We start from the raw sequence: 57671 nt of genomic DNA on the forward strand, positions 1-57671 counted from the left end.
AGAGCGCCGACGGACAACGTGACCAATGCGGCGATTGCGGTGGTGGTCATCGCGCCTCCTCGTCGTGCTGCCTGCGACCCCGACGGGCCCTGTCCCAACGATTACCCGAAGTGATCGCGTCGATGCCGCGACCCCACCGGAATCGAATCCTAACCGCCACTTACCCCCTGGGGGTATAAGGTTCCCGGCATGACACTTCTCGCACCCTCGTGTGGCGGCGCCGCACGCGTCGAACTGATCCGACGCCTGGGCACCGCGACCGTTCGAGTGACGCTCACCGCCCGACGCTGCCGCCGCGCCTGCCCGCGCCACCGTGCGTAACACCTCCGTTACGCTCGCGTCGAAAGCCGGAAACGGCCGCGCGGTTCACTCCGGGCGACATCGGTTCCGCCAGCGGGACCGGCGACCATCGACCCAGGTGACGGCGCGAGATGACGACACGAGACCGTACGACCGCGTTTCGGCGCACCGGCCGACCGGCAGCCTCGGGGGTGACCCGGTGAGGCCGGGCACTCCGGCGGCCGATGTGGTGATCGTCGGGGCCGGTCCCGAGGGCATGGCGATCGCGTACGCGTTCACCCGGCGCGGTGTGCGCGACGTGATCGTGTGCGCGGCGGGTGCCGGCGGTTCGGGCCCGCCCGGGTCGACCGGCGACCCGGGACCCGGCGGCGGCGCCGTGCACTGCTCCGCCACCGTGCCCGCGCTGGCGGCGATGGCCTGGGTGGGCACCCGCCTGTTCGAGGACGCGATCGACGTGCTCGGCGAGGATGTCGGGTACCGCCGGTGCGGTCGGCTCGTCGGCGTGACCGGCGCCGATCTCGGCGCCCTGGACGCGGGCATCGCGATGCGCCGCGCGCTCGGGATCGACGTCGGGCGGGTGGCCGCGGACGCGGTCGCGGCACGGTGGCCGGAGCTCGCCGTCCGGGACTTCGCCGCCTTCGCGCACGAGCCGCGCGGCGGGTACGCCGACACCAGGCGCACCGCGCGCGCCTTCGCCCGGGCCGCCCGCCACGGCGGCGCCGCGATCCTGTCGTGCGCGCCGGTGGTGAGCGTGTCGGCGAACCGGGACCGGATCACCGGGGTTCGGCTGAGCGACGGCCGCGAGGTGGCCACCGGCACGGTCGTGGTGGCCGCGGGCGCCGACTCGCCCGCGTTCGTGGAACCGCTGGGGGTGGCTCTGCCGGTGCGCGCCGCCCGCGAGTTCGCGGTCCGGGTGCGGGTGGACCGGGCCGTCGACGAGCGGCCGGTCCTGGTCGATCTGCCGCACCGGCGCTACCTGCGCCCGGACGGGCCGGGGCAACTGCTGCTCGGCGCGCTCGACCCGGCCGCGGACGCGTTCGACGACGAACTCACCGCGCGCGCCGCGGCACATCTCGCCGCCCGCCTCCCCGGCTTTCGCGAGATCGCGCCGGTGGCCGCGTTCGGCACCCGGCACGACGCCGGACCCGATCACCTGCCGCTGATCGGATCGGTGGGCCCCGACGGGCTGTTCGTCGCGGCCGGGTGCGGCGAGCACGGGCTGGGCATCATGCCGGCGGTGGGCACGCTGGTGGCCGACCTGCTGTGCGACGGGGCCAGCGGCCGACCGGACATCCCGAGCGCCGACTTCCACCCCGACCGGTTCGCCGCGCACACCCGGTCACCGGGACCGCGCAGGCCGCCCGCGGCGCGCCCGCTCGACCCCGCGGACGACTCCGGCCGGGGCCACACGTTCGTCCAAGGGCGCGATCCGGGTCGACGTGCCGACGCCGAGCGCGAGTTCGCCCCCGGCCGGCACGCCGACTCCCGCCGAGGGCTCGGGCCGGCCGGGGGCCTCGGCTCCGATCGGAGGCTCTCCCTCGACCAGGGGCTCGGCTCCGACCGAGGGCTCGCCTTCGACGAAGGGTTCGGCTCGGGCCAAGGGCTCGGCTCCGATCGGGGGTTCAGCTCCGATCAGGCGTGAAGAACGGCAGCACCCGCTCCTCCCCCGTGGTCCGCAGGTCCACCCGCACCCGCATCCCCGAGTGGATCTCGGCCGGTTCCACCTCGACCAGGTTGGTGAGCATGCGATAGCCCTCGTCCAGGTCCACGATCGCCACCGCGTAGGAATCGCCGAGTTCGCGCGCGGCGGGCCGGCTCACCACGGTCCAGCTGTACACGCTGCCTCGCCCGGCGCTGGTGGCCCAGTGCAGCGCGCGCGACGAGCAGCCCCGACACATCTCGGTGGGGGTGAAGTTCGCCGCCTCGCACGCGCCACAGCGCTGATAGCGCAACTCCCCCGACTCCGGGGGCATTCGCATCGACGCGGCAGGAGTCACGGGTACACCGATCTGCGGTCCCAACACGGGTGTCACGGCCTTTCCGTTCCGAACGTACTTCGTCGAGCCCGTCGGCGTTCGAGGACGAGCGTTGGCTGCATGCTCGCGCACCAAGCGCGTGGTTGCCGAATCCGTCGCACACGCGTTCGCCGACGGAAAGGTGCCAGGTGGGGAGAGGACGTCGACAGGACTTCTCGGCCAAGTCGGGGACAGGGCTTGCGTGATTGGCGCAGGATGGGTAGCGCAAGTGATCCGCCACGGCGCGTAATCGTTCCGCGCGGGCTCGGGGTGGGGACGCACGGCAGAAAGGTTGCGCGATGACGGCACCACGCACGGCACCGAACCCGGGTGACCTGGGCCGCGAGAACACACCCGACATCATGTCCGGGACGGAGCCCATGCCCCTCGTCGAACGCGACTTCCTGCAACGCGAGATCCGCGACCAGTTGGCGGCGGTGCGCGAGACCGGCGAGGGTCGGGTCACGGTGGTCGCCGGCCAGGCCGGCATGGGCAAGTCGGCCATGCTCGCGTGGGCCAGGCGCACCGCCGAGGCCGAGGGCTTCACCACGCTGCACGTGACGGGGTACGACCTGGAGAAGGTTCGGGTCTACGGTCTGGTGAAGCGACTGTTCCAGGATCTGCACAACCTGGACAGGGCAAGCCAAAAGCAACGACTCGGCGAGTGGTACGGAATCCTCGGACCGATCTTCGGCATGAGTCCGCGTCAGCCCGGGGAGTCGCCGGACCCGGAGAACGTGCTGTCCGCCCTCGACGCCGTACTCCGCGGCTACGTGCAGGAGTACGCGCCGCTGATCATGGTCATCGACGACGTGCACTGGGCCGACCCGTCGTCGATGGGGTGGCTCGCGCAATTCGCGATGAAGGTGCGCGACTTCCCGGTCCTGATCGTGGTGTCCTATCGCCCGGACGAGTACGACGCGGCGCTGGAGGGCTCGCTGCGCACGCTCGACGCCGTCGCGGGCCGCACCGCCACCAAGCTGACCGCGCTGAGCGTGGCGAGCACCGCGGCCGTGATCCGGCACCGCTTTCCCGACAAGCGGGTCGACGACGCGTTCGCCGAGCACTGCCACCGCTACTGCGGCGGCGAACCGCAGATCCTGCGGGAACTGTTGCGGTTCGTCGAGTCGTCCGGGATCGAACCGCTCGAGGCGGCGCTGCCCCGGCACGGCGCCGACATGGAACAGCACGCCGCCCAGGCCTACGCCGAGCAGCACTTCAAGGAGCGATTCGCCAAGCTCGATCCGGCCTCCCGACAGCTGGCGCTGGCCGCCGCGATCCTGACGCCGCACGTGACGATCGACCGCGCGGTCGAGCTCACCGGATTGACCCACTCGGCCATCGTCACCGCCGCGGATGATCTGTACAAGCAGGAGATTCTCACCTGGGTCCCCGACACCCCCTCGAACCTGGGTTTCACCCACCCGCTGGTGCGACTCGCGGTCTACCGCTTCTGCTTCGAGCCGAACGAGCGCTGCGCGATGCACGCGAAGACGGCCCGGATGTTGCGCGCGGACCGCTTCTCCGCGCAGACCGCCGCGACGCACGCGCTGAAGATGGTCGGCCTCAAGGACGAGTGGGCCGCGAACATCATGGTGGAGGCGGCCCGCGAGTGCCTGGCCTCGGGTGTCCCGGAGGCGGGCGTGACCTACCTCGAACACGCGCTGGCCGAGCTCGCGCCCCGGCACATGCACGCCAGGCTGCACTACAACATCGGCCGCGCGCTGTTCGTCAACGATCCCCCGGCCAGCCTCGAACCCCTGACCAGGGCGCTCGCGGAGTCCGGCGAACCGGGCACGGATCTGCACACCAACATCGTCGTCGAACTCGGCCGCTCGTTCGCGTTCAGTGGTCACCTGCCCAAGAGCATCAAGCTCCTGGAGCGGGAGATCGAGATCACCCCGATCGGCAAACGACCCAGGCTGTACGCCGACCTGTTCATGTGGGCCGCCTTCTGGGAGGACGACACCGGCTTCGCCTCGCGCGCCCACAACCTGCAGCGGCTGACCGTGCGACTGAACACCGAGGGCGCCACGACCCGGACGAACTACTCGCTGTTCGCCCTGGTCGCGTGGTACGGCGTGCTCACCGGGCGCCGACTCCAGACCACCACCAAGTTCGCCCGCGCGGCACTGGGACCGGAGGATCCGAACAAGGAGCGCCCCGGATTCAGTTGGGTCGAGGACGGTTGGGGCTTCGAGATCCCGATGGTGCTCACCCTGACCTTCATCTACTGCGACCTGTTCAAGGAGGCCCACGAACTCCTCGAGAGCGGCATGGCCGAGCTGCGCGACAACGGACGCCAACGCGCGCACCTGTCCTACGGCCACGCCTTCCGGGCGATGTTGTACTACCGGATGGGCAGGCTCAAGGAGGCTCGTGAGCAGGCCGAGACCGGCCTGGACATGGCTCTCAAACTCGGCGAGGAGACACCCTCGAAGTGGTACGCGGCGGGAGTGCTGATCCAGACCCTGATCGCGCTGGGCGACCTCGACGAGGCCGAGCGGCAGGCGCGGAAGATCGGCTTCGACGATCCCGAGCGTGTCAATCAGGCCGCCCGGGTGTTGCCGGTCCCCACCATCGTGCTCGCCGAGTTGCGGATCGCCCAGGGCAGGCACGAGGAAGTGATCCAGCCGCTGACCGAGCTCGGCGAACGGCTGCGCGCACGCGGCATGGACAACCCCGCGTGGTGCCCGTGGGGCCTGCTGCTCGCCGAGGCGTTGAACGCCGAGGGCCCGCGGCAGAACAAGAAGCTGGCCCAGGAGGTGGCCAGGCAGGCCGTCGCCCGTGCCGACACCTTCTACGCGCCCGTGGCCGCGGGTCAGGCCAAGCGGGTAGCCGGGATCATCGAGGACAACGTCAACGCGCAACAGGCGCTGTGGGACGCGGCGGTCGCGCTGGAGGGCGTCGGCGCCAACTACGAGTACGCCAAGGCGCTGCTCGCGTACGGCGACCGGCTGCGCAAGGACGGCCACAAGCCGGACGCGATCGGCGAGTTGGAGCGGGCCCGGGACACCGCGATGGCCTGTGGCGCGATCCCGTTGCAGACCCGCGCCGCGGAGATGGTCGAGGCGCTGGTCGGCGGCACCGCGCTGCCGCCGGTCGACCATGGGCGCGCCGAGGCGGACGAATGGGTCGACGAGTACACCGGCGGCTACAGCCCGTTCGGCATCCCGCATCGCGGCGAGGCCCGACCGGAGACGGACGGCGATCGTTCCGAGACCTGGCCGTTCCGCGAGGGGCCGACCCGACGGCCCGAGCCGGAGTAGCCGCGCGCGGGGGCGTCGGACGAAGGAGAAGCGGATCGGGACGCGGGCCGACCGGCGATGGGCGTCGGCCCCGGCCCCCGGTACGGTAGCGGGGTGATCGACACTGCTGATTCCTCCACCGTTGGTGCCGTCGCCGCAGGTCTCGCGACGATCGCCGCCGACGGCACCGTCCTGGACACCTGGTACCCCGCGCCCGAGCTGACCTCGGGCGACGCCGACGGCAAGGCCGAGACCGTACGCCTGTCCGCCGACGAGGCGATCGAGGCGCTCGGCGCCGACGCCGCCGCCGGCCTGGGCGCCGACGCGGTGCGCGGGGTCGAGGTCGTCGCCGTGCGCACGGTGATCGCGTCGCTGGCCGCCGCGCCGGTGGACACCCACGACGCGTACCTGCGCCTGCACCTGCTCAGCCACCGCCTGGTCCGCCCGCACGGGCAGAGCCTGGAGGGCCTGTTCGGCCTGCTGCCGAACGTCGTGTGGACCAACCTGGGCGCGGTCCCGGTCGACGGCGTGGACGCCGCCCGGCTGCGTGCCCGGGCCGCGCGAGTCCCGTTCGAGGTGGCCGGCGTGGACAAGTTCCCCCGGATGACCGAGTTCGTGGTGCCGAGCGGCGTGCGGATCGCCGACACCACCCGGGTCCGCCTGGGCGCGCACCTGGCGCCCGGCACGACCGTGATGCACGAGGGCTTCTGCAACTTCAACGCCGGCACGCTGGGCGCCTCGATGGTCGAGGGCCGGATCAGCGCGGGTGTCGTGGTGGGCGACCACAGCGACATCGGCGGCGGCTCCTCGATCATGGGCACGCTGTCCGGCGGCGGCAAGGAGACCATCTCGGTCGGCGAGCGCTGCCTGCTCGGCGCCAACGCGGGCATCGGCATCTCGCTCGGCGACGACTGCGTGGTCGAGGCGGGCTGCTACATCACCGCCGGCACCCGGGTCACCACGCCGGACGGCAAGGTGGTCAAGGCCGCCGAGCTCTCCGGCCGGGACGGCCTGCTGTTCCGCCGCAACTCGGTCACCGGCACGATCGAGGCGATCGCCCGGACCAAGTCGTGGGGCGCGCTCAACGAGGAACTGCACAAGAACGACTGACCGGGCACGGCACGCGAGCGGGCCGGCGGATCACCGCCGGCCCGCTCGCGGATGCTCACTCCTCGACCAGGTCGGCCGGCTTGGCCCCGATGGCCACCGCGCGGATCACCTTGCCGGTCGGCGTCCGGGGCAGCGGTTCGTCGCGCAGTTCCCAGTACGCGGGCACCTTGAAGTGCGCCAGGCGCTCCGCGACATAGGCACCGAGTCGTTCGGCGGTGAGCGTCGCGCCCCGGGCCGGCACCACGATCGCCTTGACCTCCTCGCCCCATTCCGGGTGCGGTACGCCGACCACCACCGACTCGGCCACCTCGGGGTGCGCGTCCAGGCAGTGCTCGATCTCGGCCGGGTAGACGTTCTCCCCACCGCGCAGGATCAGGTCGCTGCGTCGGGTGGCCAGGTGGAGCCGGCCCTCCCGGGTGTAGCCGAGGTCGCCGGTGCGCAGCCGACGATCCGGCGTGAGCGCCTTCGCGGTGGCCTCGTCGTTGCGCCAGTAGCCGCGCATCACCAACGGGCTGCGGATCCACAACTCGCCCTCGACGCCGTCCGGTTGCCGGGTGCCGTCCTGATCGTGCACGGTCACCTCCACGGTCGGCACCGCCACCCCGATCGCACCCGGCTCGCCCTCCAGTTGCAGGACACCCGCGGTGGTGGCCACGCCGCCGGACTCGGTCAGCCCGTACCCGACGCCGAACGCGCCCTTCGCGTTCGGGAACACCTCCTGGAGCCGGCGCACCAGTTCGGGCGAGAAGGCCGCGCTGCCGCCGCCCAACCGGGTGATCGAGGACAGGTCGTACTTCGGCGTGTCCGGGTGGTTGGCGACCCGCCAACCCAGCGTGGGCACCAGCGACCACGTGGTGCAGCGCTCGCGTTCGATCAGTTCGAGCAGGGCCGGCACCTCGAACCGGCCGCTGTAGAGCACCATGGTCTGCCCTCCGGCCAGCGCCGCCACCGCGCCCGCGAGCAGGCCCGAGACGTGGAAGAACGGGCTGTTCACCAGCCACCGCCCGGGCGGCGCCTGGGCGAGCACCTCGGCGGGCACGTGTGCGGTCGCCCGGGCGGCCAGCAGCGCCTGGAGGTTCTGCATCCCGACCACGTTGCGGTGGGTCAGCACGGCGCCCTTGGGCCGCCCGGTGGTGCCGGAGGTGTACAGGATCAGCGCCGGGTCGTCCTCGTCGGCCGCGCCCGGCGGCAGTTCGGCGGCGGGCGCGTACGCCGCCAGGGCGGCGCAGTCGGCCTCGATCTCCACCACGGGTACACCCAGGCTCCGCGCGGCCTCCGACGCGCCGCCCAGCCGCTCCAGGCGGCGTCGGTCGGCCACCAGCAGCTTGGGCGCGCAGTCCCGGACGCCGTAGCGGATCTCGTCGGCGGCCCACCATCCGTTCATTCCGACGGTGATCGCGCCCAGCGCCGCGGTGGCCTGAAACACCGTCAGCCATTCCGGGCGGTTGGCCGCCAGGATCGCGACCCGGTCCCCCGGGCCGATCCCGTAGCGCTCGCGCAGCGCGAGCGCGGTGGAGGCGATGTCGCGCACGTGTTCGGCGAAGCCGATCCGCCGGTCCTCGTACACGAGAAACTCGCGATCGCCGAACCGGGCGGCCCGCTCGACGAACGCGGTGAGCGACCGGGGCCGATCGGCCAGCACGCGCATCGGGACCCCCAAAACGTCCTCCTCGACCAAGGCGAACGGACCCCCCGAGGCGGTCAAGGCGGCAAGAGCGTCATCGGGCACGGCGGAACTGATGGTGGCCATGGGCCGGACCCTAGAACTCCTTGATCGAGTCATTCAAGTGATCGACGATGTGATCTGACACGTGTTCAGGCAACACAACGAGAAGGGCACCACCGACCACCCACCCCCGGCGCGTCAGCGCCCCCGACCCGCCCCCACCCCGGTGATCGACGCGCGAAGCGCGGAGAGCGGCGGAGCCGCAGGTATGGACGGTGTGGCCCGGAGCGAAGCGGAGGGACACGCCGTCCCGAGCGAGGCGCCGCTTTTTCTTGGAGGAGCTTGCGGGGGAAAGAAAAAGCGGCGCCTCGCGAGCCGGCGACGAAGTCGCCCAACAAGCAGCAACGCCGCACCCACGACTCCGGCACGGCATGCCCCCACTCACGACTCCGGCCCGCCACCCCACGCCCCGCGACAACGCCCCAAACAATTCAACCCGCAGCCAACATCGGCATAAGCGCGTTGTCGACCAGGGATTCGATCTCGGCGCGCGACATCGGAACCCCGGTGATGGTGAAGCGCTGGCACAGGACCGAGGGGCCGGCCAGGACGCATTCCGGGGCCAGTGCCCCGGGGCGGGCCTCGCCGCGGGCGATCGCGTCGGCGAGCATCTCGGCGAGCAGGGACTGCCACGGGGCGATCACCCGGTGCTCCCACATCTCGGCGAACTCCTGGTGCCGGCTCACCTCGCCGCACAACAACCGCATGCCCAGGCCGAGCGGGCCGAGCATGCATTGCGCGACGGTTTCCAGGTAGACGATCAGATCGGCACGCAACTCGCCGGGCAGGGACAACGATTCCGGCTTCGGCAGGGCGGCGGTGAGCGCGTCGGCGACCATGCTCATCTTGTCCGGCCAGCGACGGTACAGCGCCGACTTGCCGGTCCCGGCCCGGGTCGCGACACCTTCGAAGGTCAGCGCGCCGTAGCCGCGTTCACCCAGTTCGGCGACCACCGCCTCGGTGATCGCTCGCTCCAGCGTGACGCCGCGCTTGCGGGGGCGCTGCCTGTAGTCGGTGACCAGCAGGGCTGTCTCGACTTGACCCGCGCGTACTCCTGTGCTCACTCTCGCCTCCGGTCGCCATGGTACAGAAAACGTTTGCGTTCTCTAATGCATAACCTCTAGATTCCCCTAGAGAACGCTCACGTCCACTAGTAATGCGAGGCAATCCATGACGACGGCACCTTCCGAGGTCGCCGGCTCGACCGGATCCCCGTCCGCGGACGCGCCCCACGCGCGTCGCGGATTGGCCTTGGCCCTGCTCGCAGGGGCCCAGTTGATGATCGTGCTCGACGCGACCATCGTGAACATCGCCCTGCCCGACATGGGCAAGGCGCTCGACATAAGCGAAACATCACTCTCGTGGGTGATGAACGCCTACATGCTGACCTTCGGCGGCCTGCTGCTGCTGGGGGGTCGGCTCGGTGACCTCTTCGGCCGACGCCGCCTGCTGGCGCTCGGCCTGATCGTGTTCACCGTCGCGAGCCTGCTCGGCGGGTTCGCGACCAACGAGGCGCTGTTGCTCGCCGCGCGAGCCCTGCAGGGCGTCGGCGGCGCGATGGTGGCCCCCGCGGTCCTTTCGTTGGTGACCACCACCTTCGAGGAAGGACCGGAACGCAACAAGGCGTTCGGTGTGTACGCGGCGGTGTCGGGCATGGGATCCGCGGTCGGCCTGCTCCTCGGTGGTGTGCTCGTCGAGTACATCTCCTGGCGCTGGGTCATGTTCGTCAACGTGCCGATCGGCATCGCGCTCGTGGCGGCACTGCCGCTGGCCATCCCGGACGACGCGAAGACCGGCGAGAAGGCGATCTGGCGCGGCCGGTTGGACATCCCCGGCGCGCTGACCTCCACGCTCGGTGTGACCGCGCTGGTCTACGGCGTCATCCGCGCCGCGGAGAAGAGCTGGACCGACGGGCTGACCGTGGGTTCGCTGGTCCTCTCGGCCGTGCTGCTCGTGGCCTTCGTCGTGATCGAACTCCGGGTCGAGCGGCCGCTGATGCCGATGCGGCTGTTCCGCAACCGCAACCGTTCGGCGAGCTACGTGGTGATGGCGCTCGCCGCCGGCGGCATGATGGGCGCGTTCTTCTTCATCACGCTCTACATGCAGATCGTCGCGGGCTACACGCCGATCAAGGCCGGCCTGGCCTATCTCCCGCTGTGCGCGGGCGTGATGGTCTCGGCCCAGTTCACCAGCGTGATGTTGCCCAAGATCGGGCCGCGAGTGCTGCTGACCGCGGGCCCGATCCTGGCCGCCCTGGGGTTGTTCTACCTGTCCCTGCTCGAGGTCGACTCGAACTACGTCGTGGGCCTGCTGCCCGCGATGGTCGTGTTCGGTCTGGGCATGGGTCTGATCTTCGTCGCGATCATGGCCACCGCGGTGGCCGGGATCGCCCCGGAGGACGCGGGTATCGGTTCCGCGATGCTCAACGTCACCCAGCAGGTGGGCGGAGCGGTGGCGATCGCGGTGCTGACCACGATCTACTCCAGCACCAAGGACAGCAAGATGGACGACCAGATCGCCAAGCTGGGCGAGAAGGCCCTGATCGATCCGGGCTCGATCAAGCTCGCGCTCACCGAGGGCTACACGGCCGGCTTCCTGACCGCAGCGATCCTGCTCGGCATCGCCGCCGTGATCGCGGTCGCGGTCCTGCGGGTCGACAAGTCGGAGCTGTCCAAGGACGCCCCCGCCGGACTGCACTAGGCGGGACCGCACGGACGGGACCGCGCGGGTGGCAGCACACCGTGCGGGACCGCGCCGGGCGGACTTACGGACATACCGATAAATCGTCGGTCACCTCGACACCCGGGCCCGGTTCACGTCGAACCGAGTCCGGGTGTTCGTGGTCCACGGGCGTGTCGCGTCCGTTTCGGACCGATCGGCGATCAAATTTCCGCTTCCGCGGCCACTCTTCGTGATCGATGGCCGGGGGAATCCCCTGTGTTTCGGTCGAAGCGGGACGCGGCGTGGGCGGCAGACCGGGCAGGCGGGTACCCTGCGACAGGCAGCGGGTGCTCCACCCCGGGGCACCTAAATCGCGACGACGGGACGACCGGCGCCGTGGCACTCCTCCCGCCTGTTCCTGTCGAAACGGCCGCTCGGCGGGGATGATGGGCGGTGGGGCGACTTCGGGGGGATTGTGACGGAACACGGATGGCCGGGTGAGCCACCGGCCAAGGGGGATCCGGAACGGATCGGCCCCTATGCGGTGCTCGGCCGACTCGGTGCCGGCGGCATGGGCCGTATCTATCTGGGTCGTTCGCCCTTCGGGCGGCTCGTCGCGATCAAGACGATCCGTTCGGAGCTGGGCGGCGATCCCGGCTTCCGCGCGCGCTTCGCGCAGGAGGTGGCCGCGGCCCGCCGGGTCAGCGGCGTGTTCACCGCCGCCGTGGTCAACGCCGATCCCGACGCCGCGGTGCCGTGGCTGGCCACCGCGTACGTGCCCGCGCCCTCGCTCGAGTCCCTGGTCCGCGCGTGCGGCCCGCTGCCGCCGCGCGCGGTGCGCTGGATGGCCGCGGGCATCGCCGAGGCGCTGGAGTCCGTGCACGCCGCCGGACTCGTGCACCGCGACCTGAAGCCGTCCAACGTGCTGGTGGCCAGCGACGGCCCCAAGGTGATCGACTTCGGCATCTCGCGCGCCGCCGACTTCGGCTCGCTGACCATGACCGGCGTCGCGGTCGGTACCCCCGCGTACATGTCGCCGGAACAGGCGCAGGGCGTTCGGGATATCACCCCGGCGAGCGACATGTTCTCGCTCGGCGCGACGCTCGTGTACGCGGCCACCGGGCACTCCCCCTACCCCGACCGCAAGCCGGCCGAGGCGCTGTTGCGCCTGGTCACCGGCTCTCCCGATCTGGAAGGGCTGCCGCCGGAGCTGACCGGCCTGGTCAACCTGTGCATGCAGCGCGCGGCCGAGCATCGGCCGAGCCCCACCCAGTTGCTCAACCAGCTCGCCCCGATGCTGGACGACAGCGACGCGGACAGCCAACTGCCGGACAACGCGTCGGCGATGGTGCAGCGGTTCGAGAGCCAGTACCGGCCGACGATGGGCCCGCGCACGCCGCCCGTGCGCGAGCCGGCCGAGCCGGAGCAGCCCGAACTGCCGGAGAATGTGCGCCCGGACCCGAACAACATGGGCAAACTGCCCAACCAGGTACGCGAGGAGCCGCGCCCGGCGCCGCGCCCCGAAACGCACCGGCCCCCTCCGCCGCAACGCCCGCCGACCAACCCGACCCGCAAGCCGCCGCCGCGGCCGCCGACCCCGCCGACGAACACCGGGCAGCCGGGCGGCTCGCGGCCGGTCGCGGGTCGTCAGGTGTCCACGTCGTCCCCGTCGCCGGCGCTGCCGACCGAGCGGGTGGCCAGGCCGCCCGCGCCCATACCCAACTCTCCGGTCACGTGGCCGGAGAGCGGGCCCGACGTGCCACGCCAGCACCCCACTCCGCCGCGCACCCCCACCGGCGGTCTGGAGACCTCGCCGGTGTGGCGGTTCACCGCGACCGGCGAGATCCTCACCCCGCCGGTCCGCGCGGGCTCGGGTCGGACCGCGCGCGTGCACGTGCACAGCAACGACAACGGGCTGCACACCCTGCACCTGGCCACCCGCGAATGGCGGTTCGACTCGTCGGGCTGGTCGCACCCGCCCGCCGTGGACGGCGAGCTGATGTACCTCAGCAGCCAGGACAACCATGTCTACGCACTGGAGCTGACGTCGCGTCAGTGGCGCTGGAGCTTCCCCACCGGCGGCGAGGTCGTGGCCGCTCCGGTGGTCGCCGACGGCACGGTGTACTTCGGCTCCAGCGACAACGCGCTGTACGCCGTCGACGCGGCCACCGGTCGATGTCGCTGGCGCTTCCCCACCGGCGGCTGGGCCACCTCGCCCACCGTCGTGGACGGCACGGTGTACTTCGGCTCCAGCGACCGCTGCGTGTACGCGCTGGACGCGGCGACCGGCTGGTGCCGCTGGCGCTTCGCCACCGGCGGCTGGGTGTCCTCGCCGACCGTGGCGAACGGCGTCGTACACGTCGGCAGCACCGACCAGTACCTGTACCTGCTCAACGCCACCGACGGCGCGATGCGCGGGTGGTTCGGCGCGGGCGGCCCGGTCGCGCAGCCGGCCACGGCGGGCAACCTGTCGTTCTTCGGCAGCGGCGACGGCGGCCTGTACGCGGTCGACGTCAACACCACACGCTGCGTGTGGCGGTTCGGGGCCGAGGGCTGGGTCACCTCGCCGGTGGTCGCGGACGACATCGTGTACGCGGGCAGCAGCAACGGCTCGGTGATAGCGGTGGGCATGGGCGGCGAGCCGCGCTGGCGCTTCACCACCGGAGGCCGGGTGACCTCGCCGGTCGTGGCCGACGGGCTGCTCTTCGTGGGCAGCGCCGACCGGCACCTGTACGTGCTCGACGCGGCCACCGGAAAGGGCCCCGCGGACGCGACGCCCACCGGCTGATCCCGGCCCGCCCTGGTTCGGCCCTCGCCACCTCGTTCGACTCCCGACCCCGGGGACGGGTCCGAGTCATTGATCACGTTCGGGTCACAAAACTACCGATCAATCAGGAGTTGTCAGTACAGTTCTCCCGCACCGGGGTCGATCGAGTGCGCTGCACCGCCCGCGAGAGACCTCGGCGCGAAACGCGATGGCGGAAAAACAAAACGATCTTGGAGCCGAATACCTCGAACCGTGGTTCGAGACCTTCGACTCCAAGATCGTTTTCGCGTGTTCCCTACGGTCAGCGGGCACCGATGGGGGTGTAGTCGCGCAGCGCGACGCCGGTGTACACCTGGCGCGGGCGGCCGATCTTCGCCTTCGGGTCGGCGATCATCTCCTGCCAGTGCGCGATCCAGCCCGGCAGCCGGCCGATCGCGAACAGCACCGTGAACATCTCGGTGGGGAAGCCCATCGCCCGGTAGATCAGTCCGGTGTAGAAGTCCACGTTCGGGTACAGCTTGCGCTCGACGAAGTAGTCGTCCGCGAGCGCGCGCTCCTCCAACTGCATCGCGAGGTCCAACAGTTCGTCCTTCTTGCCCATCCGGGACAGGACGTCGTCGGCCGCCTTCTTGATGATCGTCGCGCGCGGGTCGCGGCTCTTGTACACCCGGTGGCCGAAGCCCATCAGGCGCACGCCGTCTTCCTTGTTCTTCACCTTGTTCACGAACGAGTCGATGTCGCCACCGTCGTTCTTGATCTGCTCGAGCATCTCGAGCACCTGCTGGTTGGCGCCGCCGTGCAGCGGACCCCACAGCGCGTTGATGCCGGCCGAGATGGACGCGAACATGTTCGCCTGGCTGGAGCCGACCAGCCGCACCGTCGAGGTCGAGCAGTTCTGCTCGTGGTCGCCGTGCAGGATGAGCAGCTTGTCCAGCGCGTCCACCACCACCGGGTCGGCCTTGTACGACTCGGCCGGGACCGCGAAGGTCATCCGCAGGAAGTTCTCGACGTAGCCGAGCGAGTTGTCCGGGTAGAGCATCGGCTGCCCGACGGACTTCTTGAACGCGTAGGCCGCGATCGTCGGCAGCTTCGCCAACAGCCTTATCGCCGAGAGCCGGACCTGCTCCTCGTCGAACGGGTTGTGGCTGTCCTGGTAGAACGTGGACAGCGCGGACACCACGGACGACAACATCGCCATCGGGTGCGCGTCGCGCGGGAAGCCGTCGTAGAAGCGCTTGACGTCCTCGTGCAGCAGGGTGTGCTGGGTGATCTCGTCGCGGAAGTTGTCCAGCGCGCTCGCGGACGGCAACTCGCCGTAGATCAGCAGGTAGGCCGTCTCCAGGAAGGTCCCCTGCTCGGCGATCTGCTCGATCGGGTAGCCGCGGTAGCGGAGGATGCCCTCCTCGCCGTCGATGAAGGTGATCGCCGATTTACACGCGGCGGTGTTGACGAACCCTCCGTCGTAGGTCACCAGCCCCGTCTTGGCGCGAAGCGTCGAGATGTCCACGGCGGTATCGCCGATGGTGCCCTCGACCAGCGGAAGGGTGTGCTCGTTTCCTTGGTGGCGCAGTACTACCGAGTCCTCGCTCATGGGGGTCCCCTACTTCTCGGCTCAGGCTCCGGCAGCCACCCGGATCGTGTCCGTGCGGTTCCGGTCTTTGTGACATGTGTGCATCAGTACGAATAGCAGGCGCGCGAGGCGACCTCGCAGCCACCTCCCACCTGGGCGACAAACCGTGAGCCGCGTCACCTGACCCAGGGTGGCGGGTCGAGATGCCCAGAGTCATCGCCGCAACAGTGCACGTGTTTCGGCTTCCCGTTACGAGTGTCACCCATGCGGCGTCATGATGAGGGCACACGATCGGGTGGCCCGGGGGGACGTTGCGTGACCGATGTCGACAGGCGGGGTCCGGCCCCCCTGGACGCGTACGATCCGCGCCGGATCGGGCCCTACCGGGTGCTCTCCCGACTCGGCCGGGGCGGCATGGCCCGGGTCTTCCTGGGACTGTCCCCGGCGGGCCGGCTGGTGGCGATCAAGACCATCCTGGCCGAGCTGGACCACGACGCGGACTTCCGCCGCCGGTTCGCCCGCGAGGTGCACGCCGCGCGACTGGTCAGCGGGGTGTTCACGGCCGCCGTGGTGGACGCCGACCCGGAGGCCGAGCGGCCCTGGCTGGCCACCGCGTACGTGCCCGCGCCGTCGCTGCGCGAGGTGGTCGACGAGTGCGGTCCGCTGCCGCCGGACGCGGTGCGCTGGCTGGCCGCCGGGGTGGCCGAGGCGCTCGGCGCGATCCACGGCGCCGGCCTGGTGCACCGCGACCTGGCCCCGGGCAACATCCTGGTCACCCTGGACGGTCCCAAGGTGATCGACTTCGGGCTCGCGCTGGCCGAGGACCAGGACACCGTCAACCTGGTCGGCACGATCGCCTACATGGCGCCCGAGCAGGTCGAGGGCGAGTCCGGCACGGTCCGCTCCGACGTGTACTCGATGGGCGCCACGCTGCTGTTCGCGGGCACGGGTCACGCGCCGTACGAGGGCAGCGCGATGCGGGTGATGAGCGCCGTGCGCAATCGCGACCCGGACCTGACCGGGCTGCCCGAGGAACTGCTGCCACTGGTGGAGTCGTGTCTGCGCCGCCGCGCCGACCGACGCCCCTCGCCGGACGACGTGGTCGCCGACTTCGCCGCCCTGCTCGGCCGGCGCCGGCGTCCGCACGAGGCGGCCTCGTGGTTGCCCCGTCCGGTCCTGGAACTGCTCTACGAGCACGAGCGCCGGATCCGCCCCGCCGTCGAGCCGGCCGGCCCGCCCGCGGCGCGACCGGCACCCGAGCCGGAGGCGGTGCGGGCTCCCTCGGCCGAGCGCCCGCGCCCGGCCCGGCCCGCGCGCCGGCGGGCCGCCGAACCCACCGCGGCCCGGCCCGCGCCCGCCCCGACCAAGCGCTACACCGAGGATCCGTACCCGACGCGGGCGCCGATGCTCGACCGGATCGGCTACCAGGTGAGCGACTCGGGGGCGATCACCGTGACGACCTCGTCGCTGTCCGAACCGGGCCTGGGGCGCTGGCACTCGGTACTGGCGCCGGTGGTGGGGCCCGCGTTGGGCGCCGGGTACTACGGGCCGCGTCGGTCCGCGGTCCGCTTCGGCATGCTCGGCGGCCGACCGACGCTGATCCGGCGCACCGCCGCACACGCCCTGGTGCTGATCGCCCCGGCCCGACCCGAGCCCGGCGCGGTTTCGCTCGCCGGGCCCCGGCACGCGCTCGCGCTGGGCGCGGCGCCGGTGGACCTGCCGGATCTGGATCCTCCGGGCCACCGGCACGTGCCCCGGCTCGACCCGGCGGTGCTGAACGCGGAGCTGACCCGTCGCGAGGCCGGGCTGCGGCTGCGCGCCACGCGGCATCCCGACGTGCTGACGGACGTGATCTCGGCGGTGCTCACCCGGCCGGAGGCCACCTTCGCGCTGTCCGAGGCGGACGCCGTGCCGGACCCCGAGGCGGTGTTGTGGGGCCTGTGCGAACTGCTCGGCCCGCTGCTCCCGTACACGCTGTCCCTCTCCACGCTGAGCGCGTCCGAGCCGGAGGACGAGCCGCGGCTGGTGGTCCACCGACAGTGGCCGGCCCACGACGCGCGCGCCCGGCGGCATCGGATCGTCCCGGGCGAGGAGCTGTACTCGATGGGCGACGTGCACCGCGCCGCCGCCGAGGCCCTGGTGCGCGGCTACACCGGTCCCGACCGGGCCGCCGGAGCGGCCGCCCTGGGCCCGACGGGCCCGTTCCGCTCCGCCTCGCCCACGGCCCGCTCGCAGGCCGTCCTGCGTGCCCTGGAGGGCCGGTAGCACGGGTCGGCGAGCCGGGCCCGGCGGACCCGGCCCCGGGCCCTGTCCGGCGGATCCTGCTGGATCGGGCCGCGTCGTGAGCGCAGCGAGGAGCCCGAAGGGCGGATGCCGTGCCTCGCCGCACCGGACAGCCGCACGGTGGTTCCATTCGACTGTTTCTCCGGTGTGGCGAGGCGCGATGCCAGGCGGCGCGGACCCACCGGGATCCGCCGGACAGGGCCTAACGGGGCGGCCGGAGCAGGCCGGCAGTGAGGCCCTCCAGCAGGCCCCGGCCCAGGTCCTCGCCCAGGGCCGCCGCGCCGCGCAGGTCGGTCACGAACGCGCGCAGCGCCCGGAAGGTCTCGCCGTAGGCGCGCTGCCGGTCCGGCGGCAGCAGCGGGATCTCGATCCGGCGCACGTCGACCCGCACGATGCTGGACCCGTAGCCGGCCCGCCGGGCCTGGGCCGGGTCGGTCAGGAACCCGGCCAGGAACCACGGATCGAGGGTCGCCGGGTCGGGGCGCAGCAGGTGCAGGTTGGGTCCGAGCACCGCGTCCCGCTCGGCGGGTCCGGCCACTCGGACCGCGCCCGCCCAGCCGATCTCGCCGCTGCCCAGCAGGGTCGGCACGATCACGTCGCCCGCCCTGACGCGCGGATGTTGTGCCTCGTCCGCCTCGGCGACCGACAGGCGCGCGCTCGGCGGTACGGCGGCGGCGAGGTCGGTGGTGGTGAGCATCGGCACGGTCGGCCCGGTCGGCGTCTCCTGGCCGCTCCGGCCGGAGCGGGTCGCGCTGCGGTACAGCGTGACCGCGCCGGTGCGGGCCAGGTCGGCGAGCGTGACCGAGCGCCAGGTCGGCGCTCCCGGGTCGGCGGCGGGCACGTCGGGCACCAGTTCCGGGAGCCGTTCCAGCAGGTCGAGCAGCCGCCGGCGGGTGTCGTGCACCCGCTCGGCCACGTTCAGGTCGGTGCGCTCGGGCAGGTTGTGCGACGGGGTCAGGTCGACGTTGTCGTCGAGGAGTTCGATCAGCGGCACGGCGCGGTGTCGGCCGGGCACCTCGGCCAGGCCGCCGGGATCGGTACCGAAGTCGTGCCAGGCCCGCACGCCGGCCTGCGCCGCGGCCGCGTCCTCGAGCGCGGCGAACAGCACGTGTGAGGGCATCAGTTCACCCGAGGGCCGTTCCAGGATCCACAGGTGCAGCGCGACGCCGAACGGCGGCGCGGCGCCCGCGGGCAGCGCGAACACCGCGCGCAGCGCGCCCCGGCGCAGCAGTTCGGCCCGGATCCGCCGGCCCGAGCCCCGGGCCGCGACGGCGGGCGGCATCAGCAGCACGACCCGCCCGCCGACCTCGGTATGCGCCAGCGCGTGCTGGACCCACGCGAGTTCGGACTCGGTCCTGGGCGGCAGGCCGTACTCCCAGCGCTGGTCGTAGGCCAGTTCGTCGTGGCCCCAATTGCGGTCGTTGAAGGGCGGGTTGCCCACGACGGTGTCGAACAGCTCGTCGGGCCACGCGTCCGCGCGCAGCGCGTCGCCCTCGGCGACGGCGATCGCGGTGTCCGGCCCGGCATCGGGGTGCAGCGCGATGCGGGCCCGGATCAGTCGGGCCAGGGCCGGGGCCTCGGCCTGCCCGCGCAGGGTGCGCGCGGATCGCACGAAGCCGAGCAGCAGATCGCCGTGCGTGGTCGCCGGATTCAGCACGGATGTCATGGATTCCCGTCCCACGCACGCGAGTTCGGCGATCAGCGCGACGGTGGCCGAGGGGGTGGCGGCGCCGGGGCCGGCCGCGGACTCGGCGAATCGGGAGTAGAGGGCGGCGAACACGGCCGAGGCCCCGCGGGTGCCGGCGAGGTCGCTCGCGGCGCGCAGCAGGGCGGCGTGCGGCCCGACCGGCTCGGGTGAGCCGGCCGCCAGGTGGTCGCCGATGTCGGCGAGCCGGCCGGGGACGTCGTCGGAGGCCGCGACCAGGCGCCACAGGTGTTCCTCCGGCGCGACCTCGGCGATCTTGCCCTGCTCGCGCAACCAGCTCTCCACGTCGGACAGCGCGAAGGTGGGACTCGCGTCGCTGCCGCCCACGGGCCGCGGGAAGTCGTCGAAGCGCCGGCGCCAGTTACTCACGGCGGCGCGCCCGACACCCGCGATGCGAGCGATCTCGGCAGCGGTGACCTGGGGGCTGGTGGGCACCGTCTCCTCCTCATGGGCCGTTTGTGAACCTTCCGGAGTCAACCATACCGAGACGACTCAAGGCGCGAGCAAAGTACTTGTTGACAGCGTTCACAGCTACTGTTTCTATTGACTGCAGCAGCACAGAGCAACCCCGGAAACACCCGCACCGCGCTGTCCTCGACCACCGGCCGTTCGGCCGGCACCGAGGACATCAAGGGCTGACCGACGCGCGGTCCGGGACGGCGTCGGGGGGCGACGTCCGGGGGCGTCCGGGTCGGCATCCGCGTTGGCATCCGGGGGACGACGAATACGCACGCGACGGAAATACGCGGCGACGAACTTTCATCCGGGGGGATGAGGGGTGGGGTCGCGGGGGCGAGGTGCCGTACGGCGCCTCGCCCCCGCGGTGTGTCCCGGTCCGGTCGGCGGTGTCCGGCGCTATCGCCAGGGGAGTTCGGCGAGCGCGGGCGCCGCGTCGTCGCGCAGCACGGTGCCCTCGATCACGCCGTACGGCCGATCCGTCACCTGGTACACCTCACCCGCGTTGTGCAGACCGAACGCGTCGAGGTCGACCGGGAGGTGGTGCCGGTTCGGCAGCGTCAGCCGCACCTCGACCAGGTCCTCCCGCTCGGTCAGCACCGCCTCGCCCATCGCGTACAGGGTCTGTTGCAGGGACAGGCTGTGCGCTTCGGCAAAGGTGCGCAGCAGCGTGTCGCGAGCCGCGCGGAAGGACGTGTCCCAGTCCGCCGACACGACGTCGAGCCGCCGGTGGCGCCAGCGCGCGTGCACGCTCGTAGCCAGGATCCGGTCCCGGGTCGGGGCCAGCGTCGTGTAACGGTCCGTCATGAAGCCGTGGAACTCCGACCCGGTCGACTTGAGCACGGTCACGTCCTCCAGACCGGCGCAGACCTCGGTACCGGCCGGCCCGTGCAGCACGCCCGCGTATCTGGCGCCGGCCGCCCGGGTCCACGCGTGCGGGTGCGGCCCGTGCGTACCGGGGATCCGGATCCAGGGGTATTCCAGGACGCGCACGCGCGCGGTGTCGATCGGGGCGTACGCGTCGACGAAGTGCCGGGCCAGGCGCAGCCCGAACGCCTCGATCGCGGGCAACGGTCGGTCCTGCGCGAACGCGTACACCACGGCGCGCATCGTGTCGGTCGGGATGACGTGGGCGTTGTCCCCGCGCAGATGGGTGTCCGCGAGGTCGCCGGACAGTGACACGGACACGTTCAGATCGCACAGTTCGTGCTCGGTCGCGGTGGTCCGGGTGACCCGGACCAGTCGCACCTCCGCCTTGCCGTATCGATTCGGCCCCAGAACGATCGCCATCGGTTCAGCTCCCTCGCCACGCGGGCTGATGTTGCCGGGTGTTGCCGGGTGTTGTCGCGAAGCTAGCGGCGCGCGCGGAGCCCGGTCAAAGTCGCGAATCGGGACATGTCCCGGCGATTCGCTGCGGTTGCCGGGTCGGTGACGAGACGTTCACGAGTCGTCGACGAGCCGGTCCGGGTCCTCGGTGGGGCCTCGGCCCGGAGGGTAGGCTGCGGCAAAGTCCGCGGGGAGGCGAGACAGACAGGGCCGGAAAAAGCCCTGGGGCCCTCCCTGCCTTGGCGCAGCACGTACATAGAGGGGGCGGCAGTCATGGATCCGCTGAAGCCGGGCGATCCCGGGGTTGTCGGGCGGTACCGACTGTCGGCCCGATTGGGACAGGGCGGCCTGGGGACGGTCTTCCTCGGTCGCGCACCCGGTGGTGACCACGTCACGGTCAAGCTGGTGCGGCCCGACCTGGCGTCCGACAAGACGTTCCTCGAACGCTTCCGCAAGGACGTCACCACCGCCCGGGAGGTCGGCGGCACACACGTCGCGCACGTCCTGGACGCGGACCCGGACGGCACGCCGCCGTGGCTGGTCGTCGAGCACGTGGCGGGCCCGTCCCTGGAGGCGGCCGTCGCGGCGCACGGGCCGCTGCCCGAGCACTCGCTGCGCGCGCTGGGCGCGGGATTGGCCGAGGGGCTCGCGGCCATCCACGAGGTCGATCTGACGCACCGTGACCTCAAGCCGGCCAACGTCCTGCTCGCGGCCGACGGGCCGCGCGTGGCGGACTACTCGCTGGCCCGGGCCCTCGGTTCGGCCGGGATGACCCGCACGGGTGTCGTGGACGTCCCGGGGCTGCCCGCGCCGGAGCAGGTCACCGGCGGCTCCATAGGCCCGGCGATCGACGTGTTCGCGTTGGGCGGTGTGCTGTGCCACGCGGCCGGCGTGGCGCCGTTCGGCGCGGGGTCGGTCGCCGAGATCGCGCAGCGGGTCGTGCGCGAGATGCCGGACCTGTCGGAACTCCCGGACTGGCTCGGTGAGATCGTCGCCGACTGCCTGAAGAAGCGGCCCACCGCACGACCCTCGGCGGCCGACCTGGTGGCACGCTTCGCCGCGGCCGAGCCGAGTGCGGACTGGCTTCCCGAGGAATTGCGGGCACTGGTCGCCGCGGCGACCGCGGCCGTGGGCGATGCCCCGCCCCCGAAGGACGCCGAGGGCGCGGACGGGGAAGGGGAAGAGCCGGAGACCACCGAGGTCCCGGCAGCCGCCGCACTCGCGACCGCGACGCCGACCGACACGGACGAGACGCCCGTGGCGACGCCGGCGGTACGCGCGGGCAAGAAGGCCGCCGGGAAGCCCGCGGCCGGTGGCGGTACCGCCGCGAAGAAGGGCGCGAAGAACGGCGCGAAGCCGGCCGCGCAACCTGCCGAGGCCGAGGCCGAGGCCGACGCGACCCCCGTGGCCACGCCCGCCGCACGGACCGGCAAGAAGAGCGCCGCGAAGCCCGCCGCCGAGCCGGCTGCGACCACGACGACCGACGCGGACGAAGACGACGCGACCCCGGAAGCCACGCCCGCCGTACGGACCGGCAAGAAGAGCGCCGCGAAGCCCGCCGCCAAACCGGCTGCGACCACGACGACCGACGCGGACGAAGACGACGCGACCCCGGAAGCCACGCCCGCGGTACGGACCGGCAAGAAGAGCGCCGCGAAGCCCGCCGCCGAGCCGGCTGCGACCACGACGACCGACGCGGACGAAGACGACGCGACCCCGGAAGCCACGCCCGCCGCACGGACCGGCAAGAAGGGCGCCGCGAAGACGACCCGCGCTCCCGTCGCGGGATCCGATGCCGACGAGGCGGGTGACGAGACTCCGGTGGCGACACCGGCATCGGCCGCGGGCAGGAAGGGCGCGAAGCCGACCGCGCGAGCCGCCGCGACCGAAGCCGAGGACGAGGACGACGCGACCCCCGTGGCCACGCCCGCCGTACGCGCGGGCAAGAAGGGCGCCGGGAAGCCCGCCGCCGGTGGTGGTGACGCCGCGAAGAACGGCGCGGGCCGGGACAAGGGCGACGCCGGCGCCGACGAGGTGAACGACGACGAGGACGACGCGACCCCGGTGGCGTCGCCGGCGGTGCGGGCCGACCGGAACGGCGCCGGGAAGCCCGCCGCGGAAAAGCCCGACCCGGATTCCGACGCCACGACTCCCGTGGTGGCACCGGCCGTTCGCGTCGGCAAGGACGACGACGTCACCACGCCGATCGCGACCCCGGCGGCCCCCGCGCCCGAGGCGGACAAGCCGGCGGCCAAGGCGCCCTACGACGGTGGCGCGCCGGTCAAGGTGCCGGCCATCCGCCGGGGCACCGACGCCGAAACGGTCAAGGTCGCCCGGGACTCCGAGTCCCCCGCGCCCGCCGACGCCGGTGCCGAGACCGTCAAGGTCGCCCGGGACTCCGCGCCGGCGGCGCCGCCGCGACCGGACGCGCCGACCCGGGTGGTGCCCGCCCCGCAGTTCCCGACCGACGCGCCCGCCGCCGCGGCCGAGGTGCCGCCCTTCCCGACCGGTTCGCCCTTCCCGCTCACTCCCGCGCCGGCACGCGCCGCGCGGCCGGCCAATCCCATGATCTGGCACGCGGTGATCGCGCTGCTCGGGCTGACCGCCGTCGGCATAGGGCTGTTCCGCATCACCGACTCCGCGTGGCGCGACGCGCAGAACGCCGTGATGGGTGTGGTCCTGCCCGGCATCTCGGTGCTGGCGGGCCTGGCCGGCCTGGCCACGCTGGTGCTGGCCGTGCTCGATTCGCGGCGCAAGGCCGCCGCCGGCCCGTCGTACCCGCCCGGCACCGCGCCCGTCGCCGAACCGAGGCCGACCGAGGCGGACTCGGCGCGGTAGCCGTACCCGGACACCCGCGACGGGCCCGCCGGTCGTCCCTCGACCACCGGCGGGCCCGCTCGTCCCCCCGCGCCCACACCCGCGCCGATCGGTGACGGCGTGTCAGTTGCTGCCGCCGCAGGACGAAAAGCACCCGCCGTTGCTGTAACTCTGACCCAGTCGAGGGTTGTACGCCCCGCTCGGATCCCGGTCGGGACCGCCCCCCTCGGCCCGACTTCGCGCGGACCCACCGCGCGACCGTCGAATCCGCGTGTCCGAGGCGCGGAAGACCGCGCCCAACGCACCGTCGTGCAGTCCCCGGCGGCCGAACAGCGCGGCTCCCCCGACCGTGTCCGGCGGCCCTTGGCGATCCCAGTCGAGCCGGCCCCACTCCTTGCGCGCCCGGCCGAGCGCGCGGGCGCCGGCCGGCGTCAGCGGCTCCCGGCCGCGCAGGCACAGCGCGTACCCGGCCGCGCAGGCGATGGCGGTGACCGCGACGCCGACCACGATCGCGGTGCCGGGCTCGAACAACGCCGCGCACCACACCAGAGCGACCAGCACCACCCAAGCGGCGATCAGGGCCCCGCGGGTGAGCGGTGTGGCGATGCGCCGGGCGAGTCCGGCCGCCACGAGGCGACCCTCCAGTGCCTCGACCGCCGGATCGACAAGCGCCGCGAACCGCACGTCGGTCAGGTCGGCCCCGCCCTCGGCCAGGTCCACCACCGCGTCCTCGATCGCTCCGACGCCCGCCGGTGCCGTCGCGGTCAGCCGACCGTCCCGGGACACGAGCAGCGCGTCGCCCGCGTGCAACCGCACGATCGCGGTGTCCACCACTCGGCGGGACCCACCGGCCAGGAAGGCCAGTTCATAGGATCCGAGCGGTTCCGTCCCCATCGGCCCGGCGGCGGGCCGGCGCCCGTGCGGGCCGCCGGCCAGGACCTGTCGGGTCCGCAGGCCGAGCCCGATCGCCACGAGCGCGAGCAGGACGAAAAGTGTCGTCTCCATGGATCAGATGTACAGGTCGGCGCCGGCGGATCGAACACTCGGCCCGAAATCATGGGCACCTCCCTCACCCGGGCGTCTCGTTGCACGTCGCGCGGCAGGTCGTGCTCAGCCACGGGCAGCGCCGGGCGGCCACACCACGTGCACCCGCGTGCCCGCCGCGCGGGCCTTGGCGACCACCTCGGCGGTGCCGCCGCGCGCGCCGCCGGGTCGGCCGTCCCAGACCGCGAACACCACGTCCACCGCCGCGAGCAGCGCGTCGTTGGCCGCCGCGTACGCGTCCTCGGACGCCCGTCGGAACGGCATCACCCGGACCTCGTCGGCTCGCGCGATCAAGTCCTCGAAACCGGCGCGGTAGTCCGGACCGACCTTGGTCTCGCCGTAGTCGGCCGACGGCAGCAGTGCCACGAGCCGGCCGCCCAGGTCCAGGACGGCGTGCGCGAAGATCGCGTCCGCGCCTGCCGCGAGGCAGCTGTAGCCCACGAGTTCCTCCTGCGCGCCCCGGGCGAGCAGGTCCCGAACGGCCCGATCGACCAGCGGCACGGTGTCGGGCGTCAGGTTGATGTGGCCGGTGATGCCGTAGCTCGTCACGCCTACTCCAGTCCTGGTCCACTCGGTTGAGGGAACCCCCCATTGTTTGGCCAAGCGGCCGGGGAATCCGCACGAGCCGGTCGATAATCGGAGCAATTCGGCCGCGCAAGCCTCGACGCGAACGGGTCCCGGCCGGTTCGGCGACTCGCAGCGGCAACGACTCGCCGGTGCGCACACCGGCACCAGGGAGCGCCATGCATCGGAGAACACGTCGAATCGCGACCTCGGCCCCGACCTTCGTGCTGGCCGCGACCCTCGCCGCGTGCTCCGCCTCGTCGACCGGTGGACCCGCCGCCGTGCGGGTCGTCGACCCGGTGATCTCCGGGGCCCACCCGGCGACCCCGGAGGACTACCCCAAGCCCTCCGTCGCGCCGCCCTGCGACCCGCGCCAGAGCCTCACTCCGCCCGGGTCGCTGCCCGCCCCCGGAGCGATGCCCGCCGGTTCCACGATGGAGCGCGTGCACCGACGCGGGTACCTGATCGTCGGCGTCGACCAGAACACCCGATTCTTCGGCGAGTTGGACCGACGCAGCGGGCTGATCAAGGGATTCGACATCGAGATGGCCAAGGCCCTCTCCCGGGCGATCTTCGCCGGCCCCGACGACCCCGAGCGGCTGCGCTACAAGGTGATCACCCAGGCCCAGCGCACCGACGTGCTCCGGAACGGGGATGTGGACGTGGTGATCGACACGATGACCATCACGTGCGACCGCAAACTCCAGGTGGCCTTCAGCAGCGACTACTACACCGACGGCCAACGGGTCCTGGTGCGCACCGACTCGGGCGTGCGCTCCCTCGCGGATCTGCGCGGCAGGCGGGTGTGCACGGTCCGCGCCACCACGTCGATCGTGTTCCTGCGGGACGACCCGGCGGGCGTGCTGCCGTACGCCGTGGAGAACTGGACGGACTGCCTGGTCGCGTTGCAGCAGGGCGAGGTGGACGCGATCTCGACGACGTCCGCGCTGCTCAAAGGACTTCAGGCACAGGACTCCGACACCGACGTGGTCGGTCCGACCTTCAGCGACGAACCGCACGGCATGGCCTTCCCGTTGGCGCACCAGGACTTCGTACGATTCGCCAACGGGCTGTTGGAGCGGATGAAGCGGGACGGTTCGTGGCAGAAGTTGTACGACGCGTGGCTGGCCGGACCACTGGGACCGCAGTCCCCGCCGCGCGCCTCCTACGTCGGCTGAACGATCCCGGTCGCCGGGGGTTCGGCCCGCCGCCGCGAGGAATCCCGGCGGCTGCGCGAAGTTCCGCCGGACAGGGCCTAGTCGGGACGTTCGCCGGTCAGGGTCGGTCGCAGTGTCTCGATGACGGTCGGGTCCTCGATGGTGGAGGGCAGTACGGGCCGCTTGCCGTCCGCGATGTCGCGCATCGTGCGGCGCAGGATCTTGCCCGAGCGGGTCTTGGGCAGCGCCGGGACCACATCCACCCGACGCAGGGCCGCGACCGCGCCGATCGTGTCCCGGACCCGGAGCACCAACTCGGCCGCCACCTCGGCGGGCTCCCGATCGACGCCGGCCTTGAGCACGACCAGACCGCGCGGCACCTGGCCCTTGAGCTCGTCGGCCACCCCGATCACCGCGCACTCGGCGACGTCCGGGTGCGCGGCCAGCACCTCCTCCATCGAGCCGGTGGACAGCCGGTGCCCGGCGACGTTGATCACGTCGTCGGTGCGGCCCATCACGTAGACGTAGCCGTCCTCGTCCTTGCGCCCGCCGTCGCCGCTGAGGTAGTAGCCGGGAAAGGCGGTCAGATAGGACGCCACATAGCGCTCGTCGTCGCCCCACAGCGTACTCAGCGTGCCGGGCGGCATGGGCAGCTTGAGCACCAGCGCGCCGTCCACCCCGGGCGGGACCTCGACGCCCTGCGGGTCCAGGATCCGTACGTCGTAGCCGGGCACCGGCAGGGTCGGCGAACCGGGCTTGGTGGGATGCGGTTCCAGGCCCATCGGGTCGGCCACGATCGGCCAACCGGTCTCGGTCTGCCACCAGTTGTCCACCACGGGGATGCCGAGCAGGTCGCCCGCCCAGCGGTAGGTCTCCGGGTCGAGCCGCTCGCCCGCCAGGAACAGCGTGCGCAGCGCGGACAGATCGTGTCCGGCGAGCAGCTTCCCGTCCGGGTCCTCCTTCTTGATCGCCCGGAACGCGGTCGGCGCGGTGAACAACATGGTGGCCCGGTGCTCGGCGGCGACCCGCCAGAACGCGCCCGCGTCCGGCGTGCCGACCGGCTTGCCCTCGTACAGCACGGAGGTGCAGCCGGTGAGCAGCGGCGCGTAGACGATGTACGAGTGGCCGACCACCCAGCCGACGTCGGACGCGGTCCAGCTCACCTCGCCGGGCCGCACGCCGTACACGTTCTCCATCGACCAGCGCAGCGCGACCGCGTGTCCGCCGTTGTCGCGCACGATGCCCTTGGGCGGCCCGGTGGTGCCGGAGGTGTAGAGGATGTACAGCGGGTCGCCGGCCGCGACGGGCACGCACTCGACGGGTTCGGCCGTCGCCATCGCGGTGTCCCAGTCCAGGTCGCGTTCGGTCACATCGGCGGTGAGCTGGGGGCGTTGCAGCAGCACCACCCTGTCGGGCCGGTGCGTCGCCTCGGCCAGCGCCGCGTCCACGAGCGGCTTGTAGGCGATCGTGCGGGTGGGCTCGATCCCACAGGACGCGGCCACCACGACCTTGGGCCGGGCGTCGTCGATCCGCACCGCCAACTCGTGCGCGGCGAAGCCGCCGAACACGACCGAGTGCACCGCGCCGAGTCGGGCGCAGGCCAGCATCGCCACCACGGCCTCGGGCACCATCGGCAGGTACAACACCACCCGATCGCCCCGGCCCACCCCCAGTCCGCGCAGCACGCCGGCGAACCGTGCGGTCAGGTCCAGCAGTTCGGCGTAGCTCAGGGTGCGCCGCGTGCCGGTGAGCGGCGAGTCGTACACGATCGCGGCCTGTTCGGCGCGCCCACCCGCGACATGGCGGTCGAGTGCGTTGAAACACGTGTTCAACACACCGTCCGGGAACCAGCGGTACAGCGGCGCGGCGGAGTCGTCCAGGGCCCGGGTGGGCGGCGTCACCCAGTCGATCGCGGCGGCGGCCTCCAACCAGAAGCCGTCCGGATCGCTCAGGCTGCGCCGATGGGCCGACTCGTACGCCCCGCCAGTGTCGCGGCTCATCCGCGGTTCCTCCCGGTAGTCCGGTCGCGGCACCGGGTGACCGTGCCGTCTCGCCGGCAGGATCCCGACGCGACGGCCCGAAGTCAAGACGGACGTACTCGCGTTCGAGCACGTGGGCGGCGGGAGGCTGTGCCACGCCCGCGGCCCGGAGGGCCGGGAGGTGCTCCCGGGTCCGGGTCCGCGACGTCTCGGCCGCGGTGCCCTACCAGGCGCCGCCCGCGACCTGACGGGTGGCGAGGTTGATCCGGTTCCAGACGTTGACCGCGGCGATGGACAGCAGGAGGGCGCCGAGTTCCTGCTCGTCGTAGTGCTTGGCGGCCTCGTCGTAGATCGCGTCCGGGATCGGGTCACCGGTGTCGGCGACCCGGGTGACCGCCTCGGTCAGCGCGAGGGCCGCGCGCTCGGCGTCGGTGAAGTACGGGGCGTCCCTCCAACCGGCGACGGTGTCGATGCGCTCGTCCGCCTCGCCGGCCTTGCGCAGGTCGCGGGCGTGCATGTGCACACAGACGCTGCAGCCGTTGATCTGGCTCGCCCGCAGGTTGGCCAGTTCCAGGGTGACCTTGGGAACGCCGGTCTGTGCGGCGGCGGCGGCGAGGGCCATCAGCGCCTTCATCGCGCCGGGAACGACCATCGCGGGGTTGCCCATACGTGCTTCCATGACTGTGCTCCTCGAGAGGTGGTCTCACCGGTGGTCGTGTCCTCGCCTCCGGCTGCCGGCCCTGGTTTTTCGGTCCGACACAGCACTGACGGAGCCCGCCGGGAAAGTGTGACGCCCGAGGGAGGAAAGTTTCCGCTCCGTCGCGGGGACCCGCCCCCGCCGGGCCGGAGCGAGGTCCACCGCAGCCGCGTCCGGATCCGGGACCCAAGGGCGGATGCCGGCTCTCGTCTACGATCCTCGAGGGTCCACCGCGACCCGCCGAAAGGGAGGCAGCCCGCGATGCCAACGACCGCCGGTCATTCGGAATGGGCGTCCGACGCCGTCCTGGAGCCGTTGCGGCGCCATCTCCGCGACTCGTCCGCCGAGTTCTGGATCGGACCCGGGTGGTACCAGCTCGCGCTGCGCTGCCACGAGGCGGTGGCGGTGGAGTTCCCCGACTACGAACTCCTCGCCGTCAAGCAGAAGTGGGCGGCACTCGCCTTCCAGGCCAACCCCCACCCGTGGACCGCGAACGGCACCGCCTGGACCCCGGCCGAATCGACCCGCCTGCACGCCGTGACGGGGGAGTTCGATCGAATCTCCCGAACCGTCTGCGAGAACTGCGGTCGCCCGGGCACCCTCCGCGGCATGCGCCGACTGCACCTGACCCTGTGCGACGCCTGCGAGACGACGGTGCCACCCAACGGGCTCCGGTAGCGCACCGGAGCCGGTCGCGCCGTTACAGGCGGTCGTACCAGCCGGGATGGCTGTTGTGCAGCGCCGCCAGGGCCAGGACTATGCGGGCGTCCACGTGGCCCGGGGGGAGTTCGTACGAGTCGGTGGTGCCGACGCTGCCCAGGTATTCGAAGACGCGTGTGCCGTCGTGGCGCCAGATCGTGCGCAGCGGCAACCTCGGTGCCTTGCCGCCGAGTACGGCCACGGCCATCATCAGGCCCCACAACGGGCACAACGCCCACCACGCGATCCAGCCGAACGTGGTGCCCTTCGCCGCGTGCAGCGTGGGGCCCTCGGCCGGGCGGATCGTCCAGGACGTGCGGCGCAGCCGGCGGATGCTGCCCTGTTCGCGATGCACCGTCGCCAGGTGCTCGCCGGCCGGGCCGGTGACGCTGTAGACCGCGTAGTCGGCGGCGGCCGAGTACGTACCCACCGCGGCGATCCGCTGTCGGCGGGCTCGGTCCGCCCACAGGATCAGGTGCCGGGAGGGGGAGCTGCCCATTCCGTCGGTGGGGGCCGTGTCGATGTACGCGATGTCCTCGTAGTGCCGTTCGCCCTGCGGGCGGATCCGGACGATCGGGCCCACCCACGTGTGTTCGGGAACGTCCCTGGCTTCATCAGCCTGGAGCGCGCGGCGTACCTCGATTGCGGCACCCGCGACGGTGTGAAGCGCGACGGTCATGTGCGTCCAGAGTTCGGAAAACGGCCGGTCCGAACAGCAGCGTAGACAGCGTGACAACCCCTTGGGGAGCGAGGGAGCGAGAACTCCACCAAAGCATGGACCGGCCGGCCGGATTGTGCCGGTCCGGCCGGTCCGAAGTGCGGGCATCCGAGCGGTTGTCGCCGATTCAGCCGCGCTGCGGCACGCCGGTCGCGAAGTCCTCGCGGTGGTCGTGGGCCCACTCGCGGAAGGTGCGGCCCGGCCGGCCGGTGATCGCCTCGGTGGTGCCGGACACCGGCTCGGGCTCGACCGCCGACTCCCACAGGTCCAGCAGCGCGTTCGCGTAGCCGGGCTGCATGTGCCGGGTCAGGCCGGCGAGCGCCTCGTCCCGGGTGACCTCGGTGAACGGCAGTTCGCGGCCCAGGACATCGGCCAGGATCGCGATCTGCTCGACGAAGGACAACGATTCGGGGCCGTTGAGGTCGAGTGTCTCGCCGAGGTGGTCGCCGGCCACGAGCACGGCGGTGGCGACGTCGGCGATGTCGTCCTCGTGGATCGGGGCGACCTGGGCGTTCGGGTACGGGAGTTGGATGCTGCCGGTGCCGAGCAGTTGGTACTTCCAGCCGATCGCGTTGCCGGCGAAGGCACCGGGACGGAGCACCGTGTGCGGGATCCCGGACTCGGCGACCGCGACCTCGACCGCGTGATGGCTCGCCGCGAGCGGGTTGCCGCTCGGGTCGGGCGCGGCCGTCGAGGCGGAGGACAGCAGCACGATGTGCCGGACGTCGGCGGCCCGCGCCGCCTCGACGAAGGCGGCGATGCCGGCCGCCTCGGCGTACAGGAAGACGCTGGTGACGTCGCGCAACACCGAGGCGGCGTTGTCGGGTTCGCGGAGCGAGAGGCGGACGGCTTCGACGCCGGCGGGCGGTTCGAGGTCGGTCGGGTCGCTGCTCGCGATCCGGACGCCGTGGCCGGCGGCGACCAGGCGGGTGAGGACGCCGCGCGCGACACCGCCGCGGGCTCCGGTGACGAGGGTGGTCATGGTGACTCGTTTCCTTGCTGGGTGAGTTCTTCGTGGACCGGGCGGCCACGGTTCCTTCGTGGGCCCGGCGGCCCGGGGCTCTTCGTGGACCGGCGAGCCACGGTTTCGCGTCGACCCGGCGGCCCAGGGTTCTTCACGGACCGCGGTCGACTCGCCGACCCGCCGGGCCGCCGGGAATGGCAACTCGGCGCGAGGGCCTAGCCCTCGTGCGGCCTGGCGTGCCGCGGAAGCAGGAACACCAGGCCGGCGGCGAGCAGGCCGAGGCCGGCCACCGCGAGTGCGCCGACGGCCATGGCGGTGGAGGCGCTGTGGTGTTCGGCGAGTTGGAGGAACAAGGTGGTGATGCCGGCCACGCCGAGTGCGCCGGCGAGTTGTTGCATCGCGGACAACGACCCGGAGGCGCTGCCCAGTTCGTGGTCGGCGACACCGGCCAGGATGACGTCGAACAGCGGGGCGAACACGGCGCCCATGCCGAGGCCGGCGACGAACAGCGGGGCGATCAGGTGCCCGCCGGTGGTGTCCGAACCGTAGTGGGTGACCACGGCGGCGAGGGCGATCAGGCCGGTCACGTTGACGCCGGCGCCGATCAGGAGCAGGTTGCGGCCGAGCCTGGGGATCAGTTGGAAGCCCGCGATCGAGGCGACCACGATGCCGACGGCGATCGGGGCGAGGGTGAGGCCGGCGGCGAGCGGGCCGAAGTCCAGGTGCAGTTGCACGAACAGCGAGGTGATCAGCATGAAGCCGGCGGTGCCGGCGAAGAAGACGAGGCCGAACAGCATGCCGGAGGTGTAGGCCCGGTTGCGCAGCAGGGTGGCCTCGATCAGCGAGTGGGCGCTGCGGCGTTCGCGCAGGATGAAGCCGGCGAAGGCGGCCAGGCCGGCGCCGAGGCAGCCGAACGTCCAGGCGGGCCAGTCGGCTTCGGGGCCCTGGATGAGCGGGAGGATGACCAGCGTCGAGGCGAGCGCCAGGAGCGCGGCGGCGAGCACGTCGATCCGCACGCCGGGGTTCGGGGCGTCCTTGGGGATGTAGCGGAGTCCGCCGAGCACGGCGGCGAGGCCGAGCGGGACGTTCATCAGGAAGATCAGCCGCCAGCCGGTGCCGAACAGGTCGAGGTGGATCAGCGCGCCGGCCAGAATCGGGCCGCCGACGGCGGACAGGCCCAGGATCGGACCGAACGCGGCGAACGCCTTGCCGGTCTCGGCGGGCGGGAAGACCGACTTGAGGATGCCGAAGCCCTGCGGGATGAGCAGGGCGCCGAAGGCACCCTGGGCGATGCGGGCGGCGATCAGCAGTTCCGGCGCCGGGGCCAGTGCGCACAACAGGGACGCCACGGCGAAGCCGCCGGCGCCCAGCAGGAACAATCGGCGCCTGCCCCAGCGGTCGCCGAGTCTGCCGCCGACGACGAGCAGCACGCCGAACGCGAGCGTGTAGCCGGAGGCGAGCCACTGCAACAGCGAAGCGCCGCCGCCGAGATCGTCGCGGACGGACGGGCCCGCGACGTTGGTCACGGTGCTGTCGAGCAGGTCCATCACCTCGGCGACGAGCACGATCGCCAGGATTCGCCACCGCCAGGCGTACGCGGCGGGCAGCGGGGTCTCGGTGACGGGGGCGGACGGGACGTCGGTGGTGGTCATCGGTACTCCTCGAAGGGTGGGCGGTGCGGCTCACCGCCCTGCGGAGTGCCGCACGACGAGCCATGTTCGTGACGAACGATGTTCGCAACGAACAATGTACGTAGCGAACAGTGTTCCGTCAACGCGTATACTCGGGGCATGGCGAAAACACCCGGCGAGTCGCGCCCATCCACCCCTGCCGCTCCGGTCAGCCGGCGCACCCGCCCGGCGAAGGCCGCGCTCAGTGCGGACGCGCTCGTGTCCGCCGCGCTCGCGATCCTGGACGCGGACGGCCTGGAGGCGGTGACGATGCGTCGGGTCGCGCAGGCGCTGGACACCGGCGCCGCGTCGCTGTACGTGTACGTGGCGAACCGGGACGAGCTGCTCGCGTTGGTCTACGACCGGGTGCTCGGCGAGATCCCGCTGCCCGCCGTCGCGCCGGTCGGCGAGCCGTTCCCGCACTGGCGCGCGGACTTGGGCACGCTGATCCGGGAGGCGATCACCGTGCTCGGCGCCCACCGCGGCATCGCGACCGTGGCCCTGGGGGACGTGCCGACCGGCCCCAACGCGCTCGCGCTCGCCGAGGCGATCCTGGGTCTGCTGGCCGGCGCGGGCATCGACGACCTCACCCGCTCACTCGCGCTCGACCTGATCAACCTGCACATCACCGCCGCGGGGGCGGAGGAGTCCGCGTACGTCGACAAGGGCGCCGAGGGGCAGACCGAGGAGAGCGCGGTCGCCGCGATGGACGAGGCGTTCGGCCGACTCTCCGCGACGGACTACCCCCACCTGGTCGCCATGCGCGAAACCCTCACCCAGGTCTCCGGCGACGACCGCGACGCGTGGGCGATCGAGGTCCTCCTGAACGGCATCCTCGCCACCCCGGCCCCCGACTGACCGACCGCCTCGTCCGGCGGGTCGCTCGCGGCGCGCCGACCGCCGCGCCGCGAGCGACCCGCCGAACTCCCCGCCCCCTGCGGGCGCCTCCGTGGTGTCCTCATACGCGCTCCGCACGGCTCGGCTCAACACCGGATTCGTCGCCGGGAGCGGCCCGTGTCCGCTGCGTCGATCGAACGCTCAGGCCACGTGAAAGGACATGTCGCCGATGTTCACGGTCACGTCGAGGCGACCGCCCAGCGCGGCCGCGTAGGAGCGCAGCGTCTCCAACTCCATGGCGTCGAGCTCCCCCGTCTCGATCTGCGAAACGCGCGATTGTGATACGCCGAGGATCGCCGCGACTTCCGCCTGCGTCTTGCCCAACGACTTACGGAGCTCCTTCAGATGAAAGCCGACGACATAGGCATCGATGTCGGCCCGTGCCCGTGATTGCACGCCTGGATCGGCCAGCGCGGGATTGACCCGCCGGGCCTCCGCCTTGACGTCCTGCCAGCGCCGTGCGGGACTCATGAACGCCTCTCCTTCTGCTCCTCGCGATACTCCCGAAAGCGGGCTTCCGCGAGCGGAATCGCCTCGTCGTACCAACGCGACCATTGACCGGCCTTGTCGCCGGCCACGAGGAAGATCGCCTGCCGGTCGGGATCGAAAACAAACAGTATGCGAATCTCCGTGCGCCGCCTCGAAGCCGGACGCAGTTCCTTGAGGTTCGACAGGCAACTCCCTTGCAGGGTGTCCACGAGCGGGCGGCCCAACGTCGGCCCCCGCTGAGCCAGTAGATCGATGGCCTCCACGATGAGGGCCGCCGAATCCGAATCGGTCTCGCACAGCTTCAGGAACCAGCTCTCCACCGGTTCGAGAAGGCAGATCTCCCATGACACTCGCCAAGTATAACCTCTGGCTTATATTTGTGAGGCCGGTGCCCACACATGACCGTGAGGCGAGTCGCGCGGGGCGGCGCGGATCGGTGTCGAAGGGCCCGGGGGCGTGGGCAGATGATCACAATGGGCGTCATGGTTGATCTCGCCGAGTCCTCGTCGCCCGCTCCACGCCGCCCGGATCCGGGCGGCGTGGTTCGTACCGCGTCGGAGCTGGAGAAGCTCCGGGGTGTGCGCCGGATGAAGGTGATCGCCACCGGGTTCCTGGTGTTCGCGACCGTGTTGTACATCCTCGCGCGGTGGGCCGAGGCGCGCGGGGCGGGCGCGTGGGCCGGATATGTGCAGGCCGCCGCGGAGGCCGGGATGGTCGGCGCGATGGCCGACTGGTTCGCGGTGACCGCGCTGTTCCGCCGCCCGCTCGGCCTGCCGATCCCGCATACCGCGATCATCCCGACCCGCAAGGACGCGTTGGGGCGCAACCTCGGCGAGTTCGTCGGGGAGAACTTCCTCTCCGACACGGTGGTGCGGCAACGACTGAGCCGGATGGAGGTGTCCCGGCGGGCCGGCACCTGGCTGGCCGCTCCCGGGCACGCCGAGCGGGTGACCGACCAACTGGGCGCGCTGGCCCGCGCGGCACTGACCGTGCTGCGCGACGAGGACGTGCAGACCGTGTTCGGACAGGCGATCACCCGTCGGGTGTCCGCGCAGGCGGTCGCCCAGCCGATCGGCGAACTGCTCGACCGGCTGGTCCGCGACGGCGCGCACCGGGGCCTGGTCGACCTGGTCGCGGCCAAGGCGCACGACTGGCTGGAGCAACATCGCGAAGCCGTCCTGCGAGTGGTCAACGAGGAGTCGCCGGGCTGGTCGCCGCGCTTCCTCGACCGGCAGATCGCCAACAAGGTGCATCGCGAACTGGTCCGGTTCGCGGGCGCGGTGCGGGACGACCCGGAGCACCCGGCCCGGCTCGCGGTGGACAACTTCCTCGCCGAGGTGGCCCGCGACCTCCAGCACGATCCGCGGATGATCGCCCAGATAGAGGGGTTGCGGGACCGCACCATCGCGCACCCGGCGGTCCAGGAGTTGATCGCGTCGGTGTGGGGCGCCGCGCGCGCGATGCTCGTAGAGGCCACCGAGGACCCGAACAGCGAACTGCGTAACCGGGTCACCGACGCCGTGCGCTCGCTGGCCGGTCGGCTCGCCGAGGACGCGCGCGTGCGCGGCAAGGCCGATCGGTGGATCGAGCAGGCCGCCGCGTACGTGGTGACCACCTACCGCGACGAGATCACCGCGCTGATCACCGACACCGTCGGCGCCTGGGACCCGAAGGAGACCAGCCGCAAGATCGAGATCAACGTCGGACGCGACCTCCAGTTCATCCGGATCAACGGCACCGTCGTGGGCGCGCTCGTCGGCCTGCTGATCCACACCCTGACCCAGGTATTGAGCTGACCCGAGCGCTCGACCGAGGCCCCGGGTCGGCCGAGCACCCGGCTGCTCGGCCGACCCGGGCCCGGGCTCCACGTACGGCATCGCGCCCGACCGCGCGCGCCTGCCGCCTGACCTGCCTGCCTGCCTGCCTGCCTGCCTGCCGCGCCCGATCCGCCCGCCTACCCGGACAGTTCCTCCGCGCGCGCCTTCGCCGCCCGCAGGTCCACCTTGCCCGCCGCCGTGCGCGGGATCGATTCGACGAAGTGGATGCGCTTGGGCGTCTTGTATCCGGCGATCCGGGTCCGGGCGTGCGCGGTGATCGCCTCCGGTGTCGGGTCGGTGCCCTCGCGCACCACCACGAGCGCGGTGACCGCCTGGCCGAAACGCGGGTCCGCAACGCCCACCACGACCGCGTCGAACACGTCGGCGTGCGACTTCAGCACGTTCTCCACCTCGTCCGGATAGACCTTCTCGCCACCGGTGTTGATCGTCGCGCTGCCACGCCCGAGCAGGGTGATGCCGCCGTCCTCTTCCAGCAACGCGAAGTCGCCGGGCAGCACCCAGCGGCGCCCGGCCGCGTCCCGGACGAAGGTGGCCCGGGTCTTCTCGTCGTCGCCGTGGTAGGCGAGCGGGATGTGTCCGCTGACGGCCAGTCGGCCGACGTCGCCGGACCCCGGCTTCACCGGCACCAGTCGGTCGTCGAGCACGGTCGTGGTGTCCGAGGAGGCGAACCGCGTGGCCGCGCCGACCGCGCCGGTCTGCCGCATGGCGGCGCCGGTCTCGGACGCGCCGAAGCTGTCGATCACAAAAATGCCGGTCTGTTCCAGCGCGGTGCGGACCGAAGCGCTCATCGGCGCGCCGCCGTTGCTGATCGCCTTGAGCGCGGACAGGTCGTGGGTGTCCGGGTTGGCCGCGAGCCAGTCCGCCAGCGGCCGGCCCATGCCGTCGCCGACCACCGCCATCGACAACGCCCGCTCGCGCGCCGCGAGCGCCATCACGGCGTCCGGGTCGAAGGCCCGGCCGGTCCACATCAGGAACGTGTTGCCCATGTAGAAGGTGTTCCACATCGACCACTGCCCGCCGCCGTGCATCATCGGCGCCAGGCCCAGCGTGGTCAGCCCCGCCGACTCCCGGACCGTGTCCCCCAGTTCGTCGGGCTTCGCCAACTTCGGCCGGCCGCCGCGACCGGCCTGGAGAGCCGCGAAGAAGATGTCCTCGCCGCGCCACAGCACACACTTGGGCATGCCGGTGGTGCCGCCCGTGTACAGGCCGTACAGGTCGTCCGCGGTGCGCGCGTCGAAGTCGCGGGCGGGCGAGGCCGCCGCGAGCGCGTCCTCGTAGCCGACGGTGTCCTCGGCCGGTTCGGTCGAGCCGTCCTCCAGGATCAGCACATGCCGCAGCGCCGGGAAGTCCGCCCGGATCGCCGTGGTGGCGCCGGCGAACGAACGCTCGGCGACCACCGCGACCATGCCCGAGTTCTCGTACAGGTAGCGCAGTTCCGCCTCGACGTAGCGGTAGTTGATGTTGATCGGCACGGCGCGCGCCTTGTGGCAGCCGATCATCGCCTCGACCCACTCCGCGCGGTTCCACGCGTGGATCCCGACGAACTCGCCCGGCCGGATCCCGACCCCGAGCAGGTGGTGCGCGAACCGATTCGCCCGCTCGTCGAGTTGACGGTACGTCAGTCGTACCTCGCCCGCGATCAAGGCGGTGCGGTCGGGAATCGCGTCCACCACGATCTCGAAGAGGTCGGCGAGGTTGAACGACGGGCTGACGGGCGTCATGGTCGGCTCCCACGGCGGATGAACGGATGCTTCCGAAGCCGGATCCGGGGCACGGATCCGATCCGGATCGAAGCAGGGATGGGCCAACTTACCCTTGACTCGATCAAAAGAATAGGTTCGCCAGGGCCGCCCGACACCACCCGCGCGGGCCCCGCCCGACGGCAGCGCGGGCCCGTCCTCGGCGCGTTGGCCGCGGCGCTGTTCTCGCCGAATTACCGTCGTCGCCCCCGACGGCAGGCATTCTCCGCGTGCGGCGACGCCGACCACTGGAGCGCGAGCGATCTCACCAGCCAGGAGTTCGCCGGCATCGCGTCGTTCGCGCTGCTCGTCGTGATCTTCCCGGCCGCGTTTTTGCGCCGACGGGACGCCCCCGGCCTCTACATCGCGGCGTTTTGGCTGTTCGCGGCCTTGACCGGCTGGTCATGCGGCACGATGACCGACGGGAAGATCATCGTCACCCTGTGGATCGTGCTCGGCGTGCCGGCCTCGGTCGAAATCGCCCGGGACATCCGCGCCCGCCGGGTTCCGGAATCGGCGCCGAGTTTTCCCCGTCATCCGACGCAACCCGGGTGAGCTCGCGCGCGTGAACATGATGAGGACCCGCCGGGGGATTGCCGTCCCTGACCCGGCGGGCCCGTTCATGCCGAAGTCTTCCGATGGCACATCACGTGCCCTTGAACTCCGGGGTCTTCTTCTCCGCGAAGGCTCGCGGACCGATCTTGGCGTCGTCGCTCATGAATACCCGCATTCCGATCTGCGACTCCAGCTTGAACGCATCTTCCTCGGTCAACTGGTCGGTTTCACGCAGAACGCGCAGGACTGCCTGAACGGCGATCGGACCGTTGGCGGCGATCTGGTGGGCGATCTCCTTCGCCTTCTCCAGTGCGCCGCCGTCCGGCACGACATGTCCGATCAGACCGAGCTCCTTGGCCTCGGGCGCCTTGATGTGGCGGCCCGTGAGCAGCAGGTCGGCGGCGACAGTGTACGGAATCTGGCGGCGCAGGCGCACCGCCGACCCACCGAGCGGGAACAGGCCCCAGCGGACCTCGGAAACGCCGAAGCGCGCCGACTCGCCGGCGACCCGGATGTCGGTGGCCTGGAGGATCTCGGTGCCGCCCGCGATGGCGGGGCCCTCGATCGCGGCGATCAGGGGCTTGGTGAGGGTGAAGCCCTTGAGGACCCACTTCATCACGGACATGTCCATGGCCGGCTTGCCGTCGCGGCCCTTGAACGCGTCGCCGGGCGCACGCCGACTCATCGCCTTGAGGTCGGCGCCCGCGCAGAACGCGCCGCCGGCGCCGGTGAGGATGGCGACCCGGATCTCCGGGTTGTCGTTGACCTCGTCCCAGGCGGCCTCCAGGATCTCGATCATCTCGCCGGTGACCGCGTTGCGGGCCTCGGGCCGGTTCATCGTGATGATCAGGACGTGGCCGTCCCGCTCGACCAGGGCGTGGGGTTCGCTCATGTCTGTTCGTCTCCAGGAATCACAGGGGTGCGGCGCCGACGCGGCCGGCACCGAAGGCGTGCTCGGACGTGGTCAGGCGAACTCGCCCGCGGCCGTCGCGGCGAAGCCCGCGCCGATCCGCAGCGCCTGCTCGGTCGCGCCGCCGAGCGAGAGTTCGAGCTGCTTGGCGTGGTTGAAGTAGCGGTGTACGAAGTGCTCCTCGGCCACGCCCATGCCGCCGTGCACATGGACCGCGGCGTGCGCGACCCGGTGTCCACCGTCCGCGGCCCAGAACTTCGCGGTCGCGATCGCCTCGGCCGCGTCCAGCCCCTCGGCCTCCTGCCACGCGGCCTGCCACGTGGTCAGCCGGATGCCCTCGACGTCGATGTACGCGTCGGCCAGGCGGTGCCCGACCGCCTGGAACGAGCCGATCGGGCGCTTGAACTGCACCCGCTCGCTCGCGTACTTCGCGGTCTCGCGCATCGCCTTCTCGGTCACCCCGAGCTGGGTCGCGCACAGCGCCAGGGTGGCCCGGTCGCGCAGCTTGCGAGCCGCGTCGGGGCCGCCCAGCGGGATGCCCACGGCGTGCTCCAGGGTGACCAGACCGGCGATCTCCTTGGCGGTGGTCAACTGGGGCTCGATCCGCACTCCCTCCGCCTTCGGGTCGACCAGGAACACCCCGCCGTGACCCGCCACGTCCGCGGACACCAGGATCAGGTCGGCCACGGTGGCGACCGGCACCCCGGTCTTGACCCCATCCAGGTGCCAGACCCCGTCCGTGTGCACCGCCTTGGTGGCGGGCGCGGCGCCGTCCCGACCGAACGGCTCGGCGAGCGCGTAGGTCAGGATCCTCGAGCCGTCCACGGCGCCCGGCAGCCAGGCCGCCTTCTGCTCGTCCGTACCCATGTGGTGCAGGATCGAGGCGGCGACCGCGATCGAGGGCCCGAACGGCACCGGCGCCAGCGTACGGCCGATCTGCTCCAGGATCAGGCACTGCTCGAAGATGCCGTAGCCCGAGCCGCCGAACTCCTCGGGCAGCCCGATACCGAGCAGGTTGGCCTTGGCCAACTCCGCCCACAGGTCGCGGTCGAAGCGCGGCTCGCCGCCCTCCTCGACCCTCTTGTCCAGCGCGGTGAGCGCCTCGTGGGTGACCCGCTCGCCGAGGATCCGCCCCGCCAGGCCCACCAGGTCCTGCTGTTCTTCCGTGTAACCGAAGTCCATTTCACCTGTCCTTGTCAGCGTGGTGACGGCGGGTCAGCGGGGCGGGCGCGGCAGGCCGAGGCCCAGCATCGCGATCATGTCGCGCTGTACCTCGTTGGTGCCGCCACCGAAGGTGAGGATGAGCGCCGTGCGGTGCATCTTCTCCAGTCGGCCCTGCAACACCGCGCCGGGCGAGTCCTGCTGGAGGTAGCCGTCCTCGCCCATGCACTCCATCAGCAGCCGGTATGCCTCGGTGGCGAATTCGGTGCCGAAGATCTTGGTCGCCGACGCGTCCGCCGGGCCGACCTTGGTGCCGTGGTCGACCGACCAGGCGATCTTCCAGTTGACCAGCTTGAGGAACTCGACCTTGGCGTGCACCCGGCCGAGGTTGGCCTGCACGTGCTCGCGGTCGATCACCCTCGAGCCGTCCGGCAGCACCGTCTGCTCGGCCCAGCGTCGGGTGTTGTGCAGCGCGAGCTGGATGCTCGCGGCCGAACACAGCGCCACCCGCTCGCGGTTGAGCTGGCCGGTGATCAGCTTCCAGCCGCCGTTGAGCTCACCGACCATCGCGGAGGCGGGCACCCGCACGTTCTCGTAGAACGTCTGGGACGTGGTCTGGCCGCCCATGGTCTTGATCGGGGTCCAGGAGAAGCCCTCGGCGTTCGTGGGCACCAGGAACATGGTCAGGCCCTTGTGCCGCGGCGCGTCGGGGTCGGTGCGCGCGGCCAGCCAGACGTAGTCCGCGACGTGGATCAGCGAGGTCCACATCTTCTGGCCGTTGATGATCCAGTCGTCGCCGTCCCGAACCGCCTTGGTGGTCAGGGCGGCCAGGTCGGTGCCCGCGCCCGGCTCGGAGTAGCCGATCGAGAAGTGCATGTCGCCGGCGAGGATCTTGGGCAGGAAGAAGTCGCGCTGCTCCTGCGTGCCGTACTCCATCAACGTCGGGCCGACGGTGTTGATGGTCAGCAACGGCACCGCCGCGCCGGCCAGAGTGGCCTCGTCGGTGAAGATCAGCTGTTCCAGCATCGTGCGGTCCTGGCCGCCGTATTCCTTGGGCCAGCCGATGCCCAGCCAGCCGTCCTCGCCCATCTGCTTGATGACGCGGCAGTACGCGCCGTCCTTGCCCGTCAGGCTGGTCTCGCCCGCGGCCTGCTCGGCCCGGATCTCCGGGGTCATGATCCGCGCGAAGTACTCGCGCAGTTCCCGCCGCAGGTCCTCCTGCTCGGGTGTGTAGGTGATGTGCACGTGATCTCCCTGGTAGCCGTGGAAAGCACTGACAGCCGGTGGTCGATCGCCGGTTGCCGGGACGCGAAGCCGATCGCCGGGGCCGGCCCGGCGCGGGCGGGGCGCCGTCGGATCAGCCTCTGGGCAGGCCCAGGATGCGTTCGGCGACGACGTTGAGCTGGATCTCCCGGGTGCCGCCACCGAGCAGGACCGCCGGCAGCGAGAGGTAGGCGGTGAGCAGTTCGCCCCCGAGGTCGTCGTGATGGGTGCCGCCCGCGCCGATCCGGTCCAGGCGCGCGGTGACCACGGCCCGCTGGTGTTCGGTGACCGCGAGTTTGAGCACGCTGGAGGCGGCGCCCGGGTTGAGCCCGGACAACTGCTGCAGGGTCGAGCGCAGGGTCAGCGCGCGCAGCGCCAAGTGCTCCGCCGCGAAGCCGCCCAGCCGGCTCGCCACCGCGGTGTCCGCCCACGCCGCGCCGGTCTCGCCGAGGTCGGCGAGCAGCTTGCCGAACGCCTGCATGCCCGGCCCACCGGCGATCATCACCCGCTCGTTGGCCAGCGTGGTGCGGGCGATCCGCCAACCCGCGTGCACGTCGCCGACCACCTGGTCGTCGGCCACGAACACGTCGTCGAGATAGACCTCGTTGAACTCCGACTGACCGTTGGACTGCTTGAGCGGGCGCACGTCGATCCCGGGCGTGGCCATGTCCACGATGAAGTACGTGATGCCCTTGTGCTTGGGCGCGTCCGGGTCGGTGCGAGCCAGGCAGATGCCGAAGTGCGCCTCGTGCGCCTTGGAGTTCCACACCTTCTGGCCGTTCAGCCGCCAGCCGCCGTCGACCTTGGTCGCCCGGGTGCTCAGCGACGCCAGGTCGGAGCCGGCGCCCGGCTCGCTGAAGAGCTGGCACCACACGATGTCGCCACGCAGCGTGGCCGGCACGTAGGCGTCGCGTTGTGCGTCGGTGCCGTGCGCCATGATCGTGGGCAGCGCGAACTCGCCGATGATCGTGCTCGGCGAGGTCAGCCCGATCCGGGCGAACTCCTGCTGGATGACCACCTGTTGGGCGGGGCTCGCGGCGATCCCGTAGGGCTTGGGGTAGTGCGGCGAGACGTAGCCGAGTTCGGCCAGGCGCCGCCGACGGGCAGGCTCGGCGAGGGCGTTCGCCTCGGTCAGGTGCGCGACCACCTCGGTCCGGAAGGCGGTGATGGCGCCCTCCTCGAGTTCGAGGTCGAAGCGCCGGGTGGGGCCGCCGCCGACGCTCTCCAGCGCGGCCCGGCCGAGCTGTGCGGTCCACTCCCCCGACGGGCCCAGCCACTGGGCCAGGAAGACCGCGCGGCGCCAGTACAGGTGGATGTCGTGTTCCCAGGTGAAGCCGATGCCGCCGAGCATGGTGATGCAGTCCAGCGCGACCTCGCGGGCGAGCGGCAGACACACCACGGCGGCCTCGGCGGCGGCCAGGCGCAGTTGCTCGTCGGCGTCCTCGGCGGTGTCGTCGGCGGCCCGGGCCGCGTCCCAGGCCGCGGCGGTGGCCAGTTCCAGCCGGGTGAACAAGGTGGCGGCCTTGTGCTTGATCGCCTGGAACGAGCCGACCGCGACGCCGAACTGCTCGCGGATCTTGACGTAGGCGAGCGCGGTCTCGAAGCACCAGCGGGCCACGCCGACCGCCTCGGCGGCGGCGAGCACGGCGGCCAGGTCGCGCACCTGGGCGGTACTGATGCCGGTCAGCACCTGGGACGCGGTGATCTCCAGGTTGTGCGTGCGCACCCGGGCCACGCCGCGGGCGAGGTCGACCGGGTCCAACGGGGTGACCCGGATGGTCTCCTTGTTGTCGGGCTTGACCACGAACCAGATCTGCTCGTCCCGGCCGGGGTTGGTGTCGGTGCGCGCGCCGAGCAGCAGGTAGTCGGCGCCGACCCCGCCCAGGACCGGTTCGGCGATGCCGTTGATCTCCCAGCCGACCTGGGTCTGATGCGCGGTCAGGCCCGGTGCGACGGCGACCGCGCCGGTGGCGCCCTCGGCGAAGCGCGGCAGCAGGGCCTTGCCGACCTCGGGCGCGGCGTACCGGGCCAGGACGGCGCCGGTCAGCACGGTGGACAGGTACGGGCCGGGCAGCAGGCCGCGGCCGGCCTCCTCGAGGGCGACGGCGAGTTCGAGGACACCCGCGCCGGCGCCGCCGTGCTCCTCGGCGAGGTGGACGGCGGTCAGGCCCTGGCCGACCAGGGCGTCCCAGCAGTCCGGGAGCACCCCGGCGGACAGGTCGTCGGCGGCCCCGCGGGTGGCCTCGATCGAGGCGTGGCGAGCGACGAAACCGGCGACCGATTCCGCGAACGCCCGGTGCTCGGTGGCGAATCCGATCGGCACTGTGTACTCCCTCACCAATACTTGTCTCGATCAAGTAAGCGGACAGGCTACCTGACTGGATCCGGCGTCGCCAGATCCGCATCCGAGTCGCCGGTTCACCGGCGCCCACGCCGACGTGCGCACCGCCGCCACACCCGGACACCGCGCCACACCCGCCGCGCGGTCGGCCCTTCGGCCGCCGTTCCGTCGCCGGGGTGCGGACGCGCCGGTCAGCTCGGGCGCGTGGACGGCAGCCCGAGCTTGCGGTGGTCCCAGGAGACGACCCGATCCGGGACGACCTTGATCACCACGCGCTTGTTCAGCATCATCTCCACGGCCGGGCGCATCTCCTCGGTGTACGGCGCCGCGTAGCGGCCGAACACGCTCACCCCGAGCTCCCAGATCCGCTCCGGCTCCTCGACCACCTCGGCCTTGCCGACGATGGACACGCCGCGCAGTTCCTCGTAGTACTCGCCGGCCTCGACCAGGCACGTGATGGTCGAGTTGCGGCGCACGTTGAGCACCTTCTGCGCGCGGGCCTTGCTCTCCAGGCCGACCTCGCCCTCGATGAAGCCGTACCACATGCCGACCGAGTGGATGCTGCCGTCGGCGTTGAGCGTGGACATGGTCATCGAGTGCCGCTCGGCCAGGAAGTCGGCGATCTCCTGCTCGGTCATCCGGACCCGGTCGCGCTGCTTGACGCCGTGTCCCATGTGCTCGCCCATGCCGAACCCCTTCGCTCTCGTTCATCCGGGATTTTTATTGCCTGGGTCAAACATTGCCACGCCGAGAGGATGATTGACAGACCGTCAGTTCCGCTCCGGGCCAACTCCCGAACCACGATTGACAGTGCGTCAGGTCCTGCCTAGCGTCGGCGCCATGACCCGAACCGACGACTCCGAGGTACCCGACTACCCGGCCCGACTCCGACTCGACGGACGCGGCGTGGTCGTGCTCGGCGCGGGCCAGGGCATCGGCCGGCAGACCGCGCACGCGCTCGCCCAGGCGGGCGCGCGGGTGTTCGCGGTGGACCGCGAGCCGGACCTGGCCGAGGACGTCGCCGAGGAGGTCGACGGCCTCGCGTGGTCCGGCGACGCCACCTCGCGCGCGGACGTGACCCGGCTGTGGGCCGACGTCGAGGCACGGCTGGGTCGAGCCCACGCGATCGTCGACATCATCGGCATGAGCCGGTACGCCGACCTGCTCTCCACCACCGACGAGGACTGGACCTGGCACCAGGACATCGTGCTCCGGCACGCGCTGCTCGCGCTGCAACTGGGCGGCGCGCACCTGGCCGCGCACGGCGGCGGCGCGATCACCTTCGTCGCCTCGGTCTCCGGCCGAACCGGCGCCCCGATGCACGCGGCCTACGGCGCGGCCAAGGCGGGCCTGATCTCGCTGGTCCGCTCGGCCGCGGTGGAACTGGGGCCGAGCGGCGTCCGGGTCAACGCGGTCGCCCCCGGCGTGGTCTGGACCCCCCGCGTATCGGCCTACCTCGGCGAACCCGGCCGCGCCGCCAACGCCGCCAACGCCCCCCTGCGCGACGTGGCCCTGCCCGCCGACATCGCCGGTCCGCTCCTCTTCCTCACCGGCGACCTGTCCCGCTACATCAGCGGCCAGATCCTGACCGTGGACGGCGCGGTCGGCGCCAAGTTCCCCTACCCGCTCCCGGACATGGAGACGGCCCCGCACTGACGACGGCGCACCGTTCTCGCTCCTTCGGGTGAACCAAGATCACACTCAGGGCGACTTTACGCTGGTCGGATGGCATGCCGGGCCATTAGGCCATTCAGCTCAACGGTCGGTCTCCGCGGGGCGGGAATATGCTCTTCAGTAGCGGATTACACCTGAGGAGCGACTATGTCCGAGGCATTGATCGACGTCGACGAGGAAGCATTGGCCATAGTCGCTCGGATGTTGGGCACCACGACGACGCGCGACACGATCAACACAGCGCTGCGACGAATGGCCGCCGCCGAGATCGAGCGTCGCACCGTGGCCATCGAGCGGATAAGAGAACTGGTCGCGGAGGGGGCTCTGAACATGGAAGTGCTCGGGTTGCCCGAGGAGTACGAGCCCCCGAAGGACCCGCGGTGACCCAGGATCTGTATCTTGCGGACACCTCGGCGCTCGTCCGGTTCTACCGCAAGCAGACCAGCGAAGCATGGCACGAGCCATTCGCGGCCGGACGCGTCGGCTTGTGCGAACCGATCCGGCTTGAGTTTCTACGTGGCGTGGGTGGATACGCGGCATACGAAGCGCTCGATCAGCTCACCAGCGAGATGCTGCCCCACTTTCACGTACCGGATTCCGTATGGACGGAAGCCGCGGCGCTGCAACTCCGCCTCTGGGAGAAGTCACAACACGAATGCGCGAGTGTCGTGGATCTCGTGGTCTCGATCACGGCGGCCCGACACAACCTCGTAGTGCTGCACGCGGACCGCGACTTCGACGTCATCGCCAAGCTCACCGGGCAACCTGTCCGGCGCATCGACGCCCGTTGACGCTCACCTGAGAGGATGCCGAGGAGGCCGACGGCAGCAAGTGGAGCGAGGAGTACGCGGTGTCCGATGTACGGCGTGTAGGGGTGGTAGGGGCCGGGCTGATGGGGTCCGGGATCGTCGAGGTCTGTGCGAAGGCCGGGCTGGACGTGTTGGTGGCGGAGACCGGCAAGGCCGCGGCGGAGGCCGGGCAGGCTCGGGTGACCAGGTCGATCGATCGCGGGGTGAAGGCGGGCAAGCTCGCCGAGGCCGATCGGGACGCGGCGCTGGCCCGGATCACGTACACCACCGACCTGGGCGACTTCGCCGACCGGGACATGGTGATCGAGGCCGTGGCCGAGCTCGAAGAGGTCAAGACGCAGATCTTCGCCACGTTGGACAAGGTCGTGGTGCGCGAGGACGCGATCCTGGCGTCGAACACGTCCTCGATCCCGATCATGAAACTCGGCATGGCCACGACCCGACCGCAACAGGTCGTCGGGATCCACTTCTTCAACCCGGTGCCGGTGCAGAAGCTGGTCGAGCTGGTGCCCTCGCTGCTCACCGACGAGCGCACGGCCGCTCGCGCGGAGGCGTTCGCGGGCGAGGTGCTGGGCAAGACGGTGATCCGCTCGCAGGACCGCGCCGGCTTCGTGGTCAACTCGCTGCTCGTGCCCTATCTGCTCTCCGCGATCCGGATGTTCGAGTCCGGCTTCGCGTCGGCGGAGGACATCGACAACGGCATGGTGCTCGGCTGCGCGCACCCGATGGGCCCGCTGCGGCTGACCGACCTGATCGGTCTGGACACGATCAAGGCGGTCGCGGACAGCCTCTACGACGAGTTCAAGGAGCAGCTCTACAGCTCGCCGCCGCTGCTGCTGCGCATGGTCGACGCGGGGCTGCTCGGCAAGAAGAGCGGACGCGGCTTCTACCAGTACTGAGCCCGGCTCCCGGAACGCGCCTCGGGGCGGCCCCGCGTGGGGCCGCCCCGACGTGTGTCGGCGGGCTACGGCGTGCGCGCCTCGACCTTGTCGATCCGTACCGGAGCGGAGACCGAACCCGGCTCCGCACCCGCCGCGGGCGCCTGCGGGTCGGCCTTGGCCACCACCACCGCCTGCGAGGTCTGCAGCGGGACCTCCTTGATCAGCAGCACCGCGATCAGCGCGAGCAGGCCGAACGGGGCCGCGAACAGGAAGATGTCGCCCACCGCGTGGCCGTACGAGGCCTCCACGATGCCGCGCGCCGGCTCCGGCAGGTGGTGCACGTTCGGGATACCGGACCCGCCACCCGTACCGGACCGCAGCCCGGCGTCGGACAGGTAGCCGGTGACCTTGGTCGCCATCACCGCGCCCAGCGCCGAGACGCCGACCGCACCGCCCAGGCTGCGGAAGAACGCGACGACCGAACTGGCCGCGCCCAACTGGTGGACCGGCACCGCGTTCTGCACCGCGAGCACCAGGTTCTGCTGGAGCGCGCCGACGCCCATACCCAGCAGGAACATGTACCCGCCGAGCACCCACAGGTTGGTGTCCGCGCGGGCCGTGCTCATCAGGGCCAGGCCGATGGTCAGCGAGACGCCGCCCGCGACCAGGTAGCGCTTCCAGAAGCCGGTCGCGGTGATCAGCTTGCCGACCACGGTCGAGGCGATCACCAGGCCGCCGATCATCGGCAGCGTCATCAGGCCCGAGACGGTCGGCGACTTGCCGCGCGCGATCTGGAAGTACTGGCTGAGGAAGACCGACGAGCCCATCATCGCCAGGCCCACCGCGAGGCTGCCGAGCACGGCGAGCACGATGGTCCGCTCCTTGAACAACCACAGCGGGATGATCGGCTCGGCCGCCCGGCCCTCGACCCGAATCGCCAGGGCGATCAGCAGCAACGATCCGAACACCATCGCCGCGCTCTGCCAGGAGATCCAGTCGTAGTTCTTGCCCGCCAGCGAGACCCACACCAGGAGCACCGAGACGCCCGCGCTGATCAGCGTCGCGCCCAGGTAGTCGATGGTGACCTCACGCTTGACCACCGGGAGCTTGAGCGTCTTCTGCAGGATCACGATCGCGACCACCGCGAACGGCACGCCGACGTAGAAGCACCAGCGCCAACCCAGCCACGGGGTGTCCACGATCACGCCGCCGATCAGCGGGCCGCCGACGGTGGCCAGCGCGAAGGTGGCGCCGAGGTAGCCGCTGTACCGGCCGCGCTCTCGCGGCGAGATCATCGCGGCCATGATCACCTGCGCGAGCGCGGTCAGGCCGCCCACGCCGATGCCCTGGATCACCCGGCAGCCGATCAGCATGCTCGTGTTCTGCGAGAGGCCGGCCAGCGCCGAACCCGCGACGTAGATCACCAGCGCGAGCTGCACCAGCAGCTTCTTGCTGGTCAGGTCCGCGAGCTTGCCCCAGATCGGGGTGGTCGCGGTCATCGCGAGCAGCGTCGCGGTGACCACCCACGTATAGGAGGTCTGGCTGCCGTGCAGATCGGAGATGATCCGCGGCAGCGCGTTGGACACGATCGTGGACGACAGGATCGCCACGAACATGCCCAGCAGCAGCCCGGACAGGGCCTCCATGATCTGCCGGTGCGACATCGGTTCCGCCGATGCCTCCGCGGCCGGTGCGTTGGTCATGCCTTCCCCTTTTGCCTCTCGGATCCTCTGCGCCCGGACGCGGCTTCCCCACCCCCGACACTCGTTGCTTGTTACAACCATAGCGTGCTTTGTTGCTGCAAGCAACTTTCAAGAGATGGTCAAGTCGGCGCGCCTCTGTGTGATCGATCCGTCACGCAAATAGCATCGGGGCATGGCGAAGACCCCTCGATCCGGCGACGCGGGCGGCAACATCGGCGGCGTGTCCTACCGCACGATCGGCATCGCCGCGGTCGTCGTCCTGGCCGTCTGGTTCGTACTGGCCAACACCGCCTCGGCAACGATCCGGTTCTGGATCCCCACGCTGGCCGCACCGATGTGGATCGTCCTGGGCGGCACGTTCGGGGCGGGCGCGCTGGCCGGGTGGTGGGTGAGGGGAAACCGCGGCTGAACGGCCGGATATCCTGGCCGCATGCTTCGCTCCAGGCTGCGCCCCGCCGTGTCCGTGGCGAGCCTGGTGGCCGCCGGTCTGCTCGTGGCCGGCTGCGCGAGTCCCGGTTCGCCGACCGCCGAGCCCTCCGCGGGCACTCCCACCGGATCGGAGACCCAGCCCGTCGGCGACACCGTGTGCGCCGGCCTCCTGCCGACCTCGTCGGTAACCACGCTGCTGCCCGCGGAACCCGCCTTCACGAGCCAGGACCAGCCGCCGCTGGAGCACTATCCGGTACTGCGCTGCCGAGTCTCGGCGGGCGACCGGGCCTTCGTCGGCTCGGTGTACCTGTTCAACATGGCGGGCGCCGAACGTGTGCAGTTGCCGGGGCTGACCACGACCGGGTCGGCGCCGCTGGGCGACAAGGACCACGTTCTGTACGGCATGGCCGGTGCGGACGACGCTTGGCTGGTACAGAACTGCAAGGTGCAGAACGTCAAGGACCCGGTGCCGATGCTGGTGCGCGCCCGCACCATCGGGCCCGCCGGCGCGCCGAACGCGCCCGACCAGCGGCAGCAGTTGGCCGACCTGGCCGTCGAACTCGCCAATGGCGTGGCCAAGGTGGCCGGGTGCGGCTCCGAGCCGACCCCGCGACCCGGCGAGATCAAGCCCGCGAACGATCCGAAGCCGATCACCGACGCGCGCGTGTGCGGCATGCTCGACCCCGCCGCGCTCGGCCCGCAGGCGGCCGGTGAGCAGCGTGCGCGCTGGACCGCGGCCGCGACCCCCGAAGGCCCCGGCGCGATCCAGGGCTGCGACCTGTTCCTGGACGGCACGCGCGTGTTGTCCTTCGCCATCGTGCACGGCTACCTCGCCCCCGGCGCCGAGGTCCCGGGCGAACGCGCCATCCTGTCCGAGCGCTTGCCCACCGACGGCGTCCCCAACGACGCCCAGCTCGCGGGCACCGTCGAGGGCAAGGTGCTCGGCATGTGCGACGGCCACACCGTCGCCTACCAACTCAGCCGGCACAACGGCGAGGACCCTCCCGGCCTGACCCTGGGTCAACCCACCGAGACCTTCTTCAAGTCCTTCGCCAACGGGGCCTCCCAGTGGGGCTTCAAGTGCGAACCGATCGCCCCCGACGCCGATTGGAAGATCCGCCGCTGACCCCTGGCACGCCACCGTGCCCGGGAGCCCGGCGAGACGCCCACGACATGCCCCGACCCGATCCGGACGGATCCCACCGCCGGCCCACCGCCGCGCCCGTCGGGGCACGCCGCCCGGCCGCCACGACGCGAAAGACGAAGAGGGTGCCGCACGTCATTCGTGCGGCACCCTCTTCTCGGGTCACCCGATCACCTCGACCGATCGCGTCGGCCGATCGCCTCGGCCGATCGCCTCGGCTGATCGCGTCACCCATGTGAGCGACGAACCGTCAGCTCACACCCTCCGGTTCCCGAGTCGCGGCCGGCAACGACTGGGGCTGCGTGCCCTTGTCCTGCCCACCGTCCTTGTCCTGCTTCGGCTGCTCCCCGCCCGCGGCCGGAAGCCCGCCGAGGAACTTCTTCTCGACGTCCGGGTTCTCCTTCAGGTAGGCCTTGACCCCCTCGGCGGCGGCGTTCGGCTTGCCCTCGAAGTCGACGAAGACCTTCTTCTCCAGCGGCCCGAGTACCGAGTCGTCCAGTTTGAGGTTCTTCACCCAGGTGTTCAGCTCCGGGAAGTCCTTCGCGAAGCCCTTGCGACCGATCGAGCTGATCCAACCCGGCGCGCCGTAGGACTGCTTCGGGTCGGCCAGCGGCTTGATGTCGTACTTCGTGTACGCCCAGTGCGGACGCCACATCGTCACCACGATCGGCTTGCCCGCCGCCATCTGCCGGTCCAGTTCGGCGATCATCGCGGGCGTGCTGCTCTTGACCAGGTCGAAGTCGAGCCCGTACTCCGGGATCAGCTTCTTCTCGGTCAGGTCCATGATGTTCGCGCCCGGCTCGATGCCGACGATCCGACCGCCGAACTCCTTCTCGTGTCCCTTGAGTTCCTCGACCGAGTTGTACGGAAGGTTCTTCGGGATCGCGAGCTGCACATCGACGTTGTCGTACCACTGCCCGATCTCCTCGAGCTTGGACCCGTACTCGTCCATGTACTTCTTGTGCAGCGTGGGCAGCCACGCGTCCAGGAACAGGTCGATGTCGCCGCGCGCGATGCCCTGGAACATCGGGCCCACGTCGAGCTGCTTGAGCGTGACGTCGTAGCCGCGCTTCTCCAACAACTGCTTGTACATGTTGGTGACCACGACGTCCTCCTCCCACGGGATCCAGCCGATCGTGATCTTCTTCCGACCGCTGTCCGAGGCGCCCAGCCCGAAACCGCCCAGCAGCCCCGCCACCAGCGCGACCGCGACCACGCCGCCGACCGCGACGACCGGGCGCGGACGCCAGTCCAGCAGCCACTTGGGCGTGAAGCCCTCGGCGCTGCGCACGGTCGCGGCACGCTTGGCCCGGGCCTCGACCCGCTGACCGGCGGCGTTGACCGTACGGTCGAGGTAGATCGCGAGCACGACCACCGCGACGCCGGCCTCGACCCCCAGGCCCACGTTGTTGTTCGACAGCGCGCCGAACACCTCGCTGCCCAGGCCGCCGGCGCCGACGATGCCGGCGGTGACCACCATCGACAGCGACAACATGATGACCTGGTTGACGCCGGCCATGATGGTCGGCAACGCGAGCGGGAACTGGATGTCCTTGAGGATCTTCCACTCGCTGGTGCCGAACGCCTCACCGGCCTCGACCATCTCCGCGTCCACGCTGCGGATGCCGAGCTCGGTCATCCGTACGCCCGGCGGCAGCGCGAAGACCACGGTGGCCACGGCGCCCGGTACCTCACCGATACCGAAGAACGTGATCGCCGGGATCAGGTACACGAAGGCCGGCATCGTCTGCATGAAGTCCAGCACCGGCTTGACCACGGTACCCACGGCCCGGCTGCGCGCGGTCAGGATGCCCAGCGGGATCGCGATCAGCAGCGCGACCGCCGCCGAGACCAGCACCAGGGCCAGCGTGGACATCGCCGGCTGCCACATGTCCAGGCCGTCGATCAGCAGGAATCCGACCGCCGCGAGCAGCCCGAACACCGGACCGCGCACGGCCCAGCCGATCGCCGCGAACAACACGACGACGGCCGGCAGCGGCGAGTCCGTCAGCCAGTCGGCGAGATGGGTGATCGCGCCGCCCACCACGCTCTGGATGAAGTCGAACAACCACGAGAAGTGGTCGCGCATGAAGTCGACCAGGCTCTCAGCCCAGTCGCCCACGTGAATCCTAGGCATTGTCACGCACCTCGCCCTCGCCCACGACCGGCTCGCCGGCCGGCGCCGGGACGAACGAAGCGGTCGGGGCGGACCGCTCCGGCACGCCCGCCGTGCCCGTCGGCAGCAACTTCTCCGCCGGGCCCGCGGGCACCAGCATCTTGACGCTGCCGGTGTCGGTCACACCGAGCGTGCCCCCCTCGGCACCGCCCGATCCGCTCGGCGCGGCGTTGCCGAGCGCGGCCAACAGGCTCACCCGGGGGATCACCCCGACCAGCCGCATCGCCTCGTCCACCACCGCGAGCGGCAACCTGCTCTCCGCGCATGGCGTGAACAGCTCGGCGACCGGCGTCTGCGGGGTCACCGTCACCACGTCCAGCGACGGATCGGGCTGGATGCTGCGATCGCCGGTACGCGCGGCCTCGGTGACCGCCGCGTCGGTGACCGCGCCGAGCAACCGGCGGCCGTTCTCCCTGGTATCCACCACGAACGCGGCCGTGGTCTGCGCCTCACGCATCGTGCGCATCGCGACCCGGGGCCCCTCTGCGCAGGTCACCGTGGCGCGCGAGTCCTCCATGATCGAGCCGGCGGTCAGCACCCGGGTGCGGTCCACGTCGGCGACGAAGGACGCCACGTAGTCGTTGGCCGGGTCGGTCAGGATGTCCTCGGCGGTGCCGATCTGGACCACCCGGCCGTCGCGCATCACCGCGATCCGGTCGCCCAGGCGCATCGCCTCGTTGAGGTCGTGCGTGATGAACACGATGGTCTTGTGCAGCTTCTCCTGGAGCTCCAGGAGCTGATCCTGCATCTCGCGGCGGATCAGCGGGTCGAGCGCGCTGAACGACTCGTCCATCAGCAGGATGTCGGCGTCCGTGGCAAGTGCCCGGGCCAAACCGACCCGCTGCTGCATGCCGCCGGACAACTCGCCCGGCGCGGACTCCTCCCAACCGGCAAGGCCGACCAGGGCCAATGCCTCACGGGCACGCCGATCCCGCTCGGCCGCCGGCACACCCTGCACGGACAGGCCGTAGCCGGCGTTCTCCAGCACCGTGCGGTGCGGGAACAGCGCGAAGTGCTGGAAGACCATGCTGACGCGCCGGGCGCGCACGTCGCGCAATTCCTTGGCGGGTAGCGAGGTCAGATCCCGGTCGTCGATGTAGACGGCGCCGGCGGTGGCGTCCAGGAGACCGTTGAGCATCCGCAGCAGGGTCGACTTGCCCGAACCGGACAGGCCCATCACCACGAATATCTCGCCCTCGGCGACCTCGAACGAAACGTCGATGACGGCCGGGGTGGCATTGCTCTTGCGTACATCGTCACGGCTTTCGCCGGCACGGAGCCGTTTGACCGCGTCGTCGGCACGTCGGCCGAAAATCTTGTACAGGCCTTCGGCCTTGAGTCTGGACACGCATACCTCGTCATTAGGGCCGCGGGGGAACGGAACCGCTGACTTCGGTTCCGGGCCGGAGCACCGCCGTGATGAGGGCACCGGCGCCGCGGGCTGCGGATGCGGGAGTACGGCCGCCGCAAAAACGTCACGGCAGCGGCGCACGTCCGGGGTCGAACGCCTTTTTCAGGGGCAGCCCGAAAAAGTTGTATCCCGCATTTGTTACCGGGCGTGACTTGCCCGACTGATTCGGATGAGAAACATATGGAGATTCTCATCTCATTAACGCGTTCGCATATGTCCGAATTGATGCACTAATCACCCGATCGACACACGGCCTTTCGGTCGTGATCGCACGGTGATCATGACGTGATCACATCGACATACTCGTACCTCTCGGTCATCGATCGGTCATCGAACGCGCACCCGACGCCGAAACGTCGACGTCCACCGTCGCACACGGGCGTGCACTCCGGCGCCGTCCCCCGAATGGCCGTGGCGCGGCCGGGGCGCACATGCCCCATAGGGGTGACGTTACCGCGTTCTCCAGGTGACACAACGTCACCAGGCGGTAACGTCCCGGCGCGAGAACGCAGACGGCGATCCCCCACTGTCGCACGCACCCCTACCGATGGAGCCTTCCGTGTCACGCTTGCTCGACGTCAGCCCCGAGGTCCGCGCCGAGATCGGCGACGACGAGGCCGCCCGATTGGTGGCCGGGGAGACCGGTCCCCAGACCTACGCCTGCGCCTCCTGCCGCGGCGAGGGAGACACCACCTCCGTGGAGACCAGCGCGCTGTTGTACCTGGCCGAGGAGACCGCCGTGCTCGCGTTCGCGCACACGCGCTGCATCCCCTCGCAGGTGATCCCGGTGTCCGAGGCGGCGGTCGAGCCACTGCTCGCGGCGCAGGCCAACCCCGGCCTCGCCGTGCAGACGGTGGTGCCGGGTGGTCCGGTGCCGATCTCGATCACCGGCAGCATGGTGGTGTGCGCGGGCGTGACGTACGCGGCGCTGGTGGTCGAGCCGGGTGCGGCCGTGGCCCGTCCCGGCACTCCCGGCGCGCAGGACGAGTTCCTGTCGCTGCTCGGCGAGCGCGGGTTCGCGCCGATCGCCACCCCGGACGAGACGCTGCCGCCGCTGCTCGGCGGGTGGTCCGTGCAGATGACCGACGGCTACCTGACCGCGGTGCTCTTCCCGGGCGCGGGCGGACGGACCGAGGCGTGGTGGCAGGCGCAGAGCCCGGCGGAGGTGCCCGAGGCGTGGCTGAACGCGGCCAAGACGCACGGCGTGGTACTGCTGTTCGCCGCCCCGGTCGGCACGATCGGCATCCACACCGGCAACGACGAACTGGCCGCCGCACTCAACGAAGCGGGCCGGCGCAACCTGCTGGCCGCCGGATCGGTACCGGTCAGCGGCATCTGAACGAACGTCGGCGCCTCTGCCCGGCGGGGCGGTCGGGCGGGCGTCGCGGGTACGCACGGGAGGCGGCCGATTCCGGGTCGCCTTCCTTGCTCCGATAGCGTGCTGCGCCTATGGAGCACTACGACGCGGCCTACGGCGACGAACTGGTTTCCCACGACCGACGGCACATCTGGCACCCGTACGCGAGCACCGACGGCAGCGCGCCGCTGTTCCCCGTGGTCGGCGCCGAGGGGGTCCGGCTCCGGCTCGCCGACGGACGCGAGCTGATCGACGGGATGTCCTCGTGGTGGGCCGCGATCCACGGCTACAACCACCCCGTGCTCAACGCCGCCGCGCACGCGCAGGTGGACACGATGGCGCACGTCATGTTCGGCGGACTGACCCATCCCCCGGCGGTGCGACTCGCCCGCCTGCTGGTGGAGATCACTCCCGAGCCGCTGAACAAGGTCTTCTTCGCCGACTCCGGCTCGGTCGCGGTCGAGGTGGCGCTCAAGATGGCGCTGCAGTACCAGCGCGGACGCGGACGCCCCGAGCGAACCCGCCTGCTCACCGTGCGCGGCGGCTACCACGGCGACACGTTCGGCGCGATGTCGGTGTGCGACCCGGTCGGCGGCATGCATCACCTGTTCTCCGAGGTGTTGCCGGCCCATCTGTTCGCGCCGATCCCTCCCCCGGGGTTCGACACCGAGCCGACCGCCGCGGACACCGCGGCGATCGAGGACCTGCTGGGGCAACACGGCTCGACCATCGCCGCGGTGATCCTGGAGCCGATCGTGCAGGGGGCGGGTGGGATGCGCTTCCACTCCCCCGCGTACCTGCGTCGGATCCGCGAACTGTGCACCCGGCACGGGGTGTTGCTGATCGCGGACGAGATCGCCACCGGATTCGGTCGGACCGGCGAGCTGTTCGCCTGCGAACACGCGGGAATCGCACCGGACATCATGTGCCTGGGCAAGGCCCTCACCGGCGGCTACCTGACCATGGCCGCGACCCTGTGCACCGACGAGGTGGCCGACACCATCTCCCGCGGCGAGGGCGGCGCCTTCATGCACGGCCCCACCTTCATGGCCAACCCGCTCGCCGCGGCGATCGCGAGCGCGAGCGTGGACCTGCTCCTCTCCGGCCCCTGGCGCGAACGCGTCGCCACCCTGTCCGAGGGCCTGCGCACCGGCCTGGCCCCGGCCCGCGACCTCCCCGGCGTGGTCGACGTCCGCGTCCTGGGCGCCATCGGCGTCATCGAACTCGCCACCCCCGTGGACATGTCCACCATCCAGCCGGCCTTCGTCGAACGAGGCGTCTGGATCCGCCCCTTCGGCAAACTCGTCTACACGATGCCCCCCTACGTGATGTCCCCCGAAGACCTCACCACAGTCACCACCGCCATGGTCGAGATAGTCCGCACCCACACATAACCCCACCCCACCCACGTCGACCAC

Annotated in this window: 45 protein-coding genes (1 of these 45 cut by a window edge); 20 read left to right on the forward strand and 25 right to left on the reverse strand. The window is 71.3% G+C overall.

The window, feature by feature from the left end; all coding sequences use genetic code 11:
• Positions 1–50, reverse strand: the beginning of a protein-coding gene (locus OG948_RS09100) for a hypothetical protein (RefSeq protein WP_406295304.1). 238 nt of this gene lie to the left of the window's left edge; the window shows 50 of its 288 coding nt (coding positions 1–50); its start codon is at positions 48–50; the stop codon falls past the left edge of the window.
• A 449-nt stretch (positions 51–499) separates the two neighbouring features.
• Here OG948_RS09100 and OG948_RS09105 point away from each other — a divergent pair, with 449 nt between their 5' ends.
• Complete coding sequence (locus OG948_RS09105) at positions 500–1942, forward strand: NAD(P)/FAD-dependent oxidoreductase (RefSeq protein ID WP_406295305.1); 1443 nt, start codon at positions 500–502, stop codon at positions 1940–1942.
• Here OG948_RS09105 and OG948_RS09110 read toward each other — a convergent pair.
• The gene (locus tag OG948_RS09110) at positions 1923–2333 is read right to left on the reverse strand and encodes a Zn-ribbon domain-containing OB-fold protein (protein WP_406295307.1); all 411 of its coding nucleotides are present in this window, start codon (positions 2331–2333) and stop codon (positions 1923–1925) included. The two genes, OG948_RS09105 and OG948_RS09110, sit on opposite strands and share 20 nt — an antisense overlap.
• A gap of 281 nt (positions 2334–2614) precedes the next feature.
• Between OG948_RS09110 and OG948_RS09115 the strand changes: the two genes are divergently transcribed.
• Together OG948_RS09115 and dapD are read left to right on the forward strand one after the other, a co-directional pair.
• Positions 2615–5584: an ATP-binding protein gene (locus OG948_RS09115; protein WP_406295309.1), complete on the forward strand. Its 2970-nt coding sequence runs from the start codon at positions 2615–2617 to the stop codon at positions 5582–5584.
• A 93-nt stretch (positions 5585–5677) separates the two neighbouring features.
• Complete coding sequence (gene dapD, locus OG948_RS09120; protein ID WP_406295310.1) at positions 5678–6673, forward strand: 2,3,4,5-tetrahydropyridine-2,6-dicarboxylate N-succinyltransferase; 996 nt, start codon at positions 5678–5680, stop codon at positions 6671–6673.
• Positions 6674–6728: 55 nt separating this feature from the next.
• On the opposite strand, the gene OG948_RS09125 is transcribed toward dapD, so the two are convergent.
• Positions 6729–8423 (reverse strand): AMP-binding protein, encoded by a 1695-nt coding sequence (locus tag OG948_RS09125; RefSeq protein WP_406295312.1) that lies wholly within the window; start codon positions 8421–8423, stop codon positions 6729–6731.
• A 407-nt stretch (positions 8424–8830) separates the two neighbouring features.
• The gene (locus tag OG948_RS09130; RefSeq protein WP_406295313.1) at positions 8831–9463 is read right to left on the reverse strand and encodes a TetR/AcrR family transcriptional regulator; all 633 of its coding nucleotides are present in this window, start codon (positions 9461–9463) and stop codon (positions 8831–8833) included.
• A 106-nt stretch (positions 9464–9569) separates the two neighbouring features.
• Here OG948_RS09130 and OG948_RS09135 point away from each other — a divergent pair, with 106 nt between their 5' ends.
• Together OG948_RS09135 and OG948_RS09140 are read left to right on the forward strand one after the other, a co-directional pair.
• A complete protein-coding gene (locus tag OG948_RS09135) occupies positions 9570–11099 on the forward strand; it encodes an MFS transporter (protein ID WP_406295315.1) in 1530 nt (509 codons plus the stop codon).
• A 436-nt stretch (positions 11100–11535) separates the two neighbouring features.
• Complete coding sequence (locus OG948_RS09140; RefSeq protein ID WP_406295317.1) at positions 11536–13848, forward strand: PQQ-binding-like beta-propeller repeat protein; 2313 nt, start codon at positions 11536–11538, stop codon at positions 13846–13848.
• Between the two features lie 280 nt (positions 13849–14128).
• On the opposite strand, the gene OG948_RS09145 is transcribed toward OG948_RS09140, so the two are convergent.
• Complete coding sequence (locus tag OG948_RS09145; RefSeq protein WP_020555562.1) at positions 14129–15418, reverse strand: citrate synthase; 1290 nt, start codon at positions 15416–15418, stop codon at positions 14129–14131.
• Positions 15419–15712: 294 nt separating this feature from the next.
• On the opposite strand from OG948_RS09145, the gene OG948_RS09150 reads away from it, so the two are divergent.
• Positions 15713–17662: a protein kinase domain-containing protein gene (locus OG948_RS09150; protein WP_406295319.1), complete on the forward strand. Its 1950-nt coding sequence runs from the start codon at positions 15713–15715 to the stop codon at positions 17660–17662.
• 220 nt (positions 17663–17882) lie between these two features.
• Here the strand turns inward: OG948_RS09150 and OG948_RS09155 are convergent, their stop codons facing one another.
• Positions 17883–19820, reverse strand: coding sequence for an N-6 DNA methylase (locus tag OG948_RS09155; protein ID WP_406295321.1), 1938 nt, complete (start codon positions 19818–19820; stop codon positions 17883–17885).
• A 420-nt stretch (positions 19821–20240) separates the two neighbouring features.
• Positions 20241–21131 (reverse strand): factor-independent urate hydroxylase, encoded by an 891-nt coding sequence (gene pucL, locus OG948_RS09160; protein ID WP_406295323.1) that lies wholly within the window; start codon positions 21129–21131, stop codon positions 20241–20243.
• A gap of 309 nt (positions 21132–21440) precedes the next feature.
• On the opposite strand from pucL, the gene OG948_RS09165 reads away from it, so the two are divergent.
• Positions 21441–24005, forward strand: a complete 2565-nt coding sequence (locus OG948_RS09165; RefSeq protein ID WP_406295325.1) for a serine/threonine-protein kinase — start codon at positions 21441–21443, stop codon at positions 24003–24005.
• A gap of 102 nt (positions 24006–24107) precedes the next feature.
• On the opposite strand, the gene OG948_RS09170 is transcribed toward OG948_RS09165, so the two are convergent.
• Together OG948_RS09170 and OG948_RS09175 are read right to left on the reverse strand one after the other, a co-directional pair.
• Positions 24108–24989 (reverse strand): TIGR04222 domain-containing membrane protein, encoded by an 882-nt coding sequence (locus OG948_RS09170; RefSeq protein ID WP_406295327.1) that lies wholly within the window; start codon positions 24987–24989, stop codon positions 24108–24110.
• 105 nt (positions 24990–25094) lie between these two features.
• Positions 25095–25577 (reverse strand): hypothetical protein, encoded by a 483-nt coding sequence (locus OG948_RS09175; protein WP_406295329.1) that lies wholly within the window; start codon positions 25575–25577, stop codon positions 25095–25097.
• Between the two features lie 194 nt (positions 25578–25771).
• Between OG948_RS09175 and OG948_RS09180 the strand changes: the two genes are divergently transcribed.
• Positions 25772–26770, forward strand: coding sequence for a glutamate ABC transporter substrate-binding protein (locus OG948_RS09180; protein WP_406295331.1), 999 nt, complete (start codon positions 25772–25774; stop codon positions 26768–26770).
• Positions 26771–26847: 77 nt separating this feature from the next.
• Here the strand turns inward: OG948_RS09180 and OG948_RS09185 are convergent, their stop codons facing one another.
• Complete coding sequence (locus OG948_RS09185; protein ID WP_406295333.1) at positions 26848–28749, reverse strand: propionyl-CoA synthetase; 1902 nt, start codon at positions 28747–28749, stop codon at positions 26848–26850.
• A gap of 202 nt (positions 28750–28951) precedes the next feature.
• On the reverse strand, positions 28952–29407 hold the full coding sequence (locus tag OG948_RS09190; RefSeq protein WP_406295335.1) for a carboxymuconolactone decarboxylase family protein: 456 nt from the start codon (positions 29405–29407) through the stop codon (positions 28952–28954).
• A 279-nt stretch (positions 29408–29686) separates the two neighbouring features.
• On the opposite strand from OG948_RS09190, the gene OG948_RS09195 reads away from it, so the two are divergent.
• Complete coding sequence (locus OG948_RS09195) at positions 29687–30103, forward strand: hypothetical protein (protein ID WP_406295337.1); 417 nt, start codon at positions 29687–29689, stop codon at positions 30101–30103.
• Between the two features lie 22 nt (positions 30104–30125).
• On the opposite strand, the gene OG948_RS09200 is transcribed toward OG948_RS09195, so the two are convergent.
• The 3 genes from OG948_RS09200 to OG948_RS09210 form a co-directional block, all read right to left on the reverse strand.
• Positions 30126–30803, reverse strand: a complete 678-nt coding sequence (locus OG948_RS09200; RefSeq protein WP_406295339.1) for a hypothetical protein — start codon at positions 30801–30803, stop codon at positions 30126–30128.
• A gap of 166 nt (positions 30804–30969) precedes the next feature.
• Complete coding sequence (locus OG948_RS09205; RefSeq protein WP_406295340.1) at positions 30970–31824, reverse strand: NAD(P)H-binding protein; 855 nt, start codon at positions 31822–31824, stop codon at positions 30970–30972.
• A 197-nt stretch (positions 31825–32021) separates the two neighbouring features.
• Complete coding sequence (locus OG948_RS09210) at positions 32022–33458, reverse strand: MFS transporter (protein ID WP_406295342.1); 1437 nt, start codon at positions 33456–33458, stop codon at positions 32022–32024.
• Positions 33459–33596: 138 nt separating this feature from the next.
• Between OG948_RS09210 and OG948_RS09215 the strand changes: the two genes are divergently transcribed.
• Positions 33597–34334, forward strand: a complete 738-nt coding sequence (locus OG948_RS09215; RefSeq protein WP_406295344.1) for a TetR/AcrR family transcriptional regulator — start codon at positions 33597–33599, stop codon at positions 34332–34334.
• Between the two features lie 180 nt (positions 34335–34514).
• Here the strand turns inward: OG948_RS09215 and OG948_RS09220 are convergent, their stop codons facing one another.
• Together OG948_RS09220 and OG948_RS09225 are read right to left on the reverse strand one after the other, a co-directional pair.
• The gene (locus tag OG948_RS09220; protein ID WP_406295346.1) at positions 34515–34844 is read right to left on the reverse strand and encodes a helix-turn-helix domain-containing protein; all 330 of its coding nucleotides are present in this window, start codon (positions 34842–34844) and stop codon (positions 34515–34517) included.
• Positions 34841–35212, reverse strand: coding sequence for a type II toxin-antitoxin system RelE/ParE family toxin (locus OG948_RS09225; protein ID WP_406295348.1), 372 nt, complete (start codon positions 35210–35212; stop codon positions 34841–34843). Before OG948_RS09225 ends, OG948_RS09220 begins: the two co-directional genes overlap by 4 nt.
• 132 nt (positions 35213–35344) lie before the next feature.
• Here OG948_RS09225 and OG948_RS09230 point away from each other — a divergent pair, with 132 nt between their 5' ends.
• A complete protein-coding gene (locus tag OG948_RS09230; RefSeq protein ID WP_406295350.1) occupies positions 35345–36658 on the forward strand; it encodes a DUF445 domain-containing protein in 1314 nt (437 codons plus the stop codon).
• Positions 36659–36816: 158 nt separating this feature from the next.
• Here the strand turns inward: OG948_RS09230 and OG948_RS09235 are convergent, their stop codons facing one another.
• Positions 36817–38421 carry an acyl-CoA synthetase gene (locus tag OG948_RS09235; protein ID WP_406295352.1) on the reverse strand — a complete coding sequence of 535 codons (1605 nt, stop codon included), beginning with the start codon at positions 38419–38421 and terminating at the stop codon, positions 36817–36819.
• A 186-nt stretch (positions 38422–38607) separates the two neighbouring features.
• Between OG948_RS09235 and OG948_RS09240 the strand changes: the two genes are divergently transcribed.
• Positions 38608–38994, forward strand: coding sequence for a hypothetical protein (locus tag OG948_RS09240; RefSeq protein ID WP_406295354.1), 387 nt, complete (start codon positions 38608–38610; stop codon positions 38992–38994).
• Between the two features lie 91 nt (positions 38995–39085).
• On the opposite strand, the gene OG948_RS09245 is transcribed toward OG948_RS09240, so the two are convergent.
• The 5 genes from OG948_RS09245 to OG948_RS09265 all read right to left on the reverse strand — a co-directional run bounded on the left by OG948_RS09245 (position 39086) and on the right by OG948_RS09265 (position 45355).
• Positions 39086–39886 (reverse strand): crotonase/enoyl-CoA hydratase family protein, encoded by an 801-nt coding sequence (locus OG948_RS09245; protein WP_406295356.1) that lies wholly within the window; start codon positions 39884–39886, stop codon positions 39086–39088.
• A 72-nt stretch (positions 39887–39958) separates the two neighbouring features.
• The gene (locus OG948_RS09250) at positions 39959–41086 is read right to left on the reverse strand and encodes an acyl-CoA dehydrogenase family protein (RefSeq protein WP_406295358.1); all 1128 of its coding nucleotides are present in this window, start codon (positions 41084–41086) and stop codon (positions 39959–39961) included.
• 33 nt (positions 41087–41119) lie between these two features.
• Positions 41120–42310, reverse strand: a complete 1191-nt coding sequence (locus OG948_RS09255; RefSeq protein WP_406295359.1) for an acyl-CoA dehydrogenase family protein — start codon at positions 42308–42310, stop codon at positions 41120–41122.
• 112 nt (positions 42311–42422) lie between these two features.
• Positions 42423–44651 carry an acyl-CoA dehydrogenase gene (locus OG948_RS09260; RefSeq protein ID WP_406295360.1) on the reverse strand — a complete coding sequence of 743 codons (2229 nt, stop codon included), beginning with the start codon at positions 44649–44651 and terminating at the stop codon, positions 42423–42425.
• 209 nt (positions 44652–44860) lie between these two features.
• Complete coding sequence (locus OG948_RS09265) at positions 44861–45355, reverse strand: pyridoxamine 5'-phosphate oxidase family protein (protein WP_406295362.1); 495 nt, start codon at positions 45353–45355, stop codon at positions 44861–44863.
• 154 nt (positions 45356–45509) lie between these two features.
• Between OG948_RS09265 and OG948_RS09270 the strand changes: the two genes are divergently transcribed.
• The 4 genes from OG948_RS09270 to OG948_RS09285 all read left to right on the forward strand — a co-directional run bounded on the left by OG948_RS09270 (position 45510) and on the right by OG948_RS09285 (position 48051).
• Positions 45510–46325, forward strand: coding sequence for an SDR family NAD(P)-dependent oxidoreductase (locus OG948_RS09270; RefSeq protein ID WP_406295364.1), 816 nt, complete (start codon positions 45510–45512; stop codon positions 46323–46325).
• Positions 46326–46490: 165 nt separating this feature from the next.
• Complete coding sequence (locus tag OG948_RS09275; protein WP_406295366.1) at positions 46491–46727, forward strand: type II toxin-antitoxin system VapB family antitoxin; 237 nt, start codon at positions 46491–46493, stop codon at positions 46725–46727.
• A complete protein-coding gene (locus OG948_RS09280; RefSeq protein WP_406295368.1) occupies positions 46724–47134 on the forward strand; it encodes a PIN domain-containing protein in 411 nt (136 codons plus the stop codon). Before OG948_RS09275 ends, OG948_RS09280 begins: the two co-directional genes overlap by 4 nt.
• A gap of 59 nt (positions 47135–47193) precedes the next feature.
• Positions 47194–48051 (forward strand): 3-hydroxybutyryl-CoA dehydrogenase, encoded by an 858-nt coding sequence (locus OG948_RS09285; protein ID WP_406295370.1) that lies wholly within the window; start codon positions 47194–47196, stop codon positions 48049–48051.
• Between the two features lie 65 nt (positions 48052–48116).
• Here OG948_RS09285 and OG948_RS09290 read toward each other — a convergent pair whose 3' ends face one another.
• Positions 48117–49736, reverse strand: a complete 1620-nt coding sequence (locus OG948_RS09290) for an MDR family MFS transporter (protein ID WP_406295372.1) — start codon at positions 49734–49736, stop codon at positions 48117–48119.
• A gap of 172 nt (positions 49737–49908) precedes the next feature.
• On the opposite strand from OG948_RS09290, the gene OG948_RS09295 reads away from it, so the two are divergent.
• Together OG948_RS09295 and OG948_RS09300 are read left to right on the forward strand one after the other, a co-directional pair.
• Positions 49909–50145 carry a LapA family protein gene (locus OG948_RS09295; protein ID WP_406295373.1) on the forward strand — a complete coding sequence of 79 codons (237 nt, stop codon included), beginning with the start codon at positions 49909–49911 and terminating at the stop codon, positions 50143–50145.
• A gap of 21 nt (positions 50146–50166) precedes the next feature.
• Positions 50167–51291 carry a hypothetical protein gene (locus OG948_RS09300; protein ID WP_406295374.1) on the forward strand — a complete coding sequence of 375 codons (1125 nt, stop codon included), beginning with the start codon at positions 50167–50169 and terminating at the stop codon, positions 51289–51291.
• Between the two features lie 268 nt (positions 51292–51559).
• Here OG948_RS09300 and OG948_RS09305 read toward each other — a convergent pair whose 3' ends face one another.
• Positions 51560–53431: an ABC transporter permease/substrate binding protein gene (locus tag OG948_RS09305; RefSeq protein WP_406295376.1), complete on the reverse strand. Its 1872-nt coding sequence runs from the start codon at positions 53429–53431 to the stop codon at positions 51560–51562.
• Between the two features lie 7 nt (positions 53432–53438).
• Positions 53439–54833 (reverse strand): glycine betaine/L-proline ABC transporter ATP-binding protein, encoded by a 1395-nt coding sequence (locus tag OG948_RS09310; RefSeq protein ID WP_406295378.1) that lies wholly within the window; start codon positions 54831–54833, stop codon positions 53439–53441.
• A 622-nt stretch (positions 54834–55455) separates the two neighbouring features.
• Here OG948_RS09310 and OG948_RS09315 point away from each other — a divergent pair.
• Complete coding sequence (locus OG948_RS09315) at positions 55456–56235, forward strand: hypothetical protein (protein WP_406295380.1); 780 nt, start codon at positions 55456–55458, stop codon at positions 56233–56235.
• A 110-nt stretch (positions 56236–56345) separates the two neighbouring features.
• Positions 56346–57647: an adenosylmethionine--8-amino-7-oxononanoate transaminase gene (gene bioA, locus OG948_RS09320; protein WP_406295381.1), complete on the forward strand. Its 1302-nt coding sequence runs from the start codon at positions 56346–56348 to the stop codon at positions 57645–57647.
• Positions 57648–57671: the final 24 nt, after the last annotated feature.

It is taken from the genome of Embleya sp. NBC_00888, assembly GCF_045207655.1.
GTDB lineage: Bacteria > Actinomycetota > Actinomycetes > Streptomycetales > Streptomycetaceae > Embleya.

Excerpts from the sequence above, each read along its gene's own strand:
- OG948_RS09290 (WP_406295372.1), bottom strand. The coding sequence starts at position 49,736 with ATGACCAACGCACCGGCCGCGGAGGCATCGGCGGAACCGATGTCGCAC.
- OG948_RS09125 (WP_406295312.1), bottom strand. The coding sequence starts at position 8,423 with ATGGCCACCATCAGTTCCGCCGTGCCCGATGACGCTCTTGCCGCCTTG.
- OG948_RS09210 (WP_406295342.1), bottom strand. The coding sequence starts at position 33,458 with ATGACCACCACCGACGTCCCGTCCGCCCCCGTCACCGAGACCCCGCTG.
- OG948_RS09135 (WP_406295315.1), top strand. The coding sequence starts at position 9,570 with ATGACGACGGCACCTTCCGAGGTCGCCGGCTCGACCGGATCCCCGTCC.
- OG948_RS09145 (WP_020555562.1), bottom strand. The coding sequence starts at position 15,418 with ATGAGCGAGGACTCGGTAGTACTGCGCCACCAAGGAAACGAGCACACC.
- OG948_RS09230 (WP_406295350.1), top strand. The coding sequence starts at position 35,345 with ATGGTTGATCTCGCCGAGTCCTCGTCGCCCGCTCCACGCCGCCCGGAT.
- OG948_RS09185 (WP_406295333.1), bottom strand. The coding sequence starts at position 28,749 with ATGAGCCGCGACACTGGCGGGGCGTACGAGTCGGCCCATCGGCGCAGC.
- OG948_RS09250 (WP_406295358.1), bottom strand. The coding sequence starts at position 41,086 with ATGGACTTCGGTTACACGGAAGAACAGCAGGACCTGGTGGGCCTGGCG.
- OG948_RS09165 (WP_406295325.1), top strand. The coding sequence starts at position 21,441 with ATGGATCCGCTGAAGCCGGGCGATCCCGGGGTTGTCGGGCGGTACCGA.
- OG948_RS09295 (WP_406295373.1), top strand. The coding sequence starts at position 49,909 with ATGGCGAAGACCCCTCGATCCGGCGACGCGGGCGGCAACATCGGCGGC.
- bioA (WP_406295381.1), top strand. The coding sequence starts at position 56,346 with ATGGAGCACTACGACGCGGCCTACGGCGACGAACTGGTTTCCCACGAC.
- OG948_RS09190 (WP_406295335.1), bottom strand. The coding sequence starts at position 29,407 with ATGGAAGCACGTATGGGCAACCCCGCGATGGTCGTTCCCGGCGCGATG.
- OG948_RS09180 (WP_406295331.1), top strand. The coding sequence starts at position 25,772 with ATGCATCGGAGAACACGTCGAATCGCGACCTCGGCCCCGACCTTCGTG.
- OG948_RS09300 (WP_406295374.1), top strand. The coding sequence starts at position 50,167 with ATGCTTCGCTCCAGGCTGCGCCCCGCCGTGTCCGTGGCGAGCCTGGTG.
- OG948_RS09275 (WP_406295366.1), top strand. The coding sequence starts at position 46,491 with ATGTCCGAGGCATTGATCGACGTCGACGAGGAAGCATTGGCCATAGTC.
- OG948_RS09170 (WP_406295327.1), bottom strand. The coding sequence starts at position 24,989 with ATGGAGACGACACTTTTCGTCCTGCTCGCGCTCGTGGCGATCGGGCTC.
- OG948_RS09115 (WP_406295309.1), top strand. The coding sequence starts at position 2,615 with ATGACGGCACCACGCACGGCACCGAACCCGGGTGACCTGGGCCGCGAG.
- OG948_RS09205 (WP_406295340.1), bottom strand. The coding sequence starts at position 31,824 with ATGACCACCCTCGTCACCGGAGCCCGCGGCGGTGTCGCGCGCGGCGTC.
- OG948_RS09215 (WP_406295344.1), top strand. The coding sequence starts at position 33,597 with ATGGCGAAAACACCCGGCGAGTCGCGCCCATCCACCCCTGCCGCTCCG.
- OG948_RS09270 (WP_406295364.1), top strand. The coding sequence starts at position 45,510 with ATGACCCGAACCGACGACTCCGAGGTACCCGACTACCCGGCCCGACTC.
- OG948_RS09245 (WP_406295356.1), bottom strand. The coding sequence starts at position 39,886 with ATGAGCGAACCCCACGCCCTGGTCGAGCGGGACGGCCACGTCCTGATC.
- pucL (WP_406295323.1), bottom strand. The coding sequence starts at position 21,131 with ATGGCGATCGTTCTGGGGCCGAATCGATACGGCAAGGCGGAGGTGCGA.
- OG948_RS09195 (WP_406295337.1), top strand. The coding sequence starts at position 29,687 with ATGCCAACGACCGCCGGTCATTCGGAATGGGCGTCCGACGCCGTCCTG.
- OG948_RS09220 (WP_406295346.1), bottom strand. The coding sequence starts at position 34,844 with ATGAGTCCCGCACGGCGCTGGCAGGACGTCAAGGCGGAGGCCCGGCGG.
- OG948_RS09265 (WP_406295362.1), bottom strand. The coding sequence starts at position 45,355 with ATGGGCGAGCACATGGGACACGGCGTCAAGCAGCGCGACCGGGTCCGG.
- OG948_RS09235 (WP_406295352.1), bottom strand. The coding sequence starts at position 38,421 with ATGACGCCCGTCAGCCCGTCGTTCAACCTCGCCGACCTCTTCGAGATC.
- OG948_RS09200 (WP_406295339.1), bottom strand. The coding sequence starts at position 30,803 with ATGACCGTCGCGCTTCACACCGTCGCGGGTGCCGCAATCGAGGTACGC.